Origin of the sequence: Leeia speluncae (assembly GCF_020564625.1) — a bacterium.
GTDB classification, from domain to species: domain Bacteria; phylum Pseudomonadota; class Gammaproteobacteria; order Burkholderiales; family Leeiaceae; genus Leeia; species Leeia speluncae.
In genome coordinates this window covers 57,672-114,110 of the sequence record NZ_JAJBZT010000012.1, presented here as the reverse complement: position 1 = coordinate 114,110, position 56,439 = coordinate 57,672, and the positions used below count along the sequence as shown (strand labels likewise).

Here is a 56,439-nt window from a genome sequence, read left to right as displayed (position 1 = left end):
CTACGATTGTCAGTGACTTCCATCGCACGTATTTCCAGGGTTTCTGCATCTATGCCTAAATGGAGCTTGCGCCACTGACGGCGGTAATCCGCACCATGCTTTTTTACCTGCCTTGCCCATCTGTTTTTCCTTCTCCAGCTGATTGACCAGATCCATTGCGTTGAAGAAGCGTATCCGTTTACCTCGGTGAATCGCAGCAATACCCAGTGCCGTGGCAAGTGCGTTTTGCCGGTACCAGTTCCCCCTACCAAGATCAGGTTGTGTGCCGTTTCCATAAAGCTCGAACTGGCCAGTTGCTCAATCTGGCTTTGCGGCAATGAGCTTTCTGTCCAGTCAAATGCGGCCAGATCCCGATGGATCGGAAATTTCGCTGCCTTCAGCTGGTAACGCAGACTCCGCGTTTGCCGGTCTTGCTGTTCGGCCTCAATCAGCCGTGCCAACCAAGCCTCCGGAGCCGGGGGCTGTCGTGGCTTCTCGGCATATAACTCACTCCACGCGGCCGCCATGCCATACAGTTGCAACGATTTTAGCTGGGTAAAATGGTCAATACAGGACATGAGCACCTCCGCGCAGTACGTCATAACGGGCGCAATCGGCCAGTGGCTCGCTGCGCAGTCGCAACTGCTCGGGCAAGCTGATGACCTCTGGCTGCGGAGGCGTCAGTAAACGGCGTAGTTCATTCATAACGATAGCGCCGGTCACTATGCCGGCTTCCAGACTGAGTTCGCACGCAACTTGCAGTGGCTCCATACCTGCCTCCCGTGCTAGTTGAAGCAGTTCGAAAAAGGCACGATCGCCTTTGGGCTGCTTGAGCAAGCGGTCTCTGACATGACGAATCGGGATGGGTAAATCCCATTCTATAAACGGCACGCCATGGCGCAACGCGCCTGGCTTCTTGGCCAGAACCGGCAGATAGTGCCAGGGGGCGCATATCAGATGGTTCCTGCCAAATTGCCGAGGATGTTCGGCGATGATCTGCATGTCGTGCACAATCCTCAGTCGGTACGCCGCCAAGCGCACAGATACGGCTTTCCCCGCAAACTCGGCGGGTACGCTGTAGCGGTTGTAATCAACGCGAACCAGACAGGTACTGGACACCCGTAGCATCTCCTCAAGATAGCCATCAAAGGGTGCAACAACAGCGCGTAATGCGCTTCGCTCTTCCGCAAAGACTTCAGCAATCGGCCGCTCTTCCGTAGGGTGGCGCCGACTCGCTAGCTCCCGGCAACGCAGTGCCAGCCAATCATTGAGATCGGTCAGGCAGGCAAAGCGAGGTCTGGGCGTAAAGAGCCATTCCCGGATGTTGCCCACCTGATTCTCTACTTGCCCCTTCTCCCATCCTGATGCTGGCGTACAGGCCACTGGCTCGAACAAATAATGGTTGGCTAGCGCCATAAAACGGGGATTGAACTGGCGCTCCTTGCCAATCAAGATGGTTTGCACAACGGCCTTGAGGTTGTCGTAGACCATCTGTTTCGGTACGCCGCCAAAGAAGGCAAATGCCCGGTTATGCGCATCAAACAGCATCTCCTAGGTTTCGCGCGGATAGGCCACCACAAACATCTGTCGGCTATAAACCAGTCGGAAGTGCGCTACCTTGACTTTCTGTAAGGTGCCATTGATGTCGACCTGCTCCTGACTCCAGTCAAACTGGCAGACCTCGCCCGGTGCAAAGCGAAGCGGAACAAAGGCCTGCGTCACTGACGGACGTGTATTGTTTCCTTTCCAGCGTTTCACAAAACGACGTACACAGTCATAACTGCCCAAATATCCTTCGATCTGCAAGCCCTCGAATAATCGTTGTGCCGTTCGACGCTGAGATTTGGGCAAGGTCTGTTCGACCGAGAGCCAAGTGGTGAGTAGCTTCTGGAATGGAGCGGTCAGTTTGGGAGATGGCTGATACTGCCGGTGATAGGAAGGTGCTGCAGTGGTGCGCAGATGCTTACGCACGGTGGGACGGGAAAGCTTCAGGCTAGTGGCAATGGAAGAATTGCTCTCGCCGCTAATGAGATGGCGACGCCGGATTTCGGCGATAAGGTCCATGGTTAACACCCCAGGTTTCTCCGGCAAAAAGCCGGATGGTTGCACAGCCCGGGGTGGAAACTATTGGATGCCGATTACCCCGGGAACCTGGAAAGTTTTGCATGCCGATTTACAAACACCATTTCGGCGTGCTGGAATCCCGCCTGTAAAGATCGATAAACCGCTTCCTAGGCTTGAAGCTTTTTTTAAAAAGGTAGGCGGGATTTGAAGGATCAGACTTTGTAACCGGCGAGTCACTCAATTTCAGGGGTAACACTGCTCGGACATTATAGATCACTATTTAGATGATGTTATGTCAACTATTGTCAGGGCAGGTCACCTGCTCATTGTCGTATTTTGCGGCAATTGACGACGTTAAATCCTAATATTTCATTCTTTTTTATAAGGCAGCAACATATCCAACCTAAAAGTGTACTATTATGTACCTTTACTTGACGGCATAGATCTTTCAATCTATATTCCTAAGATAATAGACTTATAGGTGGTTTCGATGAAACGCGTCGTCAAGATACCCTTTCCCTCAGATCTAGAGATACTGACGCCATCCCATCTTGGGCAGGCGATTAAGGCCGCACGTACGCAATCCGGTCTGACGCAGGAGCAAGCGGCTTTGTTCTGCGGCATGTCGAAGCAAACTTATATGGGTATTGAGCAAGGCAAAGATGGAACCGCCATCGGCAGCATCCTGGAAGTGGCTAAACATATGGGGGTCGCCCTCTTTGTTGTCCCCAACCACCAACGCGACAAACTCAAACAGCAACTCAGCACACTGATGGTGACCTCGGATGAAACTTGAAGTCTTTATCGGTACTCATGAGGTAGGTCACCTGCACTATGATGATGCAACCCATCTATATTCATTCAGGTATTCGCCAGATTGGATCAACACACCAGGCCGCTCTCCACTATCGCCCCATCTAGGGTTCGAACAAGTGCAGCCCTCGCTTCTGCACAGCGCAACCGTCAAGGCCTTCTTCGACAATCTGCTACCAGAGGGGAGGGCACTCGACGAAGCTGCTGCCGTATGCAACGTTTCAAAATCCAGTCTGCTGGGTTTGCTGGCCGGTATGGGCATGGAGACTGCCGGCGCACTGCGCATCGGTATTGATCTGCTTACACCTCAGGCTGAACAAAACATTATGCGGCAGCTGCCGCACGAAGAGCTCTCACAACGCATCCGAGACAGAGCTAGCATACCGTTCTCGGTGTGGGATCAGCGCGTACGGTTATCCATTGCCGGCTACCAGGACAAAATCGCCGTTTTTGACAGCGATGACGGAATGTGGTCTCTCGTAGATGGGCCCAAACTCGCATCGACCCACATCATCAAGCCGGAACCTATGCACGAAGCAATGGCCGGACTCACCTCGAATGAGTTCTTTTGCATGAAGTTGGCCGCCAGCGTAGGGCTGCCGGTCGCAGAAGTATCCTTGCACCATGTGCCAGAACCAGTATTGGCCATTCGACGCTTTGACCGCCTGCGCCTGAAAGATGAAGTGCGCCGTCTACCAGTCATTGACGGCTGCCAGCTACTCAACCTGCCGCCGGCGTTCAAATACGAACGTCCGTACGGCGACAGCCGTGACGTGGCCAACATTCGCGATGGTAGTACCTTCGCTGGATTGTTCGCAGCACTTAGTGCTGCCAAGTTTCCTGCCGCCGAAAAAGCCGCATTACTGCGCTGGGCAATCTTCCAGATCATCATCGGGAATACCGACGCACACGCCAAGAACCTCACCTTCTTCACAGGGGAGCGCTGGCTAATGCTGGCGCCAGCCTACGATCTTGTTAGCACCGTGATCTACCCGAAACTGGAGCACTCATACGCCATGGCAATTGGCGATGCATTTAATGCCGAAAATCTTGATGCCGCGGAATGGGCCGAGTTCTGCGCTGCGACTGAGTTGGCCCCGGCATTCGTGACCAAGGAAATCCGAGCACTGGCAGAACGCGCTAAACACTCCGCCGACAAAACAGCACGTGAAGTGATCAACGCTGGCGCGGATCCGGCGGTAGTAGAAGCCATTGTCGGTCAAACACTGAAAGAAAGCAGCCGCCTTTTAGAGATGTCGAAGAACATCTCATACATGTTCAAGCATCGATAAGGCGAGAGAACTCTCCCGAGGCTACCTCACTCCCGCTCCGTCGCGAAAAGCTCGACATAGCGCGTATTTATTCTATACGTAATAAACATTTGAACAAAAAAAACCACCACTATCTAGTGGTGGCAAACCTCATTGGCCAACAGGAGGGGAACCATCAAAAATCATAGCGTATAGGTTTTAACACTATGAATTAGCATCAGAAATGAAAAATTAAACACAATAGAAGAACAAATAGAATTCAATACACCTTTATTAAACAGCACAACAGATGCAAAAGCAAAAACGAGCCAATCCATTGGCAATGGGTCTAAGTCAAATGTAGCATTTGAAATTTTTATCAAAACAACAACAACAGAGATCATCATAAACGCCAAGGACTTTGAGGCAAAACTATGGGCTATTGTTTTTTGAGCATCCAAAGAAACTGGCAAAACCAACTCGCACCATGCATACTTATAACCGAAGTATAAAAAGCCAAACAACAGAATCACCGCAAATAATGACAAAGCAGTTGCCATTACATATAAATTACCGTCGAATCTTGCAAAACCATACATTCCATCAAAAAAGTTTACGATGCTCGCAGACAAGAGAATATATGAAATAAATTCAAATCTACCAACCCCCATCCAAACTGCCAACCTAGAAATCAATAAAAAACAAGCAATCAAAATCGACAAGTTAAGTAGAATATTAACTACAATTAATTTATTACTAATCAAAACCAACAAAAGCACTACAACAATAAAGAACGAATTTACAAACAAAGAAATCCGTTGCGTTCGACTAAGGTCATTCACCAAGTTATCAAATGTCAATTTAACACCATGATAGAGTAAAATGAAAAAAGCAAAAGAGAGCAACGCCCTCTTTTGCAATAAAATCAAATTATGACTTGGCAAAAACTACAGTCCACTTACCATTTTTTACCTGATAAATTGTAACAAACCCACGCTTAGGATCACCAATTGAGTCAAATTGAATATTTCCTGTCACTCCATTCAGATTAGTTTTTCCAATGAACGGCAAAAACTTCTTATTATCGGTCGAGTTTGCTCTTTTCATTGCATCGGCAATTACATGTACTGCATCGTAAGAGTATGGAGAAAATACTAAGATTTCTGTCTTAAATCGATTTTTGAATTTCGATTCAAACTTAGAAAACCCAGGCATTTTTTCTCTTGGCGACCCAGTTACAGAGGCATAAACGCCCTCGGCAGCGTCACCTGCCAGATTGATTAGTTCAGGAGTTTGCATTCCATCACCACCAATTAGTTTGGCATTAATGCCAAGTAACTTCATTTGCTTGGCAATAGGACCAGCTTGAGCATCCTGTCCACCAAAGAAGATCAAATCAGGTTTGTTTGCCTTTATAGAGGTTAGAATAGCGGTAAAATCAGTCGCCGCATTTGTAGTATATTCTCGTCTGACAATATTACCGTTCGAAGACTTAACTGACTTTTCAAATTCATCAGCCAAACCTTGCCCATATGCGGTTCTATCATCAATGATAGCAACACGTTTAACCTTCAAATTCTCAACTACATATTTCCCTAAAACGCTACCAAGTTGCTTATCATTAGCAATCATACGAAATGTAGTTTTAAAACCTTGCTGTGTATAGGCAGGATTTGTTGCAGATGGAGAGATTTGAGGAATACCAGCATCGGAATATAGTCGTGATGCAGGAATGGAGGTTCCTGACCCAGTATGCCCAATAACAGCAGCCACCTTTGCATCAACTAGACGCTGGGCAACTTGCGTTGCAATCTTTGGATCAGCCTGATCATCTTCGGATATAAGTTCAAACTTAACTTTCTTTCCGGCAATAACCAAACCACTTGCATTTAAATCTTCAACAGCCAGTTTGGCACCTGACTCGATATCTTTACCAGTGTGCGCAATAGAACCAGACAATGGTGAAGCTTGGCCAAGCTTCACGATCACCTCACCTGCAGATGCAGCAAACAGCTGTGGAGTCAAAATAGAAAGAACAGCAGATGCTGAGAAATATTTGATTGATTTGCGCATAGTAATACACTCTCCTCTGAAAAAACCATAAAAAATTGTAGTAAATGAACAGCTTTAAATTACCGTTTAAATATCAATTAATTTTTCATCCCATTCATAAACTACCTGACGCTGCTCTCCAAGTCTTTCAATACCTAAGGTTATGACATCACCTGGTTTAAGAAATCTAGGAAAAGGTTTCTTACCCATTCCAACACCAGGGGGTGTACCAGTAGTTATTAGATCACCAGGCTCTAAGGTCATAAATTTACTTAAGTAACTTATTAAATGAGCTACACTGAAGATCATAGTTTTTGTATTACCGACCTGCTCTCTATTACCATTAATATCTAGCCACATATGCAGATTTTGGGGGTCTGTAATCTCATCTTTTGTTACAAGCCAAGGGCCAATAGGTCCGAAGGTATCGCACCCCTTGCCTTTATCCCAAGTACCCCCACGCTCAAGTTGGTACTCCCGCTCTGAAAGATCATTAACGATGCAATAGCCAGCCACATATGAAAGTGCATCTTGCTCGGTGACATATCTAGCTCTTTTTCCAATTACAACACCAAGCTCGACCTCCCAATCTGACTTGGTAGAACCTTTAGGTAATACAACAGGATCATTACAGCCACTCATACAGCTGAGCATTTTGCTAAATACTATTGGCTCAGGCGGAATTGGCATATTTGCTTCCGCAGCATGGTCTGCATAATTTAGACCAATCGCAATAAATTTCCCTGCACCAACCCAAGGAACCCCTATCCGATCCAAATCCACAACTGGAAGTTCTAGGGGGTCAACCTCTAATAGTTTATCCAATTCGCCATTTACAAATAATTCACTAGTAATATCGTCAACAATCCCACTTAAATCCCTTACAGTTCCATCGGTATGCACAAAAGCAGGTTTTTCAGACCCCTTCACGCCATGTCTAATAAGTTTCATCTAAGCTTCCTTGTTAATTAGACCAGCCACCATCAATAATTTGTACAGTACCGGTTGTAAATGACGATTCATCACTAGCTAAATAAACACTTAATGCAGCAACCTCTTGTGGTGTTCCAAGCCTTTTCATTGGCTGCCTATCCATAAATGATTTCTGTACATCCAATTCACTAACACCTAGTAATGTGGCTTGATCTTTTATTCGTTCATCTAGCGAGGGTGTTGCAATAGTCCCAGGACAAATTGCATTACACCGTATTCCTTTGCTGACAAAATCCGCCGCAACAGCTTTTGTTAGACCAACGACAGCAGCTTTTGTACATGTATAAACAAACCTATTTGGAGCACTTTTTACACTACTAACAATTGAGGCAACATTTATTATTGAACCACAGCCTTTTTCCAACATTCCGGGCAATACTGACTTTAATAGGCGATATTGACTTTTCACATTAATATTAAACGCAACATCCAATTCATTCTCAGTTGAGTCCAATATGTTGCCAACATGCACCATCCCAGCGCAGTTAAACAATATGTCAAAAAACTCAAACTCAGTGACTACGTTTGAAATATCTGAATGATTTGTAACATCCAACTGTTTGATATGTAGATTCCGATTACTCTCAAGTGATTGAAGCGACTGAATATCTAAATCAGTTGCAACTACAATCGCGCCTTCATCAAGAAAAGCTTCTACTACAGCACGTCCAATACCCTGTCCTGCAGCAGTAACAAGGGCCCGTTTCCCAGATAATCGTTTCTTCATGAAACCCTCTTCAATTCGTTACTTAATATTGAACATATCGGCGTATTTCTTAATATGAAATCACTATACCCACATAGTGAACATTCCCACTCACAGTCTTAAAGCTCGCTTCTAATCCTATAATTCATCTGCAATGCATTTAAAAACTTCAATCATTATTCGATACTTTCGGTAATATTTTTTACCATTATCAGCTCAAAAAATATTAAATTTTGGAATGTTTTTCGAAATAACATAAATTTTTAGATAAATTTTGCACAAAAATAACCCCTTGCCACCCCATCACTTCAAGAGCATTTTTTCATTGATAACTAGGGATAAATTATCTAAATGCGAAGTACTATTCTGGTTCATTCGCTTTGCATTATTTTGCTAAGAATCCATTAATTACATATTGGATATGCATTACTGAGGAGACCAGTTTTTATATCTACACACTGATCAAAAAACAGAAAAACTTGGGAAGGAGAATATGGACAGGGAAGATATGAACGACAGGGAGGTTAGTGTGAGGTTTATTGCCACTAGCTAGATAGAACTAGATGAAGTACCCATCCTCCTTCACCCCTCCACACTGAGGCAGAGGGGATAGTCAGGATGCCGAGACATCATCCGAAAGAATGAGAGCTTATGTTAAGAAAGAGTATATGACGTTTTAACAGTAGTGAAGAATTCAACAGCATAGCTACCTTGCTCACGTGATCCGTAAGAAGATCCTTTACGCCCACCAAATGGCACATGGAAATCCACGCCTGCCGTTGGTAGGTTGACCATCACCATGCCAGCTTCGGCATTACGCTTAAAGTGGGTAGCGTATTTGAGGCTAGTGGTGGCAATGCCTGAAGACAAGCCGAATGGCGTATCGTTGGCTACCTGCAGCGCTTCCTCGTAGTCTTTTACCCGGATGATCGATGCAACTGGACCAAAGATTTCTTCTCGAGAAATACGCATCTGGTTGGTTGCTTCGGTAAATAGTGCCGGCTGTAGATAGAAGCCTGGATTCTCACGGCTTAGTACTCGCCCACCAAAGGCTAGCTTGGCTCCCTCCGACTGTCCTAAAGCGATGTAATCCAGATCCTGTTTGAGTTGGCTAGCATCGACCACGGGACCAATATGAGTACCCGCTTTTAGCGCATCATCAATCACCAAATCATTGAGACGAGTTACTACGGCTTCGACAAAACGATCATGAATACCTTCGGTTACAATCATACGTGACGAAGCTGTACAGCGCTGTCCTGTAGAGAAAAAGGCGGAGTTCACAGCAGCTTCTACCGCAACGTCTAGCTCGGCATCATCTAGTACCACAAATGGGTTTTTCCCCCCCATTTCCAGTTGATATTTGCGATTGTGCTCGATGGAACTCATCGCAACGCGCTTGCCTGTATTGGTAGAACCTGTAAAGGTAATGGCATTAATATCCGGGCTATCTAGCATCGTCTGACCGACCACTGAGCCTTTACCCATCACCAAGTTCAGCACGCCGTGTGGCAAGCCCGCACGCACAAGAATATCCACAATTGCCCACGAACACCCAGGCACCAAATCCGCAGGCTTAAATACCACGGTATTGCCATATGCTAACGCAGGAGCGATCTTCCATGCAGGAATGGCAATAGGGAAATTCCATGGGGTAATAATCCCAACTACACCCACTGCCTCGCGAGTCATATCCACGCCAATATTTGGGCGAACTGAGGGAACACTTTCGCCTTTCAAGCGCAAACATTCCCCTGCAAAGAATTCAAAAATCTGGCTAGCCCGGATGGTTTCGCCAATACCCTCTGCGAGAGTCTTCCCTTCTTCACGCGATAACAAAGCACCCAGTTCCTCACGGCGCGCAAAAATCTCATCAGCAGCTTTTTTTAGAATCGCTTGTCTTGTCAAAATACCGCTACGTGACCAAGCCGGAAAAGCTGCTTTTGCAGCCGCAATGGCTCCTTGGGTATCGACTACAGAAGCAGAAGCGTATAAACCGACCACTTCATTGGTATTGGACGGGTTGATATTTGGATTTCCGTCTGAACCTACCCATTCCCCGGCAATATAGTTTTTATGCAAACTCATGCTAATTCCTCATTCTTCAACAGCCCACGAGCAGCCAGATTTCTCATCAGATGAGAAACCCCAAATATCCAAGGGTCGCATTCAGTTGATAGACGGACAATATTTTGCAAACTGCCCAGTTTCGGACTGGAGATAGTGACCACATCACCCATCTTATGGGTAAAACCTTGACCCACCACATCACGATCTTCTATCGGGGCAAATAAAGTTCCCATAAACAACATTAAACCATCAGGATACTGGTGATGCTTGCCAATCGTTTGAGCCACTAGATCAACTGGATCACGACTGATTTGCGACATTGAACTTTGCCCTTTAAGTACAAAGCCATCCCCACCTTCGACCAGCAAGTCGATCTCTGCATTACGGACATCATCTAGATTGAAGGTGGAGTCAAATAGACGAATGAAAGGACCAATTGCGCAAGAAGCATTGTTATCTTTCGCTTTGCCAAGCAGTAGAGCAGAACGTCCCTCAATATCTCGCAGGTTTACATCATTACCCAAAGCCGCTCCTTTGATCTGACCTTGGCTATTTACGGCCAGTACAACTTCGGGCTCGGGATTATTCCAAGTAGAAATAGGATGAAGCCCAACATTACTGAGATGCCCGACCGCTGACATGGCTTGAGCTTTGGTAAATACCTCGGCATCTGGACCAATACCCACTTCCAGATATTGAGACCAAATACCCTCCTCAATCAGTGCAGCTTTGACACGCATAGCCTCTTCAGAACCAGCTTTGATATTGCGAAGACTATCTCCAATCAAGGTAGCAATCCTGCTACGGATTGATTCAGAAATTGCAGGATCACCACCAGCGCGCTCTTCAATAACACGTTCGACCATTGAACGAGCAAAGGTAACCCCGCAGGCCTTTACAGCTTGCAAATCACACGGGGCGAGTAGCCTGACACCTTCTAGTTTGTTAGTCAGCAGTTCAGAGAGCTTACCAAGACATTTGCCGTTAGCTTGCGCAATCCAAGCAGCAGGATCATCTAATTCCAGCAGGTCTCGTGTTGTTGGAATGGAAGGATGTGTAATATCAAATACCATCCCATCTTTTATGGTGATCAAGATGGGGCCCTTTTCAGTCAGAGACCAAGCACGGCCGACAAATAAACCAGTTGTGTATGTCTGCAAAATATAACCTCCTTCAAAGATTGACTTTTCTCGGGTAGGCATGACTATCAACTCTACCTAGGCAGCTTACCTCCCAACACTAGTCGTATTATCCATCCATGAATCAGGAAAAATTTGCTAAAAAAAAGTATAAAAATTTGAAAATTTAGAAGATTATTTCAATTTCTTAGAGCACACTGCGACTTACTGGGCCACATTCAATCTAGGCCACATATTGTCAAATTTATATTAGAGCAATGCATCCAAACACCATCACATAGATGTTTAGCAGGATTATAAGCAATAGCCTTCCAGATCAAGCTCAACCAATGGGTAAAGCACCACCACTCTTAATCTCATGAAGAGTGAAACTGGTATACACCTCGGATACTCCAGCAACAGATCGTATTTCCCTCACTAACTTGGCAAAGGCTTCATGATCAGCAGCCACAAGTTCAATTTGATAGTCGTAACCACCAGAAAGATTCTGACAGGAAATAGCCCCGGCTAAGGCCACAATTTGGCGCTCAAATGCCGCGGCAGTAGCAGGGGAGTGATCTTTCATACGTAAATTCACGAATCCATGTACTCCTAACCCCAAAAGCTTCCGACTTAGTCGTGCGTGGTAGCCCTCGATAAAACCAGCCTGCTCCAATTGTTGTACACGCCTCCAGCAAGGTGACTGTGACAGAGAAACTTTTTCCGCCAATTCAGCCATGGTCAACCGACCGTTAGCCTGAAGTGTCTCTAATATCTGAAGATCAATCCGATCGAGATCTCCCACGGTTTTGTAGCTCATACACACCTCTAAAAAATTAGAAGAAACATCCAAATATTAACAAAAAAACAAATTAATTTAGCAAAATTTTTCTCAGCACTGGGTGAATAATGTGTACCAGGCTTTACAAACCTGTTGTCAGTATAAGCCCATACCTAAGGCTAGTTTAGTCTTAGGTACCATGATGGTTTATCACCAGCTATCGCATTGACAAATCATCAGCACACCACACAGAGACTGTGGCGTTCATGGTGAATTTACTAACCGTAGCAGTCTTATTCTATCTATATGTCATTTTTTGCAGGGTTGTAATTTTTAAAACGTCTACAGGCGGACAGAGAATGAACAGAGTGATGATCTACACATGTAGTAAATCGCTTGGATAGAAGCTTGACCAATTTAATTATAGTGAGTTAGACAATATGACAATTATCAATCAGCGCGTCCGTTCGATCAGGCAATCGGCTACCGATGTAGTAAGTCAACTAGCAAAGCAACTGGTGGCAGAGGGCCATCCCGTTATTAATTTATCTATTGGAGAACCGGAGCCAGATACTCCCGAGCACGTGAAACAAGCAGCTATTGCAGCGATACAAGCGGGAGAGACTAAGTACACTGCAGTAGCAGGTACAGCTGAGCTTCGCAGAGCAGTTGTTGCGAAGTTCGCTCGTGAGAATGATCTTGAGTTTTCAATTGAACAGGTCACTGTAGGGTGTGGTGGAAAGCCACTCATCTTTTATGCACTTCAAGCAACATTGGAGCAAGATGATGAGGTTATTATTCCCGCACCATATTGGGTGTCTTATCCCGACATGGTCAACCTAGCAGGAGGACGGGCAGTAGTCGTGCCAACGACATCCCACAATGGATACAAACTTTCACCTGAAGCATTAGAAGCCTCAATCACCCCACGTACGCGCTGGTTGATATTGAACTCTCCTAATAACCCTACAGGGGCAACGTACTCCACTCAAGAGCTACGAGCATTAGGTGATGTACTTGAAAGACACCCACATGTTTGGGTGTTATCAGACGAACTGTATGAGCATTTAGCATTCGATGGCAAATGTGCAACCTCTATCGTAACTGTAGTTCCTTCCCTGCGTGAACGGACGCTTATCCTGAATGGAGTTTCTAAAGCATACGCCATGACGGGCTGGCGTGTTGGATATGTAGCAGGCCCTACTGAATTGATTAACGCAATTAATGCACTTCAATCACAGACAATTACACACACATCTTCGATTAGTCAGGCGGCTGCAATTGCCGCACTTAACGGACCAAGAGACTTCGTTGATCAGCATCGTGATTCTCTTCAAAAGAGGCGGGATGCACTCGTAACTGGACTAAAGGAAGTAGAAGGCCTAAGTTTCATCACCCCAGAGGGAGCATTCTATGCATTCGTTGCCATTGATGGTCTTATTGGTAAGACAGCACCCGATGGCACTCAAATTCAATCCGATGCAGACTTTGCAGCTTACTTACTTAAGCAAGTAAACGTTGCTGTAATTCCGGGCGAGGCTTTTGGATGCTCACCATGCTTCAGAATATGCTTTGCAGCGCCTCCAGAGGTAATCAGCGAGGCAACTCAGCGAATTAAAGTGGCTTGCCAACAACTTCAAAGCTAAAGGTGATTAGATGCGACTAATTCAGTTTAAAGATAATGAGGGCTATCATCGGATTGCTGCAGCTTTAGATGGAGAAACCTCCCATAAGATAGTGAATGGGTACGAATCAGTACGCCTATTAGCGCTGACAGCACATCGAAAAAATATTCCTCTGATGGAGTTGGTCGCATCATCACTAAGCGATGAATGCGTTGATGTAGGTGATCTAATCTCTAAGGATCGGCTTCTTATACCTCTTGATCATCCAGAACCCTCACGTTGCCTAGTTTCAGGTACAGGCTTGACGCATTTAGGAAGTGCTAAAGCACGAAATAATATGCACGCGAAGTTAGAAAATGATGAGCAAATGACGGACTCAATGCGCATGTTCAAAATGGGTCTGGAAGGGGGGCGACCGCATCCAGACTCTATTGGTGTGCAACCTGAGTGGTTTTATAAAGGGGACGCAAGTTGTCTCGTCTTACCCGGTAAGGCACTTGAACAACCATGCTACGCCGACGATGGTGGAGAAGAGGTGGAAATTGCAGGAATGTATGTCATAGCAGACGACGGCACCCCTCTACGAATTGGTTTTACTTTGGGCAACGAGTTTTCAGACCATGTAATGGAGAAACAAAACTATTTATATCTAGCCCATTCGAAGCTACGCCAGTGTGCAATAGGACCCGAGCTTAGAATTGGAATGCTGCCACAGGATGTGCGAGGTACAGGGCGAATTATTCGTGACGGCAAGGTATTGTGGAGCGAAAACTTCCTGACAGGTGAGGAAAACATGTCCCATTCAATTGCTAATTTAGAACATCATCACTTCAAATATTCAGCGCACAAACGTCCTGGTGATATACACGTACACTTTTTCGGTGCTGCAGTACTAAGTGCATCTCAAGGCATCAAGACTCATGATGGAGATGTGTTTGAGATCGAATGCGATGTTTTCGGACACCCTTTGCGTAACAAGCTGTCAATAGACACTTCAGAGTCAATGAAAAATGAGCTCGTAGTCGTTGTACCGTTGTAGATTGAGGTAGCCTGAAAAAAACAGACACACCTGTTTGTTAAAATGGAACTAACAGGTGTGTACTAGCTCAGACTTGATCTGACAGTTACCAGTTTTGTGCTGGTGTCTGTCAGATTAGATTCGAGTCAGATTCTTTTCTGCCCAAATCCGTTTCCCATCCATCAATGTTTCAACTGGCGCTCTGCCGTTGCACATTTTCCCTTGATGGGTTCGTTCATTGTTATAGTAAGACAGCCATTCGTCCAGATCTTTTTGCAGTTCCTCCAGCGTTTGATACAACTTTTTCCGGAAGGTCACCTGATAAAACTCGTTCAGAATCGTCTTATGGAACCGCTCGCAGATGCCATTCGTTTGCGGTGACATCGCTTTGGTTTTTGTGTGGTCGATATCGATAATCGCCAGATAAAGCTGATAATCATGGTGTTCAACCTTGCCGCAATACTCTGTGCCACGGTCCGTTAAAATGCGAAGCACGGGCAACTGTTGCGACGCATAAAACGGTAGTACTTTGTCGTTTAGCAAGTCTGCTGCTGTGATGGGCGTTTTCGTGGTGTAGAGCTTACAGTGAGCAATTTTGCTGTACGTATCGACATAGGTTTGCTGATAGATACGACCGACACCTTTGAGGTTACCGACATAAAACGTGTCTTGCGAGCCAAGGTAGCCAGGATGCGCGGTTTCAATCTCACCACACGCTTCATCATCGTGTTTCTTACGCTCCAGCGCCGCAATCTGTTCATCCGTCAGTTGAATGCCATCGCTAGCCACCTTGGCTTCCAAGGCTTTCAGGCGCTTCTTAAAGTTCTCTAAGCCATGCCGCAACCAAATGGAGCGGACACCACTGCCAGAGACAAATATGCCTTGCTTACGCAGTTCATTACTGGTTCTGTGCTGACTATGCGCTGGAAATTCAATCGCATAATCTCTCACGGCCTGTTCAACCGCTGCTTCGACACGATTCTTGAGATTAGGACTTCTGCGACTTTTTTCGATCAGTGCATCTACCCCACCATCGTCCACTAGTTCGCGGTAACGATAAAACGTATCCCGAGATACGCCCATGACTTTGCAAGCCCTGGAGACGTTGCTCAGTTCTTCTGCCAGATTGAGTAAACCTGTCTTGTGTTTGATAATGGGATTGTTACTATAGAGCATGAGAGTTACCTTTTTGGTTTTGATTAAGGATTCGACACCCACAATCAAAACTGGTAACTCTCACCTCTGCAAGGCGATGTGTCAGATCAAGTCGAGACTAATTCAAATCATCTGTTGAGGTGTTTTAAATCCCAGTGTTTTCTCGGCCTGCTATTCAGTTCAAATGCAACTTCATCAAGTCGCTCCTGCGTATGTTGGGCCAAATATGTTTTTTTCGGGAAATATTGACGAATTAGTGAGTTCGTATTTTCATTCGTGCCTCTCTGCCATGGACTTTGTGCATCACAAAAGAAGACGGGTACTTCAGTGCACTGACTAAAATCCTGTCCTGTCCTGTCCTGACAATAGTAGACACACCATCTCTTAAGCGTGTTGCTGCTTTTTGCTGAATTCCAATGCGTAAACAGATGGCGCAACGAAACCCAGCCGTGAATGTTTTGTTACTGCCACTGATGCAATGGTGCGTGCCAGAACACCAGCTGCCGTAACAGATGCAGACAAAGATCATTTCATCAGATTGGTGCTTGCAGAATTCAAGATCCTGCATACGGTAAATGCGGTTCGCTTTGGTATCAGGCCTCTTGAGTTTGTCGCGTGGGAGGACAAACATGCAAAACACGATTGACTATCGCCTTTCCAATTGTGTTGATTCCATCAACGCTAAGGATTCATCTCCACATAAAGTCGATGCCCAAGCAGATCAATATCTTGGTGACCAATACTAATCACAGTATTCGCTCGACTTAGTCTGTGATGGGCTTTTTCTTGAACGACATTGTGATAGGTGCCTTCTGCTTAGTTTTTATCCTGTGCTGGATGGACATGGGTCCAATTGTCGCCGGCACTTGGCTTGCTGGATAGGCTTGTTTCAATAAGCCGATAATCGCCTCAATATCAACACTTTGTGTGGAGCTGGCTGTTTGGGGGAGGAGGGCGATGCGTAAATTGAACGGTTTGGCGATCGCTTCTAAGGTCTCTAGGGTTGGATTGCCCGCTCCTTGTTCAAGCTTTGCTAGCGCTCCTTTGCTAATCTGAATGAGGCGAGCAAACTCCTCTTGAGATAAGCCGAGCGCTTCGCGAATCATCTTCGCAGCAACCGATATGTCTGGCTGCTCTTTTAGTAAGCGGTCGGGGAGGCTTCTGCGAAGCGCCTGAAGTTCTTCAGGTGTTTTTTTGGCTGAGCGCATTAAGTGCCTCCAAAGCAGTATCAAATCTGTAGATCAAAGCTGTAAATGTTGGACTGTTTGCCAGATGGCAGAATTTTTCTTTGACCATGGCTAAGATGGGTCTCCATGCAACCAATTCAGCAGCTAATAGCTGGGCTGAGGGACCTAACAAGTTCGTAAAGAAGCCATTAGCATCGAATAGGTTTGGCCATTCTGCATGTTGTCCTATGGAAAAAGAACGCCATGTAGTGGAGCGAACGGGCGGATCTTCAGCAAGAAACATCGGGGAGAAATCAAACAGTGGTGCAAGTTCCAAACCATCTTCTGTTAGAAAGAAGGCTGTGTTTCGCCCATGGTTATCTTCTACACGTAAACAGTAGCTCAGAATATCTCGTTGTAAATACTCAACAAGGTCACCGCCAAAGCGTGTCTGATCGGCAAATTGCATCCAGGTTAAAATGATGTCTTCATGTCGTAATATTTGGCCTGGTACGGTAACTTCCATCAGGCTAAATACGCTTTCCATTGCTCGCCTACGATCTACTCCCGCAGTACTGATTACCTTATCAAAGCGAGGAATAAATAAGAGACCACCATCAGATAGTTCTGGTGATCCATATACATTTAGCTGAGCTAACTTAGCTAGTTGAAGCCAGTGATATTCATAGCGGAGTAGATTGGCATCATTGTCATTTCGGGGCAGTTTGACAAGATAAACGGCATTAGCTTCCTGGTCTGCAACGAGAGAGTCTGCATAATAAAGACCATCATCTTTTTGCGTCATCCATAGTTTCGCAGCTTGACCTTGAGTGCTGGTACCAGCAACTAGCGTCCCATGTAAGTGAGCGTATTCAATAAAATCAGCATTTCTGCGCTGGATAACATCTGTGCTCCATCCGTCCGCTTGTTGAGGTAGTTTTGAGCGTAACCATTCGTATGCTTGTGCGACACGTACATTACCCGCAGGGTTGCTCGCACCATGCAGAAGTACATTCACATCATTTGTTAGTCCATCAGGTAACCATCCCATGTCCTGTACGAGTAAGTCTCGACCGAAACCACTGGGCAAAATATCAAGTAAAAATGGGGCCCATTGATCATAGTTTCGATGTTCAAATGACACGGGAAAATGACATGAAAGGGCTGGGGAGCCTTTTTTTCCTAAATACTTGAGCGCAAAGTCGGGTAGATACTCAACCCGACAGTTTGATCGGAGCCCCAGATGAGGGTTTAGAATTTCAACAGTCGCTGCAGGCTGCCAGTGACCATCAACAAATTTTTCCAAACAGATGGGCATTTTATTGGTCACTATAATAATCCAAAATATGATTAATATCGACTTATTGGGTTATTATAGTGATCATAAACTGATAGGGCAATCTACTTTTCTTAGTCACTTGCTGCCTGACCTGTCCTGACAGTTGTAAATGAATATTTATGTGTACTAGCCCCTGAGTGTGACTATGTTGGACTGACGTGAAGGCGAGTTGTGCTCCTTGTGGCTTATACTTTTGCAAATCAGTCATTAATCGAAATGATATTCTAAGCAGCCATCATTTTTTCTTCAAAACACACACAGATAATCTATTCGTCGGTATGAAAAGCCCTCAGTCCCCCTTAAAAAGCCTATCAAGTGTTTGTATTTTTGAGCCTAGTTTAGCTGTGGTCCGCAATCGCTTTTTGCCTTACATGCTTAATTCCATCGATAACCAACAATCCGACGGCAGTCCAGATAGGCAAATACGTTAGCCATTCTTGTTGATGAATGTGTTCCCCTAATAGCAAAGCGACCAATACCATTAGTACGGGCTCGACATAACCCAGCAAACCAAACAAACTCAGGGAGAGTAAGCGGCTTGCCGTAAGATATGCCATAAAAGCTGCGGCACTGATTAGCGCTAGCAGTATTATCAGAAAAAATAGGTTTGGGTAGTTATGAAAGTCATGCATATAGTTACTTTGTGTCCCCCATATACTCCAGATTGCAAACGGCAAGGTAAATAGCATGTCAAACCATAGTCCTCCCAAATGGTTGGTTGCTAGTTTTTGTCGCAAAACGAAATAACAAGGGAAGCCGAAAGCGACTAGCAGCACTTCCCATGATAAGCCCCCCACCACATACAGTTGGTGTAGAACTCCAGCGGTTGCTGCAAGACTTGCCAATTTCTGCCAGATGCTTAGTTGCTCACGATACACAATCCTTCCTACCAACAGCATGGTTAACGGTAACAGAAAGTATCCTAAAGAAACTTGCAGCCCTCTACCATTGACCGGAGCCCACAGAAATAACCATTGCTGAATACCCAGCAGTGCACTACTGGCAATCAAGCCTAATAGTAAGGTTGGTCGTTGCCACACGCGTCCCATTAGATGGGTCACATGTTTCCATTCTTTGCCTATAACCATAAACAGGGTGATACAAGGCAGTGTTAATAACATCCGCCAACCAAAAATTTCGACACCGGTCAACGGCTGCAATAGCGTGGCATAGTAATAAAGCCCAGCAAACATGCACGAGGAAGCAACAGACAGTAGAACACCTTTAAACACAAAAAAACCCTCTGATAATGAATATGGTGAATAAAATGAGGTTAAATATCAGACTGTCTCCAAGGTGGACCATCTTGAAACTTGCGTTCTATCCATGACTTAAAGGCTTGCGAAGCAGCTGATGGATATTTTGCGGAAGGTCTTACCAGATAAATACTGCCTTGCATGTCTAGTTGCCAGTCAGGTAGGATTTGTATTAGTTTCCCTCCCTGCATATCACGACTCATCAACCACTCACCCGCAGCCAGTACCCCCAACCCTGCAAGCGCAGCCTCTAGCAAGGACTCACTGTCATTCGTTGTGAGCGAACCTGTGACAGAAACTTTTTCGGTCTCTATACCATTGGATAGGCGCCATTCTGGAAAAGTGGCAAACCCACTAAAACGCAGGCAATTATGTTTTAGCAAGTCTTGAGGTTTATCGGGAACTCCATAGTGTTCCAAGTACGCAGGTGAGGCGCACAGAATTCGTCGGTGCTCTCCAAGTCTTTTGGCAATCAACCGACTATCTTTTAATTCGCCAATCCGAATTGCTACATCAAAGCCTTCCGCAATTAGGTCTATAAATCGCTCACTGTAATCTATGACAATCGACAGTTGTGGATGCGCCTGCATAAACTCAGGTAGCATTGGAGCAAGCCATTGTCGACCCATTGCAGCAGGGAAGGCTAGTCGTAAAATACCTCTTACTTCAGCTGCGCCGGCCATTGCTTCCTGTTCCGCTTCTTGGATAGCCCCCATTGCCATCCGTAACCGCTGTACAAGTTGTAGTCCTGTATCCGTTAATCTAACCTGCCGTGTAGTCCGTTCAATTATCCTGACACCAAGACGTTTTTCTAGCGCGGCAATGCGCTTAGAAATCACCGTAGGATGCCGCTGCATAAATCGCCCTGCGGCAACAAATGAGCCCTCTGAAGCCACTGCAAGCAAGGCAGAAATTTCATCACTATGTTGGTTGTCAAGAATGTCATGGTTCATGGCAATAAAATTATACCTCCCGAAGTAAGTCCCGCTTCTAGGTCTCGATGTGCAGAAATAACATCTTCCAAGGCATAACGGCCTGCAATGTGCGGGGTAAGTATTCCTGCTGATACAGCATTCAGTACATCATTTGCACGAGTCTGATATTCCTCTACCGTAGTGGTATGAGCTGCAAGTGACGGGCGCGTCAGAAATAATGAGCCTTTTGAGTTGAGTATAGAAACTTCGACAGGAGCGGGAGAACCAGAAGAAGCGCCAAATGACACCATCACCCCTCGTGGTCGTAAAGCATCTAGTGATGCTTCAAAAGAGATACGTCCAATCGGGTCGTATACGACATCTGCCATTTGACCTTGCGTAATATGCGCTACCTGTTTTGATAACCGAGTCGGATCAAAAACCAGCACGGCATCACACCCTAAAGTTTCTGCTACTGATACGCTGGCAGATTTGGATACTACCCCAATAACAAATGCACCCAGATGCTTGGCCCACTGTGCCATTAATCGACCAACACCACCCGCTACACCATATAACAGCATGATCGTCCCAGGGCCAACCGGGTAAGTTGTTTTTAAAAGATACTGTGCTGTAATACCTTTGAATAAAACAGCTGCCGCATCATCAAAAGATAGCGTATCAGGTAGTTTGACTAAGCGTTCTGCTGGGAACCCTCGTTCACTAGCATAAGCACCTATAGGTCCTAATGCATATGCTACCCGGTCACCAACGGATAAGTTGCTAACCCCTTCTCCAAGATAGCTGACAACTCCCGCACCTTCCAATCCAAGGCCAGAAGGTAAGAGTAACCCGGCTAATCCTTTCCTCTGCATGACATCTAGGTAATTGATGCCGATGGAGGACTGCGTGAGCCATGCCTCTCCTTTTTCGGGGAGTTGCCTATCTATTGTTTCAACCCGCAAAACATCAGGATTACCAAATTGATTAAGCCGAACTACTGAGACCATGACCTTCTCCTATCGCAACTTGCGGAATGAATGGCTTTCTTGGACTCATTGTGTCGCCTGAAGAATATCTAAACAATATAGCTAAATTGCATTGCTTTGCTGCAAATTTTGCATGAATTTATTTATCGGATGAAGCTGAAAAGATTACTTAATCTTTTTGGTGACATTTTCAATGTAACTTTAGGAAAATTAGTAGTTTCAGAGTGGCTAAGAACTGAATGGAATCAGGTTTAATTTGTCGGATAGCATTTGCTATTAAAAAAATTTGGTTTCAATGTCAAATAAAGGCTGTACAGAGTGATTTAACTGAACTCATCAATCGATCTAATTCCTATTCCTGAATAGGCAGGGTTAAGGACACGATTATTCTTGTTTCATCTTCTGTATTCGCATACTTTAAGGCGATATCAGCACTGATACGTTTGGCAATCACCGCTACAATAGATAGTTCTAATCCAGAGCCTATCTGCTTTGAACCGAGTATCTGATAAAATGGGTCGAAGACTCGTTCTCTTTCATTCAAAGGGATGCTAGGTCCATTATCTATGATCTCGATAATGACACTATCTGCTAAGCAAAGGACAGAAAGATCTATTTTTCCCGCTTCAGGGGTATAGCGAATGGCGTTACAAGTTTTTTTATGAGGGTGAACAAATCAATTTCTCGTAGAAAAACCTGTGCATCTTCATTTCCTACAACGCCAATATCGATGCTCTTTTCAAGTGCTAATGGCATGAGGTTCTCTAATACAGATCGATATACTGCTTGTACAGAGATAGCGGATGAGGGTGCTGAACTTGCCGTAGATTGTACTTTTGCCAACAGTTAGTAACTGTTCTAGCAAACCTCATCCTGTCGTAGCGTGATTAGCCTTTCATGGGCGGTGGCAGACATTTCTGAACTTCCTAACCGCGCTGCCTGCAAAGATAGTGCCGTTAGTGGGGTTCGTAACTCATGTGCGGCATCTGCAATAAAACGGCGTTGGGCATCCATTGCTAGTGAGATTCCTTCGAGCAATCGATTAATTGCAATGACCAGTTCAAGGAAATAATAGGTACCTTATAGCTCAAGCTCATTTCTGTTTTGCTCCTGAATTCTAAGGTATTGCAACACTCTGCTAAGCGATGGAATGCTGACCATGCTCTTTGGTCATCTGAATGACAGCTTAGGCCGAAAATGAGTCCTTCCACATTTGTTTATCCAATGCAGGCAAAACCGCAGATGCTGGTATTCGCAAGAAAAAATTGACTACCTCACACTTTGTAGAAAATCTTTTTCATACCGTATTGGTAAAGGAATATTTCCGTTCAATGCTTGAATCTTTGAAAAAACATTTGTCATAAAATCCATAAAAGCGATCGCTCGAGTGGGCAAGAGTCGGTTTGCTACATATACAAATTGAACTGGTACAGGTGGAGCAGTATAGTCCATCAAAATGTACTGCAATCGCCCACTATTAAGTCCTTCATCAAATAACCACGCTGGCCCATGTGCAATCCCTAATCCAGCAGCAACCGCGGCACTTGCAGCATCGGGAGAGTTAACTTTGAGTCGACCAGAAACAGGAATCTCCTTGCCCTGAATGCGCCAAGTAGAACCCGAAGACAGCAGCGTGTATATGATGCAGTCATGGTCACGAAGATCTTCTGGCGTCAGTGGTGCTCCACGTCTGGCTAGGTATTCCTTGCTAGCCACAAACACTCGATCATACCATCCTAGGCGTTTAGTATGTAATGAACTATCCTCTAGATATCCTATTCGAATCGCAATTTCAATCCCTTCATTGACCAAGTCCACTAACCGATCGTTGAGTTGTAGATCCAGTGTCAATTTGGGATAAGTATCTAGAAAATATGGGATGTTAGGTAACACAAATGCATGAGCAAATGCAGTTGGACATGCGACCCGTAAGAGGCCTGATGGCTCAACTCTATCCCTGAAGGATGACTCGGATTCATCTACAGCATCTAAAATTCGCCGGATAGCTGCATAGTAGCGTTCTCCCTCAGGAGTTAAAGAAATCTTTCGGGTGGATCGGTGGAGTAACCGCGTTTGCAAATGCTCCTCCAGCGCAGCAACATTTCTACTTACATTCGGCTGCCCCATACCCAAATCACGTCCTGCGGCGGAAAAACTCCCTGTCTCGACAGATCGAGCAAAGCACGTCATGAGTAAAAACCGGTCCATAAATTCCTTTTGCCTCATATAATTCATGCAAATTAAGCATGAATTATATGTTAAATATTAGTCTACTGAGTTTTTTTGCATAAGTGCATCATACCGCTTGTCGACCAATTTGGTCCTCATACTCAGGAGAAACAAATGTCACGCTTACAAGGTAAACGTACTTTAATTACAGGTGGAACTAGTGGAATCGGGCTAGAAACAGCAAAGCAGTTTCTAGCAGAAGGGGCTCGCGTCATTGTTACAGGCGTTAATCCCGAATCGATTGAAAAAGCAAAAACTGAATTAGGCTCGGAAGTTCTAGTGCTCAGTGCTGACTCCGCTAGTGTTGCAGCACAAAAGGAGTTGGCAGAAACAATCACGAACCACTACGGACAACTAGACGTAGCCTTTCTCAATGCAGGCGTATCTGTCTGGCAACCTATAGAAGAATGGACTGAAGAGATGTTTGATAGGTCTTTTAACATCAATGTCAAAGGCCCTTACTTCCTGCTTCAAGCATTACTACCTGTCTTTGCAAATCCGGCATCTGTTGTACTCACTACCTCTGTCAGTGCGCATAGCGGTGCAGATCGTTCTTCCGTATATGCCGCTACTAAGGCAGCATTCCTAAATATGTCGAAGACACTTTCAACTGAACTCATGGGACGTGGTATTCGTATCAATGCAGTTAGCCCTGGACCGGTCGATACACCTCTGTATGACAAACTTGGGATTCCAGAAGCATACCGAGAACATGTCAATAATGAGATTGTGGCAAGCATCCCGATGGGGCGCTTTGGTACTTCCGATGAAGTGGCTAAGGCTGTCCTGTACCTTGCCTCTGACGAGTCGCGTTGGACTGTCGGTTCTGAAATCGTGCTAGATGGTGGCCGCCTACTGAATGGTTGAGCTATGAGTTATTTTTGGTAACGGGCGACAGTGTGCGAATACATTCTGTGCACTGTTTCCTTACCTAAAACATTTGATTAGTGATCGCAGATGCTAAACGAGTCGCATTTCGGAAATGTCTAGGCAATTTGGAGTCAGCCTTAGTTTCTGGTCCATTTTTTTCCGGTGCAACGTTTGGAATGGTTGACGCCGTTTATGCCCCGCTCTTCAGATACTTTAGAATCATTGATGAGCTAATTACTCATCAGGTCTTTGATGGATTCCCGCGAACTTTTGCATGGCATCTAGCACTCGCCGCGCACCCTAGCGTGAAAAATGCTGTAAATGAAGATTATGCTGCTAGATTCAAAGCACACCTACAACAAAAACAAGTACTCATCCCTGCAAACTAACCTGAGTATTAATATAAATCCAATCTTGATGATTGGCTGATAGCACCTGACAGCCTCAAGACATAATTTCAAGTCCATAAATTGACATCCAACTCTTAAGAGGCTTAGTAAATGCAACGAGCAACTAACAAAAGTAATCCTTTAAGTATTAAATTGTTTATCAACCTAGGGTTTAGCAAAGATGAAGCCCGCATTCTGATAAATTCAGAAATCCGAAAAAGAAAGATGATGTTATCCAGAGATGCTCTACAGAGGAGGTCAGTGGCTAGTTAACCTATCCTGACAATAGTAGACACACCTTCTTTTGAGCGTGCAGCTGCTTTTTGCTTAATTCAAGCTTAAATAAGACCGCACTTCGTAACACAATCGTGAATCTCTTTGTTGCTGGATAGAAACGCTGCCTATGTACTCTTGGCTTGATTCTTCAAATTTTATACAAATTTAAGAAACTGGTGTGTCTATAGTTTTCAGGATTCCTAGTTGCCGCAAGAGTGGGGGGGCAAGAAATGAAACTAGAAGACCCTTAAGTCAAACGAATAAAGCTACAGACTAAGTCTTCTCATAATAAATCCAACTGACTGCGCTGCAATTAAGAACTTATCGGCAGCAATATCTGAGGTGAGCTTCACCAGCACGTTCACGTCTGGAAATTCGGGATAGCGGAGAGCCTCTCCCTGCAAGAGATTATTGAGTTCTGAAAATCGGGGATCATCTGATCGTACAAAGCTGCGAGGGACTCTGTTAGGCGAAATGCCGGCTATATGGGGCCAAAAATAGGTCGGATAGCCTAGGTCATCAATGCCTTGGCCTTCTTTTGCTTTTGAAGCGAAGAGCTGGTTCAGCCTCGTCTTAGCCTCATTGATGTCAATGTCACTAGATATTCCGATAAGTCCTACAAACTCTTCTTTATCAGGAACAAGCTCCGATAAAAAGTTGGAGAAACTTTGCGCGACCAGTCGATCTTCCATTGTCTCCAGATCAATGTAGGTAACGCACGGCTCCTCATTCTGGCGGTAGTCGAAGCAGATATGCCAATTGCCGTCGCCATCGAATGGAATGAGTTTGTGAAAATCTTTTGGTCTCCATATGTCTGGGTACGTGGCTTCATACCAACGATTTTCCCCGCCAATATGCGGTATATGTGGTCCGATCCCCCAGATCTCCCTGCTAGGGGACTCTGGATGATACCAACGCGTGCTGCCGCCATTTTGTTGGCGTAGTATATCCAGATAACTCTCTGGGAGCTTTACATGCAGCCGCATTTCTAACTCAGAGATGGCTGCATCACATAAGTTCGGTTGGAGAGACGGTAAATACACCGGAACACTCCAAATGAAACGATCAACTGGATGACTACTAACTGGTGCTGGCATTTATATCCCTCTGGAGTCTTCTATGCCTATCGTAAGAACAAGCATCAGCGCTTACCTGACGAAAAGAATGGGCTGAAATTGACCATAATAGTGTTAACAGTTTTTATTGCTATTTAATCTGGCAACGGCTCATCTAGAATCCGTATATATTTTTCTAGTTCATCTGCTGGCATTCCTTGATCTAACATCGAGTCACGCCATTTATTACGAATCAGTGCCTCAGTATCAGCAATGTATGCTTCCGCCTCATTAGCCTCATAGCCATAATGGTTTACGGCAGCAACTACGAGATCACGCCTACAGGCTGTGGATACTAGTCGGCTATGTTTCCCAGCTTTGCCGCGCTCAAACAGGAAAGGCATGGTTAAGCCAGGTGTTGTCGTTGCTGTACGCTGGCAAACAATGTCAAACGCTGGTGCTAATGTCCACTGATGTGGTGACATCGAATGACAACGGAGACCATGGTTATATGGATGATCATCGGTATTTCTCACTAATGCATTAAATACAATTCGTCGCCAAAGTTCTCTTAATTGTGTGAGTAAATGAGTTTGTGATCCTGTCCACCGGAGCATGCAATCGGCAAAATTCACATAACTCTTTATATACATCCTTGGCGTAAATCCTTTTGTTGCATATAGCCGGCTGTCTTCGGGTCTCTCTGGATATCTGTCTAAATTAATTACTGAGCCTGCTGAAAGATACCCGTGACGGGCAAACCCATCATGGACATATTCACGATCAAATCGAGTAACAAATAAGCCATAGCGATTAGGTGATACCTCTCTTACATGGGCATCACACGCCAATATATCGCACTGTTTTGCCATTGCCAGCATAGCGGCTTCCACATGCGGCAGATAAATATCATCCCCGCGTTCTGGAAACTTTACGATATATTGTGTTTTACCCTCGATTAGCGTCAACTTTGGTTTTGCCCCCCCCAGACTCGTGCCTGCATGTACCGCATTTGCTACTCGACTTCGATAGCGGAGAACAGAAGGATCATCATCTTGCGGTAAATCTTGCAAAATCTGTAAAAAGGTATCTACGGTAATCAGATCAAAGCGATCATCAGTTAATGGACCTAATACTAAATTGCCAGCACCATCAGCGGGGCCCAATATCAATGCTTCTAGTTTATTTAATGGGCGCTCGTGTTTTCTTTCCAATAACATATGTCCCCAGTCATCGGGGCCACTATCAAGAAAGATTGGAAAAATGGCCTCTTTTCCTGGTAACTTTGTAACTGCTCTTTTGATTGGTAAATCTACTGAAATAGCTGGAAGACTTTGTTGCTGGTAGATTGCGTCGTATCGAAATCGTGCTTGAACATTATCTTGCTCGAAAACGCCCGATAACGTCGGCTGAACATTCCCAGGCAACCAAACATGAACTTCAGCACTATTCATGTAAGAGACTCCCCATCTACAATTGCTGCATCTTCAATAAATGTTCCAGGAACTTCTAATAGCCAAATGGCACGTGCGTAGTGGCCAATCTGAGCCGTTTCTTTGCCGTGTTCAACGGCAATGTATGTGGTTTTGGAAATCCCAAGTGCATCCGCAACGTCTTTTTGAGATAGTTTTTTCTGCTTACGGCAAGCTGCAATACGTTGACCTAATTGCTCTAATGCAAAAAGTGCAGCAATCGGCAATGGACTCAAATTTAGGTGATTGACTTTTGGCATAAAGTCTACTCTATTGAACTATTTTCACCATTATGGACCAATAGAATGGACATTTCAATATAGACGATTTTCAAGTTATCAGAAAAATCTGTACACGCTAAAAAGGTGTGTTCATTTATTTCTGACGACTTCGATATTCTTACGTGGAAGTTTCAAATACAAGCCAAGCTCAGGTAGAACCATTTCCTCTGATCGTCTCTTATCTGTTCGAACCTTCCTATGTTCACTAGTGTTAGTACGAGGAAGTTTGATCCTAACTTGCTCACCATTTTCAGGCTTTACGATAAGGACAGGTAATTCAGCCCGGATGTGAAAACGATCCCGCATCTTCCCCCATGTAAGAATAGGCTCACTCACCTTGTAATTCATGACCATACGGGGAGGGCAGGGAATCACTCGGCAAAATGAAGCATTTGGTTGAAGTTTGCAAATTTCTTCGAATCGACTGGTGGAGAATCCAGCATCGTTTAACATAATTCTAACTTGGTCACTGCTATATGTTTTCGTCTTAACCTCTTTGTTGACTAGCGAGAATCCAGCATAGTCCAATTCGTGGTCAATAATTGGTATTTGACGCATTGTTTGCAGTAAATGAACCCTAGCTAAACCAACTGACCTAAGTTCGGCTGCAAGACGTTGCTGCCGTCCTGGAAGGCCTAAAAGTTTGCCCGTTTCATTTTTAATCTCAGCCTTCCAATATGCAGATAAAGCTTCAGCAAAAGCGAGCTTTCTTAGATTAACCTCTTTTGCCTGAAGGATTAAATAGCTAGGTAAGATGCAATACCCATGCCAACTTCTAATGCTATCAGCAGACTGTCCATCAATGTAAGTTAGGGCTTTGTATGCTAGGAGTATTCTACTGACGCTTTGGAGCTCGGTATTCAAAGGTAAAATTTTAAAATCTATACTAGCTCTCTGCTCATATTCCAACACAAGTTGTTCTAATTTAGAGACAGCAGACTCAACCTGTAAAAATGCAAGTTTAAGTGCTTCGATTGGCATGATTGTTAACCTAAAATTAATACAACCCCATAATTACATATCTTGTCTAGAGTCGCACGAAGAAACGTAAGCTTAAACTTAAAAAGTAGCATCACTAAAAGTCTACAGGCTTCATGTGGAAAGAAAAAAAATGCAGTCGCATTTCTCTTGCATAGTCCGAGCTCAATATGAGCAAGCAAAGATAACAGTAGTTGAAGCGCCTTTAGTTTCAAACCAAAAGTAAAAAAGGTTGAGTTCCACAACTGCCGGCACTCAACCCCAGGCCACAAAACAAAGATTTGTTTCTGTTTGTTCAACAACTGCTATTTATAATAATTATTCTGTTCAAAATTTTGTCTATCTACGGCTTTATCTACAGAGTTGCCCTCATCTTCCCAATCATCAGAATCTCCATTCAGAAAACTTAGCCCGAATAAGCCGAGGCCCAAGTAAATAAAGAGCTCACCTCTGGCGATACCAAATAATCCTGCAACCCAATCAAAGAACCACATATTTATCCTCACTTTCATAGTTTATACCGATGATGGCTTGTTTAAAGACAGCGCAGTCTCAGTGCGCATTACCAATATAGAACGAACGTTCTTAATTGCAATAGCTGCAAATTAAAATAGTTAGTTCAGGTAATCTTTGACTTTGAAAGTAATAATTAATACAACCCCTTAGTTTCTTTATGTAAAAAAGGTTAAGCACTAACACCGTCAGAGAAAACATAAGCAACTCTTTGCAGACTAAAGAAAAGTAACCAGGCATCCATTATGTGTAGAAGGTCATTAGTGCTTCTCTACTATGCTTATCAACTTATCAAGGGGTTGTATTAATATTTCTGAACTTATATGGTGTTTAATCGAGCGAATACGTTTATTTGATTGAATAAGAATGCTTGATGATAAGCATCATTTACTTATCAATTTTCCAGCTTTTTCACAACTGCTAAGGATTGGTAGTTGAGATGATGCTAAACCTGATAACAAAATATTTTTAGTAAATTGTCTGCAACGTGAAGTTACAAAACAGATATACCAATAAATTTGGTTCGAAATTTAATGGATTACCCGTTGGTAGTAGCTCCGCTAACTTTTAGTTGGTTGGTTGATTGGTTTATGGCTTCGTATCACTTGGAATAAATTTCTCAGATTTTTGCAGGAAATTTACTTATTTAAATGAGTGATTAGTACAGTAATCACTCATTTATCTCTGTAGATAATGTAGAATATTGCAGGTTGCCAATTTTGCTGTGTATAAAGAATCACTACTAATGGTTCACCTTTAGATTTGATTCAATTCATTTATTTACAAATAAATAGTGCAAAACTAATAATAATTTTCTCTTTTGAAGATCTCATGAAATGCATGACTTAACTCACACTTTTTCAAATGGCAGTAGCTCGGATGTAGTACTTCCTGATCATCTGTCTGGTAAGTATGGAAGCATGCGAATTAATGATCCATTAGTAGCAGAATATTATCCAGATGATGCAACTATTGTTTTCGAATTCCTAGCATCTCTTACGTCACCTCATACTAAAAGATCTTATGTCAAAGAAATTATACGGTTCTGGAAATATTGCTTAAAAGCTTTGCAGTTGCCATTGTCTTCGATAACGCCTGATGAAATTAAGTCATATATTGATTTTCTGAATAATCCTGATCCTAGTATTTTTGGTTTTACCTATGAGGAAATCGAGAAGCTCCCACATAGGCCACCTGCAGGTTGTCATCCACTGTCTGACTCTTGGTGGCCATTCAGAAATGGGGTCTTAAGAAAGAAAAGTTCTTCATTACTTGATGAGAGCACATCTGAGAACTTTTCTCATTATCAAGGCTTGAGTAGAAGTTCTGTTGCACTAACTATAAATATTTTGTCATCACTTTTCTCTTACATGGTTCAAAAGCAATATTTGAGATTAAACCCAGTTCAAAAAGGTGTACTAAAGCTTTATAAATCAAAATTTGGAACAGAAACGACAACCAGATATTTAGATAGTGAACTTATCAAGCTCATTTTTGAAATATTAGATCAACGACCTACTCTAAGCGTTGACGATAAAAAGAAATGGGCAAGAGACCGTTTAGTGTTTTATTTTTACTACTTCACAGGAATAAGAAGAACAGAAGGTACTAGTAAAGCGGCTCTAAAAGATCCTGTATCTTCAGCATTACAGGAGTCGGTATCAGCATCTTATCCAACCATGGGAGACTTTCATTTTGAGTATGATGTGTCTACTGGAGTTGAACGTTGCTATCTCAAGATTCTTGGTAAAGGGTCTAAGACTAGGATCATTCCAATTGCTGATAAGCTACTGGATGTCATCAAAGAGTACAGACTTTCAAAAAATCTAGTCCCGAGACCAGAGCCAACAGAAACATATCCAATTATTATGAAGTTGAACTCTTATGATGAAATTAATGGTGAAACAGTTTCGCGTATCTTAAAAGATATTTTTTTAAGTGTTGCTGCTGAAATAAAAGATCGACTAGTACGTTTTAATTTAAGTGAGGATGAACGTATTTTATTGAAGGATTGGATTCTAAAACTAGAATCTGCTTCTCCACACTGGTTAAGACACTCACGTGGCTCTGCTCTTCACTCCTCCCCTTCTGTGTCACTAAAAGTGTTAGCAGACTTTCTTGGACATGCAAATATCGCAACAACCAATATTTATTTGCATGAAGAAAAAGCTAAGTCTTTTGATGCTATAAATGACGCATCTTAAATTTCTGTTAATTTAAAGTTAAATTGTTAATACGCGCGCGCGTGTTACATTTCGTGAGAGCTAGTCTTTAAGCGGTATACAGGGCATTTTGGTTCTTAAAAACACGAATTGGCAGTTCCTAGATTCACGAACTTTGGTTCTTGGATTCACGAAGTAAAGTTCCTACTCTCACGAAGAGGGTTCCTAGATTCACGAAACTAGTTTTCATATATTTTTGCATACAAATTAAGCAAATTTATATCTTTATTCACGCCCAGGTGCTTTTTTTCATCAGTTTGAACATCAACTGGGATTAGATAGTTCAAAAAAAATGTATTTTGAAGTGAATGTTTGAATGAAATTTCTTAAATTTGATAAAAATTTAAGCTAGTTCAGCTTAAAGGTTCCTAGAATCACGAATGAAGTATCTTTAAAAAAAGACTGCAAACCCCTGTTTTTCTTATGTTTTTTATATTAAGCGTCTTTAAATTTTAGTTTAAGTCTCAATTTCAATATTAATTTTGGCTTTTTTAGCTCTTGTTAGGGAGTTTTTCTCGTAAAACTCGACAATATCCCCTTCCAACAGCGTATATCCATAATCTGGAATCGTCCCTGTTTCTTGTAGTTCTTTAAGTTGGAACTTGAACTTTTTCAGTTCACTTTTGCTACCTGTTTTTTGCCATAGTTTGTCTAGTGCTATTCTAAATGTACCTTGCCGCCCCACATGCTTTCTTGCAATTTCATACAGCCTACGTTCTAGCGGCTTGCTCAATCTAAAGTAATCTTCGCTAAGCGTTAGCACTTCATGATTATTAATTGCATTCCAATACCATTCACTTAATACGACTTCTATTTGTACCATTCTTCCTGTATCGGATGTGACTACGGTGCTGGAGTCAATTAAACCAAACGTCTGATTAATCTGCTTTCCACCTGTTGCAATGTTAGTTCTAATGGTTGTACCGCGTAAGCGGGTGAGCGCTTCGTTCATACTCTTATAACCATTTTTACTGGTATCACGGTTTGTGGCGACTAAAAACTCGTGTGCAGTGAAGCGTACTGTTCGACTGACTGGTTTTTTATGGTTGATTGCATCGGTCATCTGACTAGCGATAAAAAGTAAAACATCTTTATCAAACATGGTCGCTCGACCAAATGCAGATGGTGCAATTTCAATACTTCTTGATCCATCCACACTTGTCCATTTAAATATTTCCAAATCTTTCTTCAAGGAAAGGCTGAACAATGGGGCATCCATTGATGCCATATCGCCCTTGAATGAAACGTCAACCAGATTAGCAACAAAGAAATCTGGCTGATGTTTGAGGGGAATTAACTCCCCTTGCTTTGTATGAGTTGACTTTCGTTTGGTAGCACTCTTTTCTAGCGAAGATATTTTTTCCAAAAGTGCAGATTTGCTAGTTTTCTCATCATCCATGTTTTTACGATCTGTAGTAACTTACTACACTGATTGACTTGGCTCTAAAAGATCAGAGATATACAGCTGCAAAGCTTCTTTCTGGTCTTCTGTTAGATACTTGGATTTTAATTTAATTGTAATGCCATGTGGGGTGGCTTGGTAGCTACCCACTTTTCGCCCTTGTCTAGTGAAATCACGAAGCAACATTTGTTTAGCAGAACTATCATCACTCTTTGTTGTTTCGATTTGTTGAGCGATCCAGACAGATAACTTTGTTTGATCGATCTCATTCTTGATCAATTTTTTCCAACCCTCTTTTAGAATTGGATTAATAATATGTTCCTCTGTTTTTTCAAGAAGTGATTTAATCTTTGCCGCTGCAGCACGGGAGAGTAAACCTGGATACTCTTTTAGTTCTTCTTTGATGAAATCAGGCAAGTCATCAAAGGCAAAATATTTATACATATCTTCACGGTTAATGCCCACTGCTTCTGCTAATCGTGTTTTGTTTTCAAAACTTGACTCGATGGCACGAAGTGCAATACCGATCTCAAAATCTGTTAAATCTGAGCGATCAATGTTTTCTGCTAATGCTTGCATTGCCATTTCGGCATCACTCGCTGGCACAATCAAAGCTTCGATAGTATTTTTTCCTAAATGCTTATGAGCAAGAAGTCGTCTTTCCCCTGCAATTAGCTCATATCGGTCCCCTACTCTGCGCACAGAGATTGGCTGCATTAATCCAAGCTCTTTGATCGAGTTTGCCAGGCTTTCAATTTCCTCTTGAGGAAATATGATACGAGGTTGGTATGGGTTTTTATCAATTAGATTTACTGGTAATTTTGTATACTCTTTTCCTGCATCAAAGTACGTTTCTTGATGCGCACCAATGTGCCGGTTGGTATTCTCTTGTAGCTTTGCTTCTAGCAATTTTGATAAATCACGTGCCATTTTTTATTTACCTCTACTTAATCTGCTGACTCATGATCAATTGGTTTAATCTTTAATTCATTGACTATGTATTGGGCGAGATCTTTAAATTCTCGAGAGATCTTTGCAGATCGATCTACCGCATGCAGACTCATGTTTGCGATAGCTGCTTGGTTCACTTTTGTACTTGTTGGGATCTTGATCGGAATTAGCTTTCCTATTTGCTCTCTAGCAGCACGTTCCATAATTTTACAAACGTTTTGTCTTTCATCATGCTTAACTAGTAGAGCGCCTAGAAGTTCCAATTTTGGATTAATCCGTTTTAGTTTTTCTACATGATGGGTTAAGTCATGAACACCATACAAGCCGTACTGACTGCCGGATTCAATGGGAATCATGTAGTGGGTTGACGCTGCAAGCGCATTACTAGTCAATAAGCGCAGTGATGGCGGACAATCAATCAAGATGATGTCATAGATACCGTTTAGCGGATCTAATTTCTGGCGTAACTCCTCTGATGGCCTTGGGGATAGATCTTTTAATTCATCCTCAGCCTTTCCTAAAGTCAAAGAACCATAAATGAGATCTACACCCTCTATATTGGTATCGGAATGAATCGCTTGTGGTAATGCCGGATTATCTTTCAATAGAATATCCACACATGTTACTGCTACTTCGCTGGGGTGCTTTTTTCCAATGTGCAAAGACGCATTTGCTTGGGGATCTAGATCGATGACCAGTACGGAAAATTTTAAGCGCGCAAATTCTGCCGCTAAATTAACAACAGTAGTTGTCTTACCACAACCACCTTTGTGATTTGCAACGGAGATCCATGTTGTGTGCCCTATTGGGGCTGCTGAATTTGCCATGATTAATCTCTTAATTTGTGTGTTTGATATGTTGTAAATTGTGTCTGATACAGTTGTTGACTATCTTATGCGTTCCTTGTGTGGTTGTCTATAAATTATGCGTTTAGCCTTGTTTTATATAGATAATTTCTAATCATTAATCTTGTTTTTAGATCAATCGACTCATGATCTACTTAATGTATGGGCTTTTATACTATTTTATTTGTCTTTACCGTGATCGATATGATTTTATAGACTGTGTTCATTCTTGCCATTAGTGCTACAACGCTGTGTGTTATAGGTGGAGATTTTTGATACGTAAGTAGGTTCGTATTTTGAATTAATGCCCTCCCCTACTCTAGTGCTATTTATATGGTGTCACTCCCAAAGAGTTTATTATTTCAAAGTGTAGTAACTTACTACACATGTCTTTATGTAGTCTCTCGGCTTTAAGATGGCTAATTAAGAAGAGTCTTGTGGAGGACGAATCTTTGGATAATGAATAATATGGGATAAGTATCTGACAGGATTCAAGTAGGCGCTTTTTTCAAGCCTGTTACGTAAGTCTCGGCATTATCGCCCTGCCCTATCCAGGCATTGATGCATGGATAGGATATTCAATGCATTAAAATATATGGGTGTAGTAAGTTGCTACACTACTACGGCATCGTAGCGATTTGTCTTATAAATGCATATTATTTCAAAGTGTAGCAACTTACTACACTACCCTCTTGGCTCATCAGATTGGTTTTCAAGGATGATGTGAGTTACTGTATTTGATTGTGGGAAAAGTGTAGTAAGTTACTACACTCTACGGTTTTGTTGATCTAACGTGATTTTTCCCATGTATGATAAATAAACGGTTTCTTATTCAAGGTGTAGTAAGTTGCTACACAATCTTTTGTCTCTCCCCTTTCGTATCACAGTAATTTCTATGGCCGAATCGAAATAAGAAACTGAGTATCAATAAGTTACCCCTCGCGAAGAGTTAGATGCACATGTTTTTCAACTTAATAGTCTGATCAGAGTCGCTGTCTCGTTTTAAGGTGTAGTAACTTGCTACACCTTCTATATCGAGATCTCAACTCGATAGACCTGAAAATTTCGTTCTACATTACGGCATTTAAATATATAGCTGCTTCCATCTTGTGACTCTTCAACAGTAGATAAATTGAATAGTTTTTATGGATTATTTTGTCACAATGTACTTTATTCAATGTAATCTTGAAATTCGGCTTTTATCATATAGAAAATTGCTACAGGTGATTGAATGCCATTAGCAATTAGTGACGTAACGAATGCACAGACATCTCGATAACATTTTTTGTCAGTTAGCAGTATGTCTTTGTCTTTGTCGTCGGCGAATTTGTCATGTGCTGTTACGCGAACGTTGTCTTCGATTATTGCAAAATAAAGACTCTCGACCAACCACGCGCGTTCTTCTATAAGGTAAAAGAACCGGTTATAAGATCCAGATTCTGCATCAGGATTAATGTTAACTTCAAATTCAGTGCTATTGGTGGTTAGATCAAGTGTTGGTTTAGAAGTCATCATAGAGCTGTCTCATTGCATATTTAATTCAATAATTAAACCAAATTGCAAGACTTTAGGAGATGAGTTATTAGGGCTTAAACTGCACAGATCTGCCAAAATGAACTTTTCCAGCAGAAATTTGATATTTATTACTAATTAATTTGTCCAAAACAGGGCTAGCTAATAACTTCTATACTAAAAGAAGAGAAGGGGAGAAGGGGAGTGATGTTAGAGGGCTTATCTGACAGTTGTCATATAAAAATGTAGATCACCTAGAATCGTTCATTTCTCATTTTGATAGTGTGTGTATCTTGATCAAAGACTGGCGAAATTTTTTTTGAAACATTGCACCAACATTGTGATTAATCGCTCGATGAAGTTTACATATGATGATTTTTCATAAATGCATTCTCAGTTGATTCTCATTGAAAACTAATATCGAGATCAACATTGGATTCTTACATCAAGCAGAGAAAAGTGTAACTTATAAACTCCTGCAAATTAGGCATCATTATATTTTAATAAATTCACCGTGATCCGATATTCAAGCTAAAAGTGGGGCTAGCTTCTTCATGTAGATTCATACATGAACCAACGGCCATAGAATTTCTGTGAATACCCATTTACTACAATCTACACAAGTATGTGTCGAGTATTAATGATCAACAGGGATGCCTATTGGCTTGTATTGGTCTATTTTTGAAATCTGCATTGATTGATGTGGATAGACAAACTTCTTGTATTTTTTTGGGGATCCCCAATCATACTTGTATGTGGAGAGGGACGGATACACTATATTTTGATCTGTTCCCCGCCCTGATTGGCTTTATTGACTTATTAACCAGGATATTTGATTTTCGATTGGAAAAAAATATAAATGATAATCCCCATTACTAGGGAATGTTTACATTCGTGATGTCCTCTTCATACTGATTAATTTCTTTGATCAGTGCGCTACGGATTAGTCGTCTTTTACTTTAAGCGCGACTGTGCACCTAGCTCATCACTGTCAATTTTTGGAAATTTGAATGTGAGGTGAATACGCTAAGAGAGCTACTTAAGGATCAGAAACTAGCTGTAGAGGCTATTTAATATTATTAGGTAAGAATTGACATTGATACTAGAAATGCCTGGAGCGTTTTGAACTACATATGGCAAAATCAAAGGGGGATTATGCACCATCATTCTTGGCTTCTTGTGTCAGTTGTCTTGCTTAATATAAGCAGTATAGCAAGGAGACCTTGTCATAATTTACTCTACAACTTAGTCTTCAGTGTTCCGTTGCGGTAAGTCAGACTAGAACGTCGTTTATAATCGATACATTCTTGAAAATTATGCATTAAACGCGAGTAAGCAAATTAGCCCAATAACAAATGGAACCCAATTTTTTTTAAAAACAAACACACTTCCCATCGCAATGAATGCTGCTAGTGTTTCTCCACTAAGTAATACTAGTTTTCCTTGTGGCATGAATAATTCTGGACCAATGATACTTGCAAGTGCTGCTGAAGGTGCGTAGCTAAGATATTTTTTCATTTCATCAGGCAAGGACAATCGCTTACCCGCCACGATAAAGCTCCCTCTTAGAATAAAAGTTACTAGGCCAACAATTAAAAAACTAGACCATAAATATATAGAGTTGTTATTCATGATGTTTTCTTTTGAAGCCGTTCTAAGAGTGCGCCAGTGAAGATACCTGCCAAGATTGCGACAAAAAAGCCGGTTCTCATAGGTAGATTGATGAACAAACACGCAGTTAATCCACTCACTAGACAAACAATCAATGATTTTAATTGCCTAAATGCAGGGGCGAGTAATACGCTAAGTACTATAGTCGCCATAAACTCGAAATGATATTTTTCAGGGATTTGATCGGCAAATAGCACGCCTGCTGTTGTACCTGCCAGCCAAGTAACCACATTCAGAAGTGATGGTCCTAAGTAGACACCATATCGTTTTGCCTTATCTTTCTCAGATAAAATTGTATTGCTATAAATTGCAATCACGCCATCTATAAGAATATATGAAGCAAAAAGCCGCATTTTTTTGCTACTGTTTTCAAATGCTGGTGCTATTAAGGCACTAAACAAGAGGAAACGTATGCTAAAAGCGCATGCGGCAAGAGCGATAAGCCATTGAGATGTTCCCGCCATGATTAAGGTAATTGTGCCAAGCTGAGCCGTTCCGCTATATACAATAACTGTCATGCCAACACATTCCCAAAAGCTTAATCCAACAGATTTTAAAACACTACCAGCTGCAATGGCCCAGGGAAGTTGACCAATAGTGATTGGCAGATACTGTTTTGCAGACTCCACGAAGGATTGCCTGAATGCGGTTGACATTAGAACTTTCTTTGATTTGGAATTTAGTTAGCCATCGTACACTTACTGGATGTTTTAAATTATTATTTAAAATAATATAAATGTAAAATTATTTTTGAAGGAAATATTTTTGATTATTTATTGTAGGGGGGGGTGGAGTCTGCGTTACATGCTTCTCTTAGAAACAAGGCCCAGTAGGGGAGGGGGCTCCAAAAGTAGTGTTCTCACTTGTCCTACTCAAAAGTATTACACTTTTCCTCGAGAGACTAAGTAGACCCCTGATAGGATGAATAACGCTGCCTGGAGATGGAAGAGGTGCATGGATTCATTCAACACGAGCCAAGCGATAGCAGATGCATATAGTGGTCCGAGATAAAAGGTGATTGCAACCTTGTTAGGCCCAATCTGCTGCTGTGCCCATATATATATTAAGTAGGCTAATACACCAGGGAAAATCGCAGCGGCAAAAGCAAGCCAAACACCATAGAGATTAATTACTGGTGTGCCTACATTTTGAGCTTCAATGAGAGTACCAATGATAATCATAGGTAATGATGCACAGGTAACTACAGCGAGATGAGCTTTACCACTTAATGGACTTACCCAGATAGACTGAAGCACACTATAAACTGCCCAAGAAATTGTTGCGGCAACTATCCATATATCTCCGATTACAAACTCAAGATTACTTAATGCCTGCCATTGGCCTTTCACAATGACATGGATCATTCCCAAAAGAGCAATCAGAATTCCAAGAAGTTGATATGGTTGGAGACGTTCTTTCAAGCAAATAAATGAGCCCACAGCAATTAATACCGGGGCTGCAGCATAGATTAGTGCGATGTTCATTGCGGAGGTTGATTGGGCTCCTATATAGACCCATGCACCGCAGACAACCATCCCACAAAATCCTTGAATGATGTATTTGTGGATGTTACGGCAAATCTCATGCCGGAATTGGAAAATCTCTTTCATTGATAACAGCGTAAGAACAAAGGCTCCAATCCCCCATCTGATCAGTGTGAGCATGTAGGGGGGAATCACTCCAGGTGCTTTTCTTGCAACATAATAGTTAACAGACCAAAGCAAAGGGATAAGCAAAATAGAGGCTTTGGCTAAAAAAATTGATCGAGTCTTTGCCATCATGTTTGATTTTTCGCTTGCATAGCTATCTCGCACTTATCTAACCAATTTAAAGAACATGATCTTAAAAGCCCGAAATAATCATTAGTTAGGCTTCTTACGACCTGTTTTATTCTGAACCGATGCAAATTGCAGCTTGGTGGAATGCAAGGTAGGACATGCTGATTTGTTTTTTCAACATAGGAGAGATGTGCGTCTGGGATAATAAATGAAACAACATTACAACGATGAAAATCGTTATCTGAGAGTGATTGGTTTAAGGTTTCTATATTCTTAACGCATTAATCCTTAACTACTTGTGGCGCTAATCCACGGATAGACAATTTAATTAGCGGGCTAATTTATTTGCTGCTCAAAGCTGGTCTGACGTTTTAATCCTGTTTCATGTAAGAAAATTAAGTGATTGCTGCTTCTCTCTACTTACAGGGCCAGAAATACCTAACAAAACCTCAAAAAAATATTGCTAGATGTAATCGTTTACCGTAAGGTCTTCCCTTCTTTCTTTGAAAAACAATACAAAACTACCTTTTTGTTTGCATACATAATAAGTTGTTTAATTTTTTCAACGAAAAAAATAGTTAAATATTTTTATTGTAAATATTTTTTTACGTTGATATTATTGTTTTGAGTCAAGGGCAAGTGCAGACATTTGCGCTAAATGGGAGTTGTCAAAGCACATCAGTAAGGTTTTTTTTGAGGTGGTTTTGCAAAAGAAATTTGTGATGTAAGTCTTAGGAGTGAGTTGATTCACTCTGTGGGCGATGGCTTTGAAGCAGTTATCTGTTTCGAGGAGATCTATCTTGGTAGTTCAGAATAAAAGTATTAACGTAAAGCCACCACAAATGGAGCCGACAGACTCTGGCTGGTATCTGACATCTGGTGATGAGTTGCCTTTAATTAAGCAAAACGGTGATGTGACTTGTGAGTGCTTGGTAATTGGTGCTGGTTGGATGGGGTTGCATGCTGCGCGCAGATATGCAGAACTTCGTCCAGAAGCAAAAGTAGTACTAGTGGATGCTGGGCGTATTGGAAATAACGCTTCAGGTCGTTGCATGGGTTTCGCTATTGATCTCTCTCATAATCCACGTAAGCAAGATTTTGTGGAAGATGATCAGGGTAACCGTGACGAGTTATACGTTAATACAGAAGGTAATGAATATCTAAAACAAGCTGTTGAAGAGCTTGGTGTAGATTGCGATTGGGATCCTCAAGGTAAATACCATAGCGCGGCCACCGAAAGTGGTGTTAATGACCTGAAAATGTTTTCAAAAGCACTTGATCGCATGGGCCAGAAATATAGCTGGGTCGAAAAAGATCAAATGAAAGAGATGACCGGCAGCAATCATTATATTAAAGCGCTGCATCATCCTGGCACAATCTTAATTCAACCAGCAAAATATTTGAAAAATATGGCGCGGGTTTTACCTTCTAATGTAACTGTACTTGAAAATACGGTTGTCAAAAAAGCTACTTTTGATAAGTCGCAACATACGTTTGAAACCCAAAGTGGAATCATCCGTGCGAAAAAAGTCATTATCTGTACAGCTGGCTATTTGCAGAACTTTGGCTTCTATCCAAATTCCGCTATTCCCGTTTACACATTTGCAAGTATGACTCGTCAATTGACTGAACATGAATTGGCACAAGTCGGCAATAAAAATGCATTTGGTTTGATTCCTGCAAATAGTTTCGGGACAACAGTTCGAAGAACTGTTGATAACCGCTTATTCCTACGCAATGTTTATCACTATGCGGATCACTTCAAAACGACAGAAGAGACCGTGATGAACGCAAGAAAACATCAACAAATTTCTTTTGAACGTCGATGGCCTGATCTAGCTTCTATGGGGTTTGTCGCTAGCTGGGGCGGTCTATTAACACTTTCACAAAACGGTGGAATGGTTTGGGGCGAGTTAGCGCCAAACGTTTATGGTGCCGCTTATTGTAATGGCACAGGGATTTCTCGTGGTACTGGATTTGGCAAAGCAATCGCTGAACTAGCGCTAGGCATGAACTCTAGATCTATTGACATTCTGAAACGTAAAGCACCGCCAAGCAGAGGCTATCCACGGATTATTACATCCCTTGGAGTGAAGTTTGTTACTGGTTGGCGTTTTAAACAAGCAGGTAAAGAAATTTAATCTTAAGGAGTCAGAAATGGCAGATTTGTCAGGCATCAATTTAGCAATGCAAACCACGTTCAATGCCGATGGTTCAATTAACTTTAGCGCATATGAAGAACTTATTGAACAGTATTTGGCTGATGGTGTGCATGGTTTGGTCTTAGGGGCGGGTACCGGTCAGCATCCATATTTGACTGAACAAGAGTGTAATAAGTTATATGAAATTGGCATTAAGCGTATCAATGGACGTTGTAATGTAATTTGCCAAACCTCTGCTTTAAATGTGGATGAAGTGATTCGCCGTTCTAAGCATGCAGAAGCCAATGGTGCAGATGCGTTGATGGTTTTGCCTCCATATTTTGAAGGTCCAACCGATGATGATGGCTTATTTTCTTTCTACGAAGAATTAGATTCTGCAATTAAAGTAGATGTTGTTGGATATAACATTCCTCAATCAACTGGAATTGCTGTTTCAGTACCTCTTTTATTACGTTTAGCTGAACTACCAAGCTTTAATTATATTAAAGACAGTGGTGGTGATATGACTACACACCAACAATACTTACAAACATCTGTGAAAGTATTAAATGGTGCAGATACGATTGCTCCATTTGCTTTTATGGGCGGCGCAGTTGGTGCAATTCAAGGTACAGCAAATTACATGCCTAAAGAGGCTGTAAAACTTTACAACTTGATTAAAGAGAAAAAACTAGAAGAAGCATTGGAATTGTGGAAGCTAATGTTGCCTTCAGTGCTTTTACTGTGGACCGGTAATTATTTGCCAATGGTACTGAAAGCCGCTCATTTACGTGGATATGGCACCGGCAACTTGCGTAAGCCACTACGTGCAATTAGCGCACAAGAAGAGTTGGCTTTGAAAGAAGCAATTGCTCCATTACTGAAATAAAAATTAAGTAATGAAATAGAAAAGTTTTTTGTAGTAAATGGTCAGCTATGAAAATAGCTGACCACTAAGATAGTGATGTATCCATACGATTCAATTTGATTTTATTAAGTAATTTTTCTAGAGGAGAGGGAATTATGCGCAAGATTTTTAAATTGACAGTAGCATCTTTAATTCTTGGTATGAGTTTCTGCGCAACTGCAGCAGACAAGGGTGTTATCAAATTAGGTACCCTTGGTTGGGAAGATGTAAATTCAATTTCAATGGTCAGCAAAAAATTCTTAGAGAGCCAAGGCTATAAAGTACAAGTAACTACATTTGCCGACTGGGGTATTGCTTATAGTGCTCTAGCACGTGGCGATGTAGATACCATGGTGACATTTGTTAACTACGCCGCAGCGGATTACTGGACAAAGAATAAAGATAAATTAGAAAAAGTATCAAACATTTCATTTGGTTTGCGCCAGGGTATTGTTGTTCCAGCTCACATGCCAATTACTTCGATCGAGCAGTTGAATTCAGTTAAAGATCAAGTGGGTGGCAAAATTATTGGTATTGAACCTGGTTCTGGTTTGATGCGCGAAACCCAAGAGGCGATTAAACAATACGCTCTAAATTATACGTTGGTAGATGGTAGTACTGCAGCGATGACCGCGCAATTGCAATCTAGCACTGAGCGTAAACAACCATTAGTAACTGTACTTTGGAAGCCATCTTGGATGGAACAGAAGTACAAAGTGAAATTCTTAGATGATCCTAAGGGTGTATTTGCTCCTCCACAAGCCTATACAGTTATTGCTAAAAAAGGTTTCTCTGCACAAAACCCTAAAGCACGTGAAGCATTGGCAAGTATTTTTGTACCGATTGAAGATGTAGGCAGCATCAGTACAGAACTTAAAAATGGCAAAACAATGGATCAAGCCGTAAATAACTGGTGGAAAACCCATGGTGAACTTGTTTCTAAATGGAGCGTGATGGCGAAATAATAAAAAGTCATTGGCGGCATATTTCATATATGTCGCCAATGATTAGCTTCAGAACATTACAGCACCAATTAGATGGAAGTAAGAAAATGATGAATGAAACCAATCTCGTTAAGCAAAAGGCTGCCGTTGAATGTAAGGGTGTTTGGAAAATCTTTGGTAATCAAAGTCCAAAAAGTATTGAAGCAGCAAAAAGTGGCCGCTACGAGAAGGATCAATTACTAAAAGAATTCGGATGTGTCGCGGCAGTTGCCGGTGCGAATTTCTCTATTGCAGAAGGTGAGACGTTCTGCATTATTGGTCTATCTGGAAGTGGTAAGTCTACATTAATCAGACATTTCAACCGTCTAATTGAACCGACTAGTGGTGAAGTAATTGTCCGTGGTAAGGATATTTGCAAACTTAAAGCCGCAGAACTGAGAGACTTGCGCTCAAGAGTTATTGGAATGGTTTTCCAACAAGTTGCACTTTTACCTTACCGGACAGTTTTACAAAACGTTATGTTAACCCTTGAGGTTCAAGGGTGTAATTCAACAATCAGTAAAGAAAAAAGTTTAGCGGCGTTAGAGACTGTTGGCCTTAAAAACTGGGCAGATCGCTATCCTCGAGAGTTATCTGGCGGTATGCAACAGCGGGTGGGTATTGCCCGTGCATTAGCAGCTAACCCAGATGTATTGTTGATGGATGAGCCATTTAGTGCTTTAGATCCTTTAATTCGCAAACAATTACAAATCGAATTCCGTCAGTTATCTACTTCTCTTAAGAAAACAACCATCTTTATTACTCATGATATTGAAGAGGCTATCAGGATTGGCGACAGAATCGCCATTATGAGAGAAGGCAAGATTATTCAAATCGGCACACCTGAGGAAATTGCATTACATCCAGTCGATGATTATGTCGCTAACTTCATGGAAGGTGTCTCTAGATTAAAATTAGTAAAAGCTCACTCAGTGATGGAGGCGGTAAATTCCTCTGAGCTAGAGAGCCTTTCTTCTTGTACGAAAGCAGATGTTAATGCTTCTCTTGAAGAGTTAATTGATGCATCTATTGGTTCTCATTCTGACAAATTAGCCATCGTTGAGAATCATGAAATTGTTGGTGTTGTAAGTCGTGAAACTTTGTTGAAGTCAGTCCGGGCTTCTCATTAATTTCACTTAGACAATACATCATCAAGGAGATGTAAATGGTAGACGTAATACCAATATTTGATCAGGTTATCGAGGAAAGCCTATCTTGGCTTACTGATAACGCAGGTGACGTTTTTAATGGCATTAGTGCAGTCCTAAATGGATCATTTAATTTGCTAAACCATGTTTTTCAAGGTTTCAATTGGATGGTTTTTATTTTAGTGATTGGTATTTATGGGTTTTTCTTTGTAAGTCGAATCTTTGGAGTAGTTGCAAGTCTCGGCTTATGGTTATGTCAAGCAATGGGACTGTGGTCTGAAACAATGACTACATTGACATTAGTGATTAGCTCGACTTTCCTTGCCTTATTATTTGCTATTCCACTAGGAATTTTATTGGGATTAACCACTAAGTTTATTCGGTGGGCTGATGTTGTCTTGGATTTTATTCAAACAATGCCACCGTATATATATCTTTTGCCAGGTATTGCTTTGTTAGGCTTTGGACCTGCAACAGCAATGTGGGCTACATGGTTAGTTGCTATTCCTCCTGCACTTCGTCTAACTGCGCATGGCATCAGTATTACGCCAATTCAGTTTAACGAATTAGGGACATCCATTGGTCTAACAGGCATATCTCATCTATTTAAAATTCGAGTGCCATTTGCAGTCCCATCGATTTTTGCAGGGATTAATCAAAGTTTGATGCTCAGTTTTTCAATGGTAGTTATTGCTGGAATTGCTGGTTCGGGCGGTCTTGGACAAGTGATTTATGACTCAGTGCGTTCCCTACAAATTGATAAAGCTGTAGATGCTGGTTTAGCCATTGTGGTTGTCACGATTGTGTTAGATCGGATTACCCAACGCTTTGGAATGAAAGAAAGGAGCAAATAATGGATGCTATTCAGGTTTCACCAGGTTCTTACTTTGTTCCATTTTTGTCGTGGCTGAATATTAACTTTCATGGTTTGTTTGCTGAAGTAGCAATTTTCTTCGATGCATTAATCAGAGCAATTGTTCACGTCTTTACTTTCTTTTCAGGACAAACAACGATTCTCATCATCGCATTCTTGATCATGTTTTTATCAGGATGGAGAAGTGCGCTGGTGTGGTCAATTGGTATGTTGATTTGTTTAAGTTTAGGTATGTGGGAAGCAACCGTTCCAACACTCGCGATTATTTTATTGTCGGTAATTTTCTCCGTCATTGTCGGGGTTCCGATGGGGGTTCTGATTTCTAAAAACAAATTTTTGCGTATCGCCATTCAGCCAATTTTAGACATGATGCAGACATTGCCTCCTTGGGTGTACTTAGTTCCCGCTGTGATTTTATACGGTTTAGGCGTGGTGCCAGCGTTGATCTCTACGGTGATCTATGGGGTACCACCTCTGATTAGGCTAACCATTTTAGCGATGACACAAATACCTGAAAACCGTATAGAACTTGGTTCTGCAATTGGTGCGACAGAACGTACGATTTTCTGGAAGATAAAATTACCTTCAGCGATGCCTACTTTATTAATTGGTATTAACCAGTGTGTGCTGTTTTCATTAGGAATGGTTGTTTTAGCAGGACTTGTCGGTGCCGGTGGACTTGGTTCCGAGGTCACTCGTGGGCTATCTAGAATGGAATTTGGTTTGGGCATGCGCGCAAGTCTTGCAATTGTGATTCTTGCAGTGGTGCTTGATCGAGTGTTTAGAAATGCAATTCCTAAGAAGTATTTAATTAAGTCGTGATATTGCCCATTTCAGAATGGACAATAAATTTTTATCAATTTAACTTAAAAGTTAACTATGAAAAATCAACTATTTATTGATGGAAAATGGGTTTCTCCAATTCATGGCGGCACACAAGAGATTTTTAATCCTGCAACGGGCAACTTGCTTCACGTTGTAGCGGTTGCCTCAGAGCATGATGTCGATATTGCAGTTAAAGCTGCTCGTAGAGCATTTGATAAGGATGGTTGGTCAACCTTACCAGGTAGTGAACGTGCGAAATATCTTCGTAAAATGGCCGAAATTATTAGACGACGCTTACCTGAGTTAGCTGAGCTGGAAGTGAAAGATAATGGTAAGCCAAGACCAGAAGCTGAATGGGACATTGGTGATGCGGCAGGTTGCTTTGAGTATTATGCAAAGTTAGCTGAAGAGTTAGATACAAATAATAAATCAGATATTCAATTATCTGATGATCGCTTTACCTCCAAAGTGGTACGTGAGCCGCTTGGGGTCGTCGGTGCAATTGTTCCATGGAATTACCCTCTATTAATGGCTTCATGGAAGGTTGCTCCTGCATTGGCTGCGGGATGTACGGTTGTGTTAAAACCAGCTGAAGTTACTCCGCTAACTTCTCTAGAATTAGCCGCCGTTGCAGAAGAGGCTGGATTACCGGCTGGTGTACTGAATGTTCTAACTGGGCGTGGTTCTGTTGCTGGTCAGGCGATTGTTGATCATCCTTTAGTTGATAAGCTTGCCTTTACTGGTTCTGGCCCTGTTGGTTCTCGCATTATGGCTTCAGCATCTAAAGATGTGAAGCGTGTAACCTTAGAGCTAGGTGGTAAATCTCCATTAATCGTGTTCCCTGATTCTGATATTGCGAAAGCAGTTGAATGGGTAATGTTCGGTATTTTCTGGAACCAAGGTCAGGTTTGTTCTGCAACCTCTAGAGTGCTTGTTCACGAAGAGATCTACCAATCGTTCCTTGATCGTTTAGTTGCAGAAGCGAAGAAAATTACCATTGGTAATGGCCTAGATGCCGGTATTTTATTGGGACCTTTAGTATCAGAGACACAACATCGCAATGTTTCTAATGCGGTACTGAAAGCAAAAGAAGATGGTGCGAAGGTTCTGACAGGCGGTGGTCGTCCAGCGAATATGGAGCAGGGTTACTTCTTCGAGCCAACTGTCTTAACAGATGTTCCATTAAACAGCGAAGCTTGGATTGAGGAAATTTTTGGACCAGTGGTTTGTGTAAGACCATTTGCTACAGAGCAAGAAGCTGTTGAACTTGCGAATGACTCTCGCTTTGGATTGGCTGCTGCTGTGATGAGTCAAAACAATGAACTAGCTGAGCGTGTAGCAGCTAATTTACGTGCAGGTGTTGTTTGGATTAATTGTTCACAACCTACCTTTACTGAGGCGCCATGGGGTGGCTACAAGCAATCCGGTATTGGACGTGAATTAGGCCCATGGGGATTGGATAATTATTTAGAAACCAAACAAATTACCGCGTATGTAAGTGATGCGCCATGGGGTTGGTACATTAAATAATCGTAATGAAAAGGCTCTAGGATATGAATTTTCCTAGAGCCTTTTACTGGAGAAAATTTTGTCAAAGAAGCTAGTTATTGTTGCACATCCTGATTTAAGTGTGTCTAGGATTAACTCTAGTTTAATTAGCAGCATATCCGGTATGGATGATGTTGAAGTAGCCAAGCTATATTCAAAATATCCTGAAGAGAAGCTTGATATTGTTGCGGAACAGAAATTAATTGAACAGTTTGACAGTATTATTTTACAGTTCCCAATGCAGTGGTACAGCTGTCCATCTCTATTAAAGAAATGGATTGATGACGTGTTCACAGATGGATGGGCATACGGTTCAAGATATGTACTTGAAGGTAAGCAACTCAGTATTGCTGTTACTACTTGGTCAAAAGCTTCTGATTATCAAAAAGAGGGTCGCTACCGCAGGACATTAGAAGAGCTGACAAGCCCTTTTGAGGTGTTGGCTTTTAGAATCAACATGAAGTATGGCAAGCCGTTTTTCATCAGTGGTGTAGGTGACATTGATGATGACCAGCTTGCTAATTATGGGCGCTTGTATAAAGAGTATTTAGAAAATATCTAATCGTGAATTTTAGTAAATCGGGGGTGATATGATCCAGATAATTTTTGTTTCAATGTCCCCCGTATTTTTCCAGTGATAGGGCTCTCCAGCAATTCGAAAGGTATCCCCTTCGGTTACGGTAAAAGTATGCCCGCCAATGCAAATCTCCAATTGCCCTTGCAAAACAAAACATTCTTCTTCTGTTTCTCTGCAAGATTCTGGAATCGTTGTGCCGGGTTGAATTGTTGTTAAGAAGGTTTCAAAAGAACCTCCAATATGTGGCGAGAGTAACTCTTCAGATAGACCGCCAACACCTTCACCAAGCCGTCTTCGTGCATGTGATCTAACAACGCGGCCAATTTCTAAGCTAGGTTTATTTTCTGTAATTAGAAACCACCCAAGTGGAACACCAAGGGCATGTGCAATTCTGCGCAGGTCAGATATTGAACTTTCCGCATTGCCTCTTTCTAGTTGACTAATGAAGCTAATTGATCGGCCTGTGGCTGATGCTAATTCACTCAGCTTTTTACCTCTAGCCTTCCTGAGACTTCGGATTTCCTTCCCAAGTGATACTCGGTCTAAAGAAACGTCATGTTCTAGGTCTGCGGCTAATGCTTCAGTCATTTTGGTGCACGCTCAGTTTCAAAATTTTATTTTAGCATAAAAATAATAAGAAAATTTTATGAAGAAAAATACATCTATAAAAGTTGTGAATTTACAAAAGAACGACAAAAAAAACACTTTTTATGGTGATGCTTTTCAACAGGTTATAAAAAAAATATATTAAAAACAATGTATTAGGTTGTTGCTGAAGAATACAACCTTATCAAAAGTAATTTAGCATATGTCTTTGTGTTTTTATGTTTGAATTATTCTTTATAAAAATATATCAAATATATTTTACTGTTAAAAAATATGTGGTATATTTTTTCTTGTAAGATACGCCTGTATAAGAGCCAAGTGATCGAATGCAAAAAAAATTTGGGGTGCTCAGCAACTACTTCGTGGGCAATGGGTTGTGGACACTCAAATGGGCATTAAGGCTTTTTTGTAAATAAGAGATCACTGGTTTTGATAACCATGTGGAGAGGGGTTCAAGATGGAACATGTTAGTTTTAAGCAAATGAAAGATGGCACAGCCGAAGAGTTTATTTTTCTGAGAAAACTAGAGAATGAATTCTGTACAAGAACTGCAAGTCGTTTAATTGAAGAATTGATTCGCCAAAAAACAGAAACGCTTGAAGGCTATCGCATTACTCGATACGAACATGCTGTACAAAGTGCTACAAGAGCGATGAGAGATGGTGCTGATGACGATTGGATTGTCGCGACTCTTTTACATGACATTGCAGATGGCATCGCACCAAGAAATCATGATCGCGCAGCAGCAGAAATTCTAAGACCGTTTGTGCGTGAAGATGTCTGTTGGGTGATCGAGCACCACGCATTATTTCAAACTTTTTATTATGGTGAACATCTAGGTTGGGATAAGTATGCGAGAGAAGCATACAAAGACCATCCTTGGTATCAGCTCACTGTAGATTTTTGTGAAAACTGGGATCAGTCATCATTTGATGAAAACTATCCTAGTGAGCCATTAGAGACTTTTATTCCAATAGTTGAGCGCGTATTTAATCGTGAACCATACTGGTTCCAAAACAAAAACTAAGATCGTTGGTTGTCCAAGTTTTATGCTAGTAGTTCCTCTGAAGATGGGGTTGGCCAATAAAATGTAACTTCGGTTATCTTTTATTGGCCTTTTTTGATTGTTCAGCGTTTGCTCTGAAGCATATAGATCACATTAGTTATAAAGAAGTCTGAGGGTTTATATGAATAATACTCATCTACATCCATCAATTTTAAAAGATGGCCCTATTTCAATCGGTTTCGTCTTAGCACCAAACTTTACACTCAGTGCATTTTCAAATTTTTTAGATGCAATAAGACTCGCGGCTGATGATGGGGACCTGAGTCGGCCAATTTTTTTTAGTTGGGATGTGATTAGTCACGACTATCAGCCGATTAAATCAAGTTGCAATATTAAGGTCGTTCCGACGCGGACTATTTATGACCGCAAACATTACGACTACATCGTGGTTGTTGGTGGGTTACTCCAAAATAATCAAAAGCTACCCAACCAGTCTATTGAGTTTTTGCTTGAAGCGGCAAAGGCTAAAACAACCTTGATTGGTATTTGTACTGGAACATTCATTTTAGCTAGAGCAGGGCTGCTCAAAACTTCAAAGGTTTGTATCAGCTGGTTTCATCATGATCAGTTCATTAACGAATTCCCAAAAATCAAGGCAAACGCTGATAGTTTATTCACGATAGATAATCAATTTATCACTTGCTCTGGAGGGATTGGTGCTCTGCATTTAGCGGCACATCTTATCGAACGACATAGAGGAAAATACGAAGCAGTTCAATCTTTGCGGATTCTGCAATCTGATTTTCCATTGCCTGCTCAATCTTTACAGCCTCCACCAACAACACTGACCAGCGCTAGAAGTGCAAAAGTGAAAAAGGCCATTCTATTTATTGAAAAAAATATCAGAAATCCTTTAACGGTTGCGTCAATTGCCTCAAATCTAAATGTCAGCACACGTCATTTGGAACGACTATTTATGAAAGAGCTTGGTGTAAGTCCAACACGTTTGTACCTGAAATTGCGGCTTGCACATGCAAACAAATTAATTAGGCAATCCACTTATAGTATTTCTTATGTCGCCTCAGAATGTGGCTTCATCGATCTTTCGCATTTTTGTAGATCATTTAAAGATGAGTTTGGTATCACTGCATCTACAGCAAGAGAGCAATATTCAATGCATTCAGTACGAATAAATGGGGTGTTAGTCCAATGAGAGCAAACCAGATTTCACTAGGATTTATTCTCTCCCCTGAATTTACGCTCAGTGCATTTTCCAATTTTTTAGATGCTTTTAGGTTGGCCTCTGATGATGGCGATGCGAGTAGGCAGATTCGATTTAGATGGGATGTTATCTCGCCAAATGGCCAGTTTATTCGATCAAGTACAGGGATTGAGGTATTACCTACCGCAAAGTTAAGTAAGGATGTTCATTACGATTATTTAATTGTAGTTGGAGGTGTTCTGCGTGGACACTTGGTATTGGATGAAGAGGTTCGACAATTTATAAATTATCACTGTCAAAAAAATACAAAAGTGGTTGCATTATGCACTGGCACATTTTTGTTGGCGAAAGAGGGGTTGCTCAACCATAAAAATGTTAGTGTAAATTGGTTTCATATAAATCATTTCAAGCATGAGTTTCCACTGGTCAATGCAAGCTGTGAAGAATTATATATTCAGGATAGAAACATCTTTTCTTGTGCTGGCGGTGTCGGCGTTGCGCAATTAGCGGCTCATCTCATCGCGAAGCACTATGGCAATGAAGTCGCTGAAAAGTCTTTAAGAATTATGATGGATGATGTGAAAACCGGGGAAAAAAATAAACAGCCATATCCTGTTTTAGTTCATCGAGTCACGAATCCCTATGTAAAGGCGGCGATGAGTATTATTGAGAAAAATCTAAAAGATCCGTTACCTATTGATGCGATCGCAAAGCGGATTAACTTAAGTACACGGCAGCTTGAGAGGCTATTTTTAGCTGAAACGAATATAAGTCCTACCGCGTATGCCATTAAGGCACGATTAAACTTAGCACTAAAATACTTACTAAATACAGACTATGCTGTAGGACACATTGCTAACGAAACGGGGTTTATTTCAAGCTCGCATTTTTCTAAGGTGTTCAGAAAAGAATATAAGCTTTCAGCAACTGCGATGCGTAAACAGGTGGTCAAAAGAGATTAATTGCAGGGCAGGCAATATTCTTGCTCTGCTAATCAGGTTGTACATTATCCCCTGACGAACGCTAGAATTCTTAATAATGATCCTTTTCTATTTTCTTAGACAGAATGATCGAGGTCGTTGTTCGTTCAATACCATCGATTAGGCCAATTTCTTCTAGAATTGTATTGAGGCGTTCTGGTGTTGCAGCCTTTAACAGTAAAACATTATCAAATTCGCCGCTGACTGCATATAGCAGCCGAACTTCAGCAATTTTTATTAATTTTGCTTCCACTTCCCTAATCAGTTTAGGAGTGATGATGACGCCAACAAAAGCTTGGATGTAACTATCAGCTGCCTCTTTGCCTAACCTAATGCTATATCCTTTGATGACCTGATTGGCTTCTAGTCTCGAAATACGGGCTATCACTGTTGTTCTGGCAATGCTTAATTTTCGAGCTAAAACAGCTACAGACTCTCGTCCATTTTCCTGGAGGAGTTGGATAAGTTTGGTATCAATAGCATCTAGTTGGTCGAGTCTTGCGAACTTCATCAGTATTTTCTTCAATATGCTTAGCATCTAAACTAAGGAGCAAATATAAGCAGACTCATCTTCTTGCAAGTCTGGCGGAATTTATTTGATATAGAATGTATGAAATTATCGACATAAAGTCGAGTTTTATTACATATTTTTGATGAATTATCACTACAAATTGTAAGTGCATACCCTTATGCTTTCTCAAGGTATCTATCTGTCTTGGGTATCATCCCTTAACAACATAAGATGGGAAACAGAAGGGGCTATAAATGATTAATCATGTAGGTGGTTATGTATCTTTAATTGGGATACCGCTAGATTTTAATTCTTCCTATTTACAAGGTGCCGCAGAGGCACCTGATGTAATCCGTCGCGCGCTTGCTTGTGATTCGAGTAACTGGTGGAGTGAGCAAGGTGTCAATCTAGGGAAGAGTGGATTGATTGTTGATGAAGGGAATCTTGCCATTTCATCCGAGCATGAATCTGATGCCTTCGAATTAATTGTGAGTAGCGTAGATAAGATTTTATCAAGAAAGGTGCCCCTAATTTCACTAGGTGGTGATCATTCTATTTCTTATCCAATCTTACGAGCATTTAAAAAACATTATGATCAATTAACTGTTATTCATTTTGACGCGCATCCAGATCTATATGATGAGTTACTCGACAACCGCTGGTCACATGCAAGTCCATTTGCAAGGGTAATGGAGGAAGGACTTGCATCAAGATTAATTCAAGTTGGGATTCGTACTCTTACGGGGCACCAGCATGAGCAAGCAGAAAAGTTTGGCGTAGAAATTTTTCAGATGACAAATTGGGAGCAATTTTTAGACTTGGATATTAGTGGAGCTGTTTATATAACTATTGATCTTGATGTTTTAGATCCCGCATTTGCGCCAGGCATATCTCATTATGAACCCGGTGGAATGAGCGTAAGAGAACTCATCCGTTGCTTACATGCGATTAGGGCGCCAATCGTCGGGGCAGATATTGTTGAGTTTAATCCGGCACGAGATTATCAGGGCCAGACAGCGATGGTTGGCGCTAAGTTATTGAAAGAAGTTGCAGCAGGAATTCTATCAAATGCAACAACTGACAAGCGGCAATGCTCATCACGAAAATGAGGAATAGGGTGTTAGGCAGTGTTTCCCGTTCTTGTTTGGCACCCCTCCAAAATGTTTTAACGAAGTAGTCATTATTTTTCAGCTAACAACTTCTTATTTATCATTTATCTGCGCATAACTTTCTTATATGGCTCTGACTTGCTTCATATCTAGAGCCGCCTTCCTGTTCGTTGGTCTAGCGTATCTATTCTTATCAGTTTCACTACGACGCTTAGGTATATGCATTACTTTGCTTATAAAATAATGTATACAATTTATCCGTTATAAAAATAAAATGCACTTGGTTTTTAATTTAAAAAATATGATATATTATTTTTTGTAAAGTTGGTTCTAGATTCAATAAAGTGTGCGTACAGTTGTACGCTTTGGTTTCAAAAGATTTACCTAGCTGCTTTTACATAGAACGAAGCAAAAGTGGATGGCAGAAATTACGATCAGACAGAATAGGTTATAAAAAAACTAAAAAAGAGGGAGGCAACATGCTTAAACAATCAAGAATTGCAGTGCGTTTAACCTATGCTTTTGCGGTAGTTTTATTGACACTCATTTGTATTGTGGCAGTAAGCATGTGGAATCAGTTATCCCTTAATCAAGAACTAAAGGACGCAGCAATTAGAAGCAATGAAGCAAAAGTGCTATCTGATTTTAAGGCTGAGATACTAAGTTTTGATGCATCAGCGCACAACCTAGTTACCGCAACCAATATGGACTTTATCTCGAATGGTAGGCAACAGTTAGAGGCAAGTTATCTTAGATTGCAGAAACTCTTAACCGTTCTTCCAAAAGAGTCGTTGGCTAAAATCCAACCTCCATCTCTAGTGCTTATTAAACAAGCAAAAGAAATCATCCAGATGATGAGTACCTATCATCTACCTGATGCGAATGTTACCTATCAATTTCAAATTCAACCATCCGTGAAAACTTTGCTGGATGAAATTAATGTAATTCGTGCAAAAAAATCTACTGCAATTCTTCAAAGTTCGAAAAAAGCTGATGAAAAATTTAAATTTGATATTTTCATGTTGCTTGGGGCAAGTTTATTTGCAATTTTGATCAGTCTATTTGTTGGTTATAGGGTAACAAAAAGCATCATTTCCCCGTTGAATCATGCCGTTGAGATAGCAAATGAAGTCGCTGCGGGTAATCTCAATCTGCACTTTCAATCGAATAGTAATGATGAAACGGGACAATTATTGACCGCACTTGGCCAAATGGTAGAAAAGCTTTCTGGTGCCGTTGCCTTAGTTCGAGTCGCCGCAAGTCATGTTGATGAATCCTCAAAAAATCTAATCAATTCATCTGGAGCGTTAGATCAAAATGCTGGAAATCAAGCAAATGCAATCGGCTTAATTTCCGTACAAATTCAACAAATGAATGCCAATGCAAGTCAGTTGGCGTCTGTTGCGACTGAGTTAGCGCGAACCGCTGCTGGTAGTTTGCAATCTACTAAAAGTGGAGATCAACGAATGCAGGATTTAAATCAAGATTTGGCGATATTAAAAAATGTTGTAAATGAAATGAGCGAGTGTATTCAAAGGTTTGTCGAGCGTACGTTGGTCATTACTAATATGACAAAAGAAGTGAGAGAGATCGCAGAGCAAACGAATTTATTAGCTTTAAATGCCGCGATTGAGGCAGCAAGGGCAGGGGAACAAGGCCGAGGTTTTGCTGTTGTGGCGGATGAAGTGCGTAAGCTGGCAGAGAAGTCATCTAGTTCCGCTAATAATATTGACCGTATTACTCAGGAACTTGCTTCGCAATATGACAAGGTAGAAGAGGTTTCTGAAAAAGGACGCAAGATTATTTCGAATATCGATAGCTCTTCTAAAACAGTTATTCATGCTTTGGAAGAAACCACTAAGTCTGCATTAGAAACTAATCAATCGACAGACCAAATTAATACAGCTGTAAATGAGCAAAGTGAAGTGTGTGAAAAGTTAGTATCAGATATGAATCAGATTAAATTAATGGCAGATAACAGCACAGTTGCTGCCAGTAACACACGTGAGCAATCAGTGACTTTAGCTAAAGTTGCTGATCAACTAGGTGGTGCAGTTTCTCAATTTCGATTAGCAAGTTAATTGTTTTAATAATTATAAAAACACCTAGATTAACATCAGGATATAAAAGATGAAAAAGATATTCTTTATTATTTTAAGTATTTTACCTATTTTTTCGCATTCAGAAATATTGAAAATTGGAATTCAAGGTGAGTTCCCACCATTTGATTATGTTGAGAATAATCAATTAAAGGGTTTTAATGTCGATTT

The 56,439-nt window shown here is 41.7% G+C and carries 54 protein-coding genes and 3 pseudogenes (1 of these 57 cut by a window edge); 21 read left to right on the top strand and 36 right to left on the bottom strand.

What is annotated here, in order from left to right:
• The 4 genes and pseudogenes from LIN78_RS16590 to LIN78_RS16575 form a co-directional block, all read right to left on the bottom strand.
• Window positions 1-110, bottom strand: a pseudogene (locus LIN78_RS16590) (IS5/IS1182 family transposase); the annotation flags it as partial.
• 165 nt (window positions 111-275) lie between these two features.
• A pseudogene (locus LIN78_RS16585) lies at window positions 276-506 on the bottom strand (ATP-binding protein); the annotation flags it as partial.
• A 37-nt stretch (window positions 507-543) separates the two neighbouring features.
• A complete protein-coding gene (locus LIN78_RS16580) occupies window positions 544-1,527 on the bottom strand; it encodes a Mu transposase domain-containing protein (RefSeq protein ID WP_227181995.1) in 984 nt (327 codons plus the stop codon).
• Window positions 1,528-1,530: 3 nt separating this feature from the next.
• Entirely contained in the window at window positions 1,531-2,043 is a 513-nt protein-coding gene (locus tag LIN78_RS16575; RefSeq protein WP_227181994.1) for a hypothetical protein, read from the bottom strand.
• Between the two features lie 490 nt (window positions 2,044-2,533).
• Between LIN78_RS16575 and LIN78_RS16570 the strand changes: the two genes are divergently transcribed.
• Window positions 2,534-2,839, top strand: coding sequence for a helix-turn-helix transcriptional regulator (locus LIN78_RS16570; protein ID WP_227181993.1), 306 nt, complete (start codon window positions 2,534-2,536; stop codon window positions 2,837-2,839).
• Window positions 2,829-4,148, top strand: coding sequence for a HipA domain-containing protein (locus LIN78_RS16565; protein WP_227181992.1), 1,320 nt, complete (start codon window positions 2,829-2,831; stop codon window positions 4,146-4,148). The genes LIN78_RS16570 and LIN78_RS16565 overlap by 11 nt, the downstream gene beginning before the upstream one ends.
• Window positions 4,149-4,309: 161 nt before the next feature.
• On the opposite strand, the gene LIN78_RS16560 is transcribed toward LIN78_RS16565, so the two are convergent.
• From LIN78_RS16560 to LIN78_RS16530, 7 genes are all read right to left on the bottom strand, one after another.
• Window positions 4,310-5,050 carry a hypothetical protein gene (locus LIN78_RS16560; RefSeq protein ID WP_227181991.1) on the bottom strand — a complete coding sequence of 247 codons (741 nt, stop codon included), beginning with the start codon at window positions 5,048-5,050 and terminating at the stop codon, window positions 4,310-4,312.
• Window positions 5,037-6,179 (bottom strand): branched-chain amino acid ABC transporter substrate-binding protein, encoded by a 1,143-nt coding sequence (locus LIN78_RS16555; RefSeq protein WP_227181990.1) that lies wholly within the window; start codon window positions 6,177-6,179, stop codon window positions 5,037-5,039. The genes LIN78_RS16560 and LIN78_RS16555 overlap by 14 nt, the downstream gene beginning before the upstream one ends.
• 66 nt (window positions 6,180-6,245) lie before the next feature.
• Window positions 6,246-7,109, bottom strand: a complete 864-nt coding sequence (locus tag LIN78_RS16550; protein WP_227181989.1) for a fumarylacetoacetate hydrolase family protein — start codon at window positions 7,107-7,109, stop codon at window positions 6,246-6,248.
• A gap of 13 nt (window positions 7,110-7,122) precedes the next feature.
• Window positions 7,123-7,878, bottom strand: coding sequence for an SDR family oxidoreductase (locus tag LIN78_RS16545; protein WP_227181988.1), 756 nt, complete (start codon window positions 7,876-7,878; stop codon window positions 7,123-7,125).
• A 633-nt stretch (window positions 7,879-8,511) separates the two neighbouring features.
• The gene (locus tag LIN78_RS16540; RefSeq protein ID WP_227181987.1) at window positions 8,512-9,945 is read right to left on the bottom strand and encodes an aldehyde dehydrogenase family protein; all 1,434 of its coding nucleotides are present in this window, start codon (window positions 9,943-9,945) and stop codon (window positions 8,512-8,514) included.
• On the bottom strand, window positions 9,942-11,087 hold the full coding sequence (locus LIN78_RS16535) for a fumarylacetoacetate hydrolase family protein (RefSeq protein WP_227181986.1): 1,146 nt from the start codon (window positions 11,085-11,087) through the stop codon (window positions 9,942-9,944). The genes LIN78_RS16540 and LIN78_RS16535 overlap by 4 nt, the downstream gene beginning before the upstream one ends.
• Before the next feature lie 301 nt (window positions 11,088-11,388).
• Window positions 11,389-11,865 (bottom strand): Lrp/AsnC family transcriptional regulator, encoded by a 477-nt coding sequence (locus tag LIN78_RS16530; protein ID WP_227181985.1) that lies wholly within the window; start codon window positions 11,863-11,865, stop codon window positions 11,389-11,391.
• Window positions 11,866-12,266: 401 nt separating this feature from the next.
• On the opposite strand from LIN78_RS16530, the gene LIN78_RS16525 reads away from it, so the two are divergent.
• Window positions 12,267-13,472, top strand: a complete 1,206-nt coding sequence (locus LIN78_RS16525) for a pyridoxal phosphate-dependent aminotransferase (RefSeq protein ID WP_227181984.1) — start codon at window positions 12,267-12,269, stop codon at window positions 13,470-13,472.
• 10 nt (window positions 13,473-13,482) lie between these two features.
• Window positions 13,483-14,490: an AraD1 family protein gene (gene araD1, locus LIN78_RS16520; protein WP_227181983.1), complete on the top strand. Its 1,008-nt coding sequence runs from the start codon at window positions 13,483-13,485 to the stop codon at window positions 14,488-14,490.
• A gap of 114 nt (window positions 14,491-14,604) precedes the next feature.
• Here the strand turns inward: araD1 and LIN78_RS16515 are convergent, their stop codons facing one another.
• The 11 genes and pseudogenes from LIN78_RS16515 to LIN78_RS16465 all read right to left on the bottom strand — a co-directional run bounded on the left by LIN78_RS16515 (window position 14,605) and on the right by LIN78_RS16465 (window position 23,496).
• Window positions 14,605-15,645, bottom strand: a complete 1,041-nt coding sequence (locus tag LIN78_RS16515) for an IS481 family transposase (protein WP_227181982.1) — start codon at window positions 15,643-15,645, stop codon at window positions 14,605-14,607.
• Window positions 15,646-15,747: 102 nt separating this feature from the next.
• Window positions 15,748-15,953 (bottom strand): annotated as a pseudogene (locus LIN78_RS16510) (IS30 family transposase); the annotation flags it as partial.
• A gap of 435 nt (window positions 15,954-16,388) precedes the next feature.
• Entirely contained in the window at window positions 16,389-16,832 is a 444-nt protein-coding gene (locus LIN78_RS16505; protein WP_227181981.1) for a helix-turn-helix domain-containing protein, read from the bottom strand.
• Window positions 16,807-17,934, bottom strand: a complete 1,128-nt coding sequence (locus LIN78_RS16500) for a HipA domain-containing protein (RefSeq protein WP_227181980.1) — start codon at window positions 17,932-17,934, stop codon at window positions 16,807-16,809. Before LIN78_RS16500 ends, LIN78_RS16505 begins: the two co-directional genes overlap by 26 nt.
• A 533-nt stretch (window positions 17,935-18,467) precedes the next feature.
• Entirely contained in the window at window positions 18,468-19,361 is an 894-nt protein-coding gene (rarD, locus tag LIN78_RS16495) for an EamA family transporter RarD (RefSeq protein WP_227181979.1), read from the bottom strand.
• A gap of 41 nt (window positions 19,362-19,402) precedes the next feature.
• Complete coding sequence (locus LIN78_RS16490; RefSeq protein ID WP_227181978.1) at window positions 19,403-20,338, bottom strand: LysR family transcriptional regulator; 936 nt, start codon at window positions 20,336-20,338, stop codon at window positions 19,403-19,405.
• Window positions 20,335-21,309, bottom strand: coding sequence for a quinone oxidoreductase family protein (locus LIN78_RS16485; RefSeq protein WP_227181977.1), 975 nt, complete (start codon window positions 21,307-21,309; stop codon window positions 20,335-20,337). Before LIN78_RS16485 ends, LIN78_RS16490 begins: the two co-directional genes overlap by 4 nt.
• 331 nt (window positions 21,310-21,640) lie before the next feature.
• Window positions 21,641-21,904, bottom strand: coding sequence for an ATP-binding protein (locus LIN78_RS18445; RefSeq protein WP_373307787.1), 264 nt, complete (start codon window positions 21,902-21,904; stop codon window positions 21,641-21,643).
• On the bottom strand, window positions 21,901-22,044 hold the full coding sequence (locus LIN78_RS16475; RefSeq protein ID WP_227181976.1) for a hypothetical protein: 144 nt from the start codon (window positions 22,042-22,044) through the stop codon (window positions 21,901-21,903). Before LIN78_RS16475 ends, LIN78_RS18445 begins: the two co-directional genes overlap by 4 nt.
• A gap of 102 nt (window positions 22,045-22,146) precedes the next feature.
• A complete protein-coding gene (locus LIN78_RS16470) occupies window positions 22,147-22,302 on the bottom strand; it encodes a histidine kinase dimerization/phospho-acceptor domain-containing protein (RefSeq protein ID WP_227181975.1) in 156 nt (51 codons plus the stop codon).
• A gap of 255 nt (window positions 22,303-22,557) precedes the next feature.
• A complete protein-coding gene (locus LIN78_RS16465; protein ID WP_227181974.1) occupies window positions 22,558-23,496 on the bottom strand; it encodes a LysR family transcriptional regulator in 939 nt (312 codons plus the stop codon).
• A 135-nt stretch (window positions 23,497-23,631) separates the two neighbouring features.
• Between LIN78_RS16465 and LIN78_RS16460 the strand changes: the two genes are divergently transcribed.
• Both LIN78_RS16460 and LIN78_RS16455 read left to right on the top strand, forming a co-directional pair.
• The gene (locus LIN78_RS16460) at window positions 23,632-24,384 is read left to right on the top strand and encodes an SDR family oxidoreductase (protein WP_227181973.1); all 753 of its coding nucleotides are present in this window, start codon (window positions 23,632-23,634) and stop codon (window positions 24,382-24,384) included.
• An 80-nt stretch (window positions 24,385-24,464) separates the two neighbouring features.
• Window positions 24,465-24,776, top strand: coding sequence for a glutathione S-transferase C-terminal domain-containing protein (locus LIN78_RS16455; RefSeq protein ID WP_227181972.1), 312 nt, complete (start codon window positions 24,465-24,467; stop codon window positions 24,774-24,776).
• 542 nt (window positions 24,777-25,318) lie between these two features.
• On the opposite strand, the gene LIN78_RS16450 is transcribed toward LIN78_RS16455, so the two are convergent.
• The 5 genes from LIN78_RS16450 to LIN78_RS16430 form a co-directional block, all read right to left on the bottom strand.
• Window positions 25,319-26,149: an SMI1/KNR4 family protein gene (locus tag LIN78_RS16450; protein ID WP_227181971.1), complete on the bottom strand. Its 831-nt coding sequence runs from the start codon at window positions 26,147-26,149 to the stop codon at window positions 25,319-25,321.
• A gap of 113 nt (window positions 26,150-26,262) precedes the next feature.
• Window positions 26,263-27,561: a type II toxin-antitoxin system HipA family toxin gene (locus tag LIN78_RS16445; RefSeq protein ID WP_227181970.1), complete on the bottom strand. Its 1,299-nt coding sequence runs from the start codon at window positions 27,559-27,561 to the stop codon at window positions 26,263-26,265.
• Window positions 27,558-27,839, bottom strand: coding sequence for a helix-turn-helix domain-containing protein (locus LIN78_RS16440; protein WP_227181969.1), 282 nt, complete (start codon window positions 27,837-27,839; stop codon window positions 27,558-27,560). The genes LIN78_RS16445 and LIN78_RS16440 overlap by 4 nt, the downstream gene beginning before the upstream one ends.
• 111 nt (window positions 27,840-27,950) lie before the next feature.
• On the bottom strand, window positions 27,951-28,841 hold the full coding sequence (locus LIN78_RS16435; protein WP_227181968.1) for a hypothetical protein: 891 nt from the start codon (window positions 28,839-28,841) through the stop codon (window positions 27,951-27,953).
• Between the two features lie 302 nt (window positions 28,842-29,143).
• Complete coding sequence (locus tag LIN78_RS16430) at window positions 29,144-29,332, bottom strand: hypothetical protein (protein WP_227181967.1); 189 nt, start codon at window positions 29,330-29,332, stop codon at window positions 29,144-29,146.
• A gap of 855 nt (window positions 29,333-30,187) precedes the next feature.
• On the opposite strand from LIN78_RS16430, the gene LIN78_RS16425 reads away from it, so the two are divergent.
• Window positions 30,188-31,555 (top strand): tyrosine-type recombinase/integrase, encoded by a 1,368-nt coding sequence (locus tag LIN78_RS16425; protein ID WP_227181966.1) that lies wholly within the window; start codon window positions 30,188-30,190, stop codon window positions 31,553-31,555.
• Window positions 31,556-32,030: 475 nt separating this feature from the next.
• On the opposite strand, the gene LIN78_RS16420 is transcribed toward LIN78_RS16425, so the two are convergent.
• The 7 genes from LIN78_RS16420 to LIN78_RS16390 form a co-directional block, all read right to left on the bottom strand.
• The gene (locus LIN78_RS16420; protein ID WP_227181965.1) at window positions 32,031-32,972 is read right to left on the bottom strand and encodes a replication initiator protein A; all 942 of its coding nucleotides are present in this window, start codon (window positions 32,970-32,972) and stop codon (window positions 32,031-32,033) included.
• A 24-nt stretch (window positions 32,973-32,996) separates the two neighbouring features.
• The gene (locus LIN78_RS16415; RefSeq protein WP_227181964.1) at window positions 32,997-33,905 is read right to left on the bottom strand and encodes a ParB/RepB/Spo0J family partition protein; all 909 of its coding nucleotides are present in this window, start codon (window positions 33,903-33,905) and stop codon (window positions 32,997-32,999) included.
• Between the two features lie 17 nt (window positions 33,906-33,922).
• Window positions 33,923-34,753 (bottom strand): ParA family protein, encoded by an 831-nt coding sequence (locus LIN78_RS16410; protein WP_227181963.1) that lies wholly within the window; start codon window positions 34,751-34,753, stop codon window positions 33,923-33,925.
• A gap of 1,188 nt (window positions 34,754-35,941) precedes the next feature.
• Window positions 35,942-36,286 carry a hypothetical protein gene (locus tag LIN78_RS16405; protein ID WP_227181962.1) on the bottom strand — a complete coding sequence of 115 codons (345 nt, stop codon included), beginning with the start codon at window positions 36,284-36,286 and terminating at the stop codon, window positions 35,942-35,944.
• Between the two features lie 1,311 nt (window positions 36,287-37,597).
• Window positions 37,598-37,915 carry an AzlD domain-containing protein gene (locus tag LIN78_RS16400; RefSeq protein WP_227181961.1) on the bottom strand — a complete coding sequence of 106 codons (318 nt, stop codon included), beginning with the start codon at window positions 37,913-37,915 and terminating at the stop codon, window positions 37,598-37,600.
• Window positions 37,912-38,610 carry an AzlC family ABC transporter permease gene (locus LIN78_RS16395; RefSeq protein WP_227181960.1) on the bottom strand — a complete coding sequence of 233 codons (699 nt, stop codon included), beginning with the start codon at window positions 38,608-38,610 and terminating at the stop codon, window positions 37,912-37,914. Before LIN78_RS16395 ends, LIN78_RS16400 begins: the two co-directional genes overlap by 4 nt.
• Window positions 38,611-38,835: 225 nt before the next feature.
• Complete coding sequence (locus LIN78_RS16390) at window positions 38,836-39,768, bottom strand: DMT family transporter (protein WP_227181959.1); 933 nt, start codon at window positions 39,766-39,768, stop codon at window positions 38,836-38,838.
• Window positions 39,769-40,532: 764 nt separating this feature from the next.
• Between LIN78_RS16390 and LIN78_RS16385 the strand changes: the two genes are divergently transcribed.
• The 8 genes from LIN78_RS16385 to LIN78_RS16350 all read left to right on the top strand — a co-directional run bounded on the left by LIN78_RS16385 (window position 40,533) and on the right by LIN78_RS16350 (window position 48,720).
• A complete protein-coding gene (locus LIN78_RS16385) occupies window positions 40,533-41,873 on the top strand; it encodes an NAD(P)/FAD-dependent oxidoreductase (RefSeq protein WP_227181958.1) in 1,341 nt (446 codons plus the stop codon).
• A 16-nt stretch (window positions 41,874-41,889) separates the two neighbouring features.
• Entirely contained in the window at window positions 41,890-42,762 is an 873-nt protein-coding gene (locus LIN78_RS16380; protein WP_227181957.1) for a dihydrodipicolinate synthase family protein, read from the top strand.
• 134 nt (window positions 42,763-42,896) lie between these two features.
• The gene (locus LIN78_RS16375) at window positions 42,897-43,745 is read left to right on the top strand and encodes a glycine betaine ABC transporter substrate-binding protein (RefSeq protein ID WP_227181956.1); all 849 of its coding nucleotides are present in this window, start codon (window positions 42,897-42,899) and stop codon (window positions 43,743-43,745) included.
• Window positions 43,724-44,893, top strand: a complete 1,170-nt coding sequence (locus LIN78_RS16370; RefSeq protein ID WP_227181955.1) for a quaternary amine ABC transporter ATP-binding protein — start codon at window positions 43,724-43,726, stop codon at window positions 44,891-44,893. The genes LIN78_RS16375 and LIN78_RS16370 overlap by 22 nt, the downstream gene beginning before the upstream one ends.
• A 35-nt stretch (window positions 44,894-44,928) precedes the next feature.
• Window positions 44,929-45,765 (top strand): ABC transporter permease, encoded by an 837-nt coding sequence (locus tag LIN78_RS16365; protein ID WP_227181954.1) that lies wholly within the window; start codon window positions 44,929-44,931, stop codon window positions 45,763-45,765.
• The gene (locus LIN78_RS16360) at window positions 45,765-46,607 is read left to right on the top strand and encodes an ABC transporter permease (protein WP_227181953.1); all 843 of its coding nucleotides are present in this window, start codon (window positions 45,765-45,767) and stop codon (window positions 46,605-46,607) included. The genes LIN78_RS16365 and LIN78_RS16360 overlap by 1 nt, the downstream gene beginning before the upstream one ends.
• Before the next feature lie 57 nt (window positions 46,608-46,664).
• Window positions 46,665-48,140 carry an aldehyde dehydrogenase family protein gene (locus tag LIN78_RS16355; protein ID WP_227181952.1) on the top strand — a complete coding sequence of 492 codons (1,476 nt, stop codon included), beginning with the start codon at window positions 46,665-46,667 and terminating at the stop codon, window positions 48,138-48,140.
• A gap of 58 nt (window positions 48,141-48,198) precedes the next feature.
• Window positions 48,199-48,720, top strand: coding sequence for an NAD(P)H-dependent oxidoreductase (locus tag LIN78_RS16350; protein ID WP_227181951.1), 522 nt, complete (start codon window positions 48,199-48,201; stop codon window positions 48,718-48,720).
• A 9-nt stretch (window positions 48,721-48,729) separates the two neighbouring features.
• Here LIN78_RS16350 and LIN78_RS16345 read toward each other — a convergent pair whose 3' ends face one another.
• On the bottom strand, window positions 48,730-49,323 hold the full coding sequence (locus LIN78_RS16345; protein ID WP_227181950.1) for a helix-turn-helix domain-containing protein: 594 nt from the start codon (window positions 49,321-49,323) through the stop codon (window positions 48,730-48,732).
• A gap of 475 nt (window positions 49,324-49,798) precedes the next feature.
• Here LIN78_RS16345 and LIN78_RS16340 point away from each other — a divergent pair, with 475 nt between their 5' ends.
• The 3 genes from LIN78_RS16340 (at window position 49,799) to LIN78_RS16330 (ending at window position 52,531) form a co-directional block, all read left to right on the top strand.
• Window positions 49,799-50,368, top strand: coding sequence for an HD domain-containing protein (locus tag LIN78_RS16340; RefSeq protein WP_227181949.1), 570 nt, complete (start codon window positions 49,799-49,801; stop codon window positions 50,366-50,368).
• A gap of 160 nt (window positions 50,369-50,528) precedes the next feature.
• Window positions 50,529-51,560: a GlxA family transcriptional regulator gene (locus tag LIN78_RS16335; protein WP_227181948.1), complete on the top strand. Its 1,032-nt coding sequence runs from the start codon at window positions 50,529-50,531 to the stop codon at window positions 51,558-51,560.
• Window positions 51,557-52,531: a GlxA family transcriptional regulator gene (locus LIN78_RS16330; protein ID WP_227181947.1), complete on the top strand. Its 975-nt coding sequence runs from the start codon at window positions 51,557-51,559 to the stop codon at window positions 52,529-52,531. The genes LIN78_RS16335 and LIN78_RS16330 overlap by 4 nt, the downstream gene beginning before the upstream one ends.
• A 70-nt stretch (window positions 52,532-52,601) precedes the next feature.
• Here the strand turns inward: LIN78_RS16330 and LIN78_RS16325 are convergent, their stop codons facing one another.
• Window positions 52,602-53,060 carry an Lrp/AsnC family transcriptional regulator gene (locus tag LIN78_RS16325; protein ID WP_227181946.1) on the bottom strand — a complete coding sequence of 153 codons (459 nt, stop codon included), beginning with the start codon at window positions 53,058-53,060 and terminating at the stop codon, window positions 52,602-52,604.
• Window positions 53,061-53,314: 254 nt separating this feature from the next.
• On the opposite strand from LIN78_RS16325, the gene speB reads away from it, so the two are divergent.
• The 3 genes from speB to LIN78_RS16310 form a co-directional block, all read left to right on the top strand.
• Entirely contained in the window at window positions 53,315-54,169 is an 855-nt protein-coding gene (gene speB / locus LIN78_RS16320) for an agmatinase (protein ID WP_227181945.1), read from the top strand.
• 479 nt (window positions 54,170-54,648) lie between these two features.
• Entirely contained in the window at window positions 54,649-56,250 is a 1,602-nt protein-coding gene (locus tag LIN78_RS16315; RefSeq protein WP_227181944.1) for a methyl-accepting chemotaxis protein, read from the top strand.
• Window positions 56,251-56,299: 49 nt separating this feature from the next.
• Window positions 56,300-56,439 carry the beginning of a transporter substrate-binding domain-containing protein gene (locus LIN78_RS16310; RefSeq protein ID WP_227181943.1) on the top strand. It continues 613 nt past the right edge of the window, so the window shows 140 of its 753 coding nt (coding positions 1-140); it begins with the start codon at window positions 56,300-56,302; the stop codon falls past the right edge of the window.

What these genes read in the sequence shown, in the direction of transcription:
- LIN78_RS16580 (WP_227181995.1), bottom strand. Translation starts at nt 1,527, where the DNA reads ATGCTGTTTGATGCGCATAACCGGGCATTTGCCTTCTTTGGCGGCGTA.
- LIN78_RS16575 (WP_227181994.1), bottom strand. Translation starts at nt 2,043, where the DNA reads ATGGACCTTATCGCCGAAATCCGGCGTCGCCATCTCATTAGCGGCGAG.
- LIN78_RS16570 (WP_227181993.1), top strand. Translation starts at nt 2,534, where the DNA reads ATGAAACGCGTCGTCAAGATACCCTTTCCCTCAGATCTAGAGATACTG.
- LIN78_RS16565 (WP_227181992.1), top strand. Translation starts at nt 2,829, where the DNA reads ATGAAACTTGAAGTCTTTATCGGTACTCATGAGGTAGGTCACCTGCAC.
- LIN78_RS16555 (WP_227181990.1), bottom strand. Translation starts at nt 6,179, where the DNA reads ATGCGCAAATCAATCAAATATTTCTCAGCATCTGCTGTTCTTTCTATT.
- LIN78_RS16550 (WP_227181989.1), bottom strand. Translation starts at nt 7,109, where the DNA reads ATGAAACTTATTAGACATGGCGTGAAGGGGTCTGAAAAACCTGCTTTT.
- LIN78_RS16545 (WP_227181988.1), bottom strand. Translation starts at nt 7,878, where the DNA reads ATGAAGAAACGATTATCTGGGAAACGGGCCCTTGTTACTGCTGCAGGA.
- LIN78_RS16540 (WP_227181987.1), bottom strand. Translation starts at nt 9,945, where the DNA reads ATGAGTTTGCATAAAAACTATATTGCCGGGGAATGGGTAGGTTCAGAC.
- LIN78_RS16530 (WP_227181985.1), bottom strand. Translation starts at nt 11,865, where the DNA reads ATGAGCTACAAAACCGTGGGAGATCTCGATCGGATTGATCTTCAGATA.
- LIN78_RS16525 (WP_227181984.1), top strand. Translation starts at nt 12,267, where the DNA reads ATGACAATTATCAATCAGCGCGTCCGTTCGATCAGGCAATCGGCTACC.
- araD1 (WP_227181983.1), top strand. Translation starts at nt 13,483, where the DNA reads ATGCGACTAATTCAGTTTAAAGATAATGAGGGCTATCATCGGATTGCT.
- LIN78_RS16515 (WP_227181982.1), bottom strand. Translation starts at nt 15,645, where the DNA reads ATGCTCTATAGTAACAATCCCATTATCAAACACAAGACAGGTTTACTC.
- LIN78_RS16505 (WP_227181981.1), bottom strand. Translation starts at nt 16,832, where the DNA reads ATGCGCTCAGCCAAAAAAACACCTGAAGAACTTCAGGCGCTTCGCAGA.
- LIN78_RS16490 (WP_227181978.1), bottom strand. Translation starts at nt 20,338, where the DNA reads ATGAACCATGACATTCTTGACAACCAACATAGTGATGAAATTTCTGCC.
- LIN78_RS16485 (WP_227181977.1), bottom strand. Translation starts at nt 21,309, where the DNA reads ATGGTCTCAGTAGTTCGGCTTAATCAATTTGGTAATCCTGATGTTTTG.
- LIN78_RS16475 (WP_227181976.1), bottom strand. Translation starts at nt 22,044, where the DNA reads ATGCCATTAGCACTTGAAAAGAGCATCGATATTGGCGTTGTAGGAAAT.
- LIN78_RS16470 (WP_227181975.1), bottom strand. Translation starts at nt 22,302, where the DNA reads ATGGATGCCCAACGCCGTTTTATTGCAGATGCCGCACATGAGTTACGA.
- LIN78_RS16465 (WP_227181974.1), bottom strand. Translation starts at nt 23,496, where the DNA reads ATGGACCGGTTTTTACTCATGACGTGCTTTGCTCGATCTGTCGAGACA.
- LIN78_RS16460 (WP_227181973.1), top strand. Translation starts at nt 23,632, where the DNA reads ATGTCACGCTTACAAGGTAAACGTACTTTAATTACAGGTGGAACTAGT.
- LIN78_RS16450 (WP_227181971.1), bottom strand. Translation starts at nt 26,149, where the DNA reads ATGCCAGCACCAGTTAGTAGTCATCCAGTTGATCGTTTCATTTGGAGT.
- LIN78_RS16445 (WP_227181970.1), bottom strand. Translation starts at nt 27,561, where the DNA reads ATGAATAGTGCTGAAGTTCATGTTTGGTTGCCTGGGAATGTTCAGCCG.
- LIN78_RS16440 (WP_227181969.1), bottom strand. Translation starts at nt 27,839, where the DNA reads ATGCCAAAAGTCAATCACCTAAATTTGAGTCCATTGCCGATTGCTGCA.
- LIN78_RS16435 (WP_227181968.1), bottom strand. Translation starts at nt 28,841, where the DNA reads ATGCCAATCGAAGCACTTAAACTTGCATTTTTACAGGTTGAGTCTGCT.
- LIN78_RS16430 (WP_227181967.1), bottom strand. Translation starts at nt 29,332, where the DNA reads ATGTGGTTCTTTGATTGGGTTGCAGGATTATTTGGTATCGCCAGAGGT.
- LIN78_RS16425 (WP_227181966.1), top strand. Translation starts at nt 30,188, where the DNA reads ATGCATGACTTAACTCACACTTTTTCAAATGGCAGTAGCTCGGATGTA.
- LIN78_RS16420 (WP_227181965.1), bottom strand. Translation starts at nt 32,972, where the DNA reads ATGGATGATGAGAAAACTAGCAAATCTGCACTTTTGGAAAAAATATCT.
- LIN78_RS16415 (WP_227181964.1), bottom strand. Translation starts at nt 33,905, where the DNA reads ATGGCACGTGATTTATCAAAATTGCTAGAAGCAAAGCTACAAGAGAAT.
- LIN78_RS16410 (WP_227181963.1), bottom strand. Translation starts at nt 34,753, where the DNA reads ATGGCAAATTCAGCAGCCCCAATAGGGCACACAACATGGATCTCCGTT.
- LIN78_RS16405 (WP_227181962.1), bottom strand. Translation starts at nt 36,286, where the DNA reads ATGATGACTTCTAAACCAACACTTGATCTAACCACCAATAGCACTGAA.
- LIN78_RS16400 (WP_227181961.1), bottom strand. Translation starts at nt 37,915, where the DNA reads ATGAATAACAACTCTATATATTTATGGTCTAGTTTTTTAATTGTTGGC.
- LIN78_RS16395 (WP_227181960.1), bottom strand. Translation starts at nt 38,610, where the DNA reads ATGTCAACCGCATTCAGGCAATCCTTCGTGGAGTCTGCAAAACAGTAT.
- LIN78_RS16380 (WP_227181957.1), top strand. Translation starts at nt 41,890, where the DNA reads ATGGCAGATTTGTCAGGCATCAATTTAGCAATGCAAACCACGTTCAAT.
- LIN78_RS16375 (WP_227181956.1), top strand. Translation starts at nt 42,897, where the DNA reads ATGCGCAAGATTTTTAAATTGACAGTAGCATCTTTAATTCTTGGTATG.
- LIN78_RS16370 (WP_227181955.1), top strand. Translation starts at nt 43,724, where the DNA reads ATGGAGCGTGATGGCGAAATAATAAAAAGTCATTGGCGGCATATTTCA.
- LIN78_RS16365 (WP_227181954.1), top strand. Translation starts at nt 44,929, where the DNA reads ATGGTAGACGTAATACCAATATTTGATCAGGTTATCGAGGAAAGCCTA.
- LIN78_RS16360 (WP_227181953.1), top strand. Translation starts at nt 45,765, where the DNA reads ATGGATGCTATTCAGGTTTCACCAGGTTCTTACTTTGTTCCATTTTTG.
- LIN78_RS16355 (WP_227181952.1), top strand. Translation starts at nt 46,665, where the DNA reads ATGAAAAATCAACTATTTATTGATGGAAAATGGGTTTCTCCAATTCAT.
- LIN78_RS16345 (WP_227181950.1), bottom strand. Translation starts at nt 49,323, where the DNA reads ATGACTGAAGCATTAGCCGCAGACCTAGAACATGACGTTTCTTTAGAC.
- LIN78_RS16340 (WP_227181949.1), top strand. Translation starts at nt 49,799, where the DNA reads ATGGAACATGTTAGTTTTAAGCAAATGAAAGATGGCACAGCCGAAGAG.
- LIN78_RS16335 (WP_227181948.1), top strand. Translation starts at nt 50,529, where the DNA reads ATGAATAATACTCATCTACATCCATCAATTTTAAAAGATGGCCCTATT.
- LIN78_RS16330 (WP_227181947.1), top strand. Translation starts at nt 51,557, where the DNA reads ATGAGAGCAAACCAGATTTCACTAGGATTTATTCTCTCCCCTGAATTT.
- LIN78_RS16325 (WP_227181946.1), bottom strand. Translation starts at nt 53,060, where the DNA reads ATGAAGTTCGCAAGACTCGACCAACTAGATGCTATTGATACCAAACTT.
- speB (WP_227181945.1), top strand. Translation starts at nt 53,315, where the DNA reads ATGATTAATCATGTAGGTGGTTATGTATCTTTAATTGGGATACCGCTA.
- LIN78_RS16315 (WP_227181944.1), top strand. Translation starts at nt 54,649, where the DNA reads ATGCTTAAACAATCAAGAATTGCAGTGCGTTTAACCTATGCTTTTGCG.